Consider the following 57,140-nt stretch of genomic DNA (forward strand, 5'->3'; position numbering starts at 1 on the left):
GTTGGCGACGTTGAGGATCACGGGGAAGCCCAGGGAGCCGATGAAGACGCCGATGATGATCGGCAGCAGCATCCACCAGTCCGAGACGAACGGTGCGAGCCCCTCCGGCGTGGGCACGAAGCCGGCGTTGTTGAACGCGGAGATGGCGTAGAACACGGCGTGCCACGCGGCCTGGCCGGGGTCGCCCTCGTGCTGCAGCAGGCGCGGGAAGAGGATCAGCGCGATGGCGACCTCGAGGGCGGTCGACGTCACGATGACGGTGCGGACCAGCGACCCGACCTCGCCCAGCCGCGTGACCTTCGTCTCCGACGACACCAGCAGGCGCTGCGTGAGGCCGATGCGCCGCGAGACCGCCATGCCGAGCAGGGAGGCGAGCGTCATGACGCCCAGCCCGCCGATCTTGATGGCGACGAGGATGACCACGAGCCCCCAGATCGACCAGTACTCGCCGGTCGGGACGGTGACGAGGCCGGTGACGGTCGTCGCGGAGGTCGCGGTGAAGAGCGCGTCGACGAACGGGGCGCGCTGCCCGTGCGCGGTGGCCCAGGGCGCGGAGAGCAGCGCCGTGACCAGGGCGATGACCAGCGCGAACACCGTCAGCGCGAGCCGCGCGGGGCCCTGGCGCGCGGCGCGGTCGACGTACTCGCGGACATGCCACAGCAGGCCCGGTCCTGCCGCCATGCCGCCTCCCGCCGTGCGCCGACCGTGACCCGCCGCCGGGACCACCGACGGCGGTGGTCGGGTCCGGACGGCGGCCCGGCTCGCGCCGGACAAGGGCCCATGCTGGCACGCCCCGCCCACACCCGTGCGCCGCGACGCGGACCCCGCCCCGCCCCGGGGCCCGTCCGTGCGCCCGCCACCCGTCCGGCGCCCGGCCGGGGCCGTCCGGTCGACACGGCCCGCGGGGCGGTGGGACGGTGTGCCCATGACGGCGACGGCCACGGACGCGGCCACCCCGGGTGCGGCCGCCGCCCCCGTGCGGGTGGTCTGGTCGACCGAGATGCTCGGGTACGACTTCGGCGTCGGGCACCCCATGACGTCCGACCGGATCGACCTCACCATCGCGCTCGCCGCCGGCCTGGGCCTCCTCGACGAGCCGGGCGTCGAGGTCGTCGACGCCCAGCCCGCGAGCGACGCGCTGCTCGCCACCGTGCACGACCCCGCGTACGTCGCGGCGGTGCACGCCGCCGCCGAGCGCGGCGTGGCGGACCCCGACCGGGGCCTGGGCACGCGCGACGACCCGCTCTTCCCGCAGATGCACGAGGCCGCGGCGCGCGTGGTCGCCGGCTCGGTCGACGCGGCGCTGGCGATCTGGGCGGGGCAGGCCCCGCACGCGGTCAACGTGGGCGGCGGGCTGCACCACGCCATGCCGGGCGCGGCGTCGGGGTTCTGCGTCTACAACGACGCGGCCGTCGCGATCCGCGCGCTGCTCGCCGCGGGCGTGTCCCGCGTCGCCTACGTCGACATCGACGCGCACCACGGCGACGGGGTCCAGGCCGTCTTCTGGGACGACCCGCGGGTGATGACCGTGTCGCTGCACGAGACGGGTGCGGCGCTCTTCCCCGGCACCGGGCACCCGCGCGAGACCGGTGGTCCCGGCGCGGACGGGACGGCCGTCAACGTGGCGCTGCCGTCGCGCACGGGCGACGCCGGCTGGCTGCGCGCGTTCGACGCGGTGGTCCCGGCGGTGCTGCGGGCGTTCGAGCCGCAGGTGCTCGTGACGCAGCACGGGTGCGACACCCATCGCATGGACCCGCTGGCGTCCCTGCGCGTGAGCGTCGACGCGCAGCGGCTCGCGGCGGAGCGCCTGCACGTCCTCGCGCACGAGCTCTGCGACGGGCGCTGGCTCGCGCTGGGCGGCGGGGGCTACGCGGTCCTCGACGTCGTGCCGCGCGCGTGGGCGCACCTCATCGGGATCGCGACGCACCGGCCGGTCGCGCCGGCGACGCCGGTGCCGGACGCGTGGCTCGACGCCGTGCGGCAGCGCTACGGGCGCACGGCCGTGCCGGTGATGACGGACGGTGCGGTGGTGGAGGCGCGGCCGTGGTCGGCGGGCTACGACCCCGCCGACGACGTCGACCGGGCGGTCCGGGCGACGCGCGCGGCGGTGTTCCCGTCGCTCGGGCTCGACCCCGAGCTCGACTGACGCAGCGCGGGCCCACCGGGCCGCGCCGAACTCGCCGCCGGCAGCGCGTGCCGGTTGCGTGCCCGTTCCGCCCCCGGCGCGTCCTTGGTCCCAGACCCGTCCGGGTGACCGCGGTGCGGAGGCGCCGTCCCGGCTTCCCCACCTGTCACACGCGCCACTACTGTGGAGGACGAGCACCCCACCGGTGGGTGGCACGCCGCCGGTGCTTCACCGGCCATCGGGAGGGCCGGACCATGGACGAGCCGCGACGCGATCCCCAGGACCGGGTCCGGTTCCTCACGGTCAACGAGGTCGCGGACCTCATGCGCGTGTCGCGGATGACGGTCTACCGCCTGGTGCACTCGGGCGAGCTGCCGGCCGTGCGCGTGGGCCGCTCGTTCCGCGTCCCGCAGGACGCCCTGGACGCCTACCTGCGCTCGTCCGCGACGGTGGACCCGGGTGCGGCCGAGGAGCACCGCCGCTCGTCCTGACCGGCGGCGCGGGCGCGCACCGCGTCCGCGGCGGGCCGGGGACGGCCGGTTCGCGGGGTCGCTGCCCGATCCCGTAAGGTGGGCCCCCGGACTTCTGCGTGCGTGGACCGGTCGGTCGTCTCGGATCCGCATCGCCGCGCGCGTCGGCCGACCACCTTCGCGGTCCTCACGGGCCGTGACCGGACACGAGTGAGGACCTCCATGGGCTCCGTCATCAAGAAGCGCCGCAAGCGCATGGCGAAGAAGAAGCACCGCAAGCTGCTCCGCAAGACGCGTCACCAGCGCCGCAACAAGAAGTGAGCTGAGCGCACCCGCGCAACGCAGCGCACCCCGGGCCCGGTCATCGACCGGGCCCGACGTGCGTCTGCGTCCGCGCGCCTTCTACATCGATGTACTCTCGGTGGGTCGAAGGAGGCCCTCGATGACGTCGCCGTCGTCCTCGCCCCACCCGTCCCTGCCGGACGCTCCCGTCCCGGTCCGGCCGCGCGCCCACGCTGCGCGGACGCGGGACACGACGCCCGCCTCTCTGCCACGCTGTGCCCGGGGCGGGAGGGCCGCACGGTGAGCGGGGGCACGGCGGCCCGGCCGGGTGCCGGGGCCGTGCCGCCCGCAGGGGCGGGTGCGGGGCCGGCTCGCCCGGCGCCCGTCCGGGCGGGGGTCGACGCCCGGGAGGCGGACACCACGGCGGCGGACGCGGTCCGGGCAGGGCACGTCCCCGCCGGGCAGGTGCCACGGGGTGCCGCGGCCGCGGGGCCGACGACGAGGGCGAGGGCGGGCGGGATGAACGGTCGACGGACCGGCACGGTGACGATGCACGACGTCGCCGCGCGGGCGGGCGTCTCGATCAAGACGGTGTCGAACGTCGTCAACGGCTACCCGTACATCCGCGCGACGACGCGCGAGAAGGTCGAGTCCGCGATCGCCGAGCTCGGCTACCACGTCAACGTCTCGGCGCGGAACCTGCGCCGCGGGCGCACGGGCCTCATCGGCCTCGCGGTGCCGGAGCTGTCGCTGCCGTACTTCGCGGAGCTCGCCGACTCGGTCATCCGGGCGGCCGAGGCGCGCGGGGTCACCGTGCTGATCGAGCAGACCGGGTCCGTGCGCGAGCGCGAGCTCGAGGTGCTCGCCGGGCAGCGGCGGATGTTCACCGACGGGCTGATCTACTCGCCGCTGGCGCTCGGCCCCGACGACGTGGACCGGCTCGCCGCGGTGGACTACCCCATGGTCCTGCTCGGCGAGCGGATCTTCGGCGGTCCGGCCGACCACGTGACGATGAGCAACGTCGAGGCGGCGCGCGCCGCGACGCAGCACCTGCTCGACCTCGGCCGCCGGCGGATCGCCGTCATCGGCGCCCACGCGGGGGAGACCGTGGGCTCGGCGGCGCTGCGGCTGCAGGGGTACCGGGAGGCGCTCGAGGCGAACGGCGTGCCGTTCGACCCGGCGCTCGTCGGCGAGGCCGGCCTGTGGCACCGGGCGACCGGTGCGGAGACCATGGCCCGCCTGCTCGACGCCGACCTGGGGATCGACGCCGTGTTCGGCCTCAACGACGCGCTCGCCCTCGGGGCGCTGCACGTCCTGCACGCGCGCCGCGTCGACGTGCCGGGCCAGATCGCCGTCATGGGCTTCGACGACATCGACGAGACGGCATACTCCTCGCCGACGCTCTCGACCGTGCACCCCGGCCGCGAGCAGATCGCCCGGACGGCGGTCGACCTGCTGCTGGCGCGCATCGACGAGCCGGGGGCGGACCGCCCCTACCAGCAGGTGGTCGCGGACTTCTCGGTGGTGGCGCGCGAGTCGACGCTCGGGGACCAGGCGCCGGCGGAGCCGACGCCCGCGGGATAGGGCCGGCGGAGCCGGCGCCCGCGGGGTAGGGCCGGCGGAGCCGGCGCCCGCGGGATAGGGCCGGCGGAGCCGACGCCCGCGGGATAGGGCCGGCGGAGCCGACGCCCGCGGGATAGGGCCGGCGGAGCCGACGCCCGCGGGGTAGGGCCGGCGGAACCGGCGCCCGGGGGGACGCGGTCCCGTGGGCACGCCTGCGGGCCGGGGCGGCGCCTCAGCGCGCGTCGATGCGCCGCAGCCGCACGTCGACCAGCCACCCCGTGGCGAGCAGGGGTGCGGCCACGCCCGCGAGGGGCAGCAGAGCGGGCACCACGGCGCACGTCAGCGCCCACACCGCGACGGCGGCGAGCACGGCGACGGACGTGCCGGGGCTCACGGCCGGTGCGAGCAGCAGGAACCGCCACGTGCGGGCGGGGGAGTCGTCGTAGCGGCGCGTGACCGGCGCGAGGTGCGCGAGGACCACGACGGTCCAGGCGCCGGCGAGCGCGAGGCCCAGCCCGGCGGCCGCGCGGACCGGTCCGGTGAGGACGCCCAGGGCGACGCCGTCGAGCCAGAGCAGGACCGCGACGGCCCACAACGGCGCCCCCAGGACGTTGAGCCGGCGCAGGGCGCCGCGCCAGGCGGCCCAGAAGTCCCGCCAGACGTGCTCGGACGGGGCGCCGTCGGCGACGCGGGCGAGGAGCGCCCCCGCCGCGTGGAGCGACGGGAACAGCCCGAGCACGACGCCGCCGGCGAGCGTGCCGAGGACGAGGAGCAGCTGCGCGGCCACCACGTGCGCGACCGCGCGCAGCACGGTCATGACGCGGCCGGCCCAGCCGACGGGCTCGTCGGCCGTGGTGCGCACCGGTGCCCCGGCGTACGTCACGGGGCACCGCCGGCGTCGACGGCCGTGCCGTCGGCCGTGGACCGGATCGCGTCGGCGGGCGCGCCGCCGTCCACGCGGGTGCCCGTCGTGACGCGCCCGCGGTCGTCGAGCGCGACGAGCGCGAGCGTGGCGCGCGCGCGGACGGCGTCCCACGCGGGCAGGACGACCGCGGACGCGTGCGCGCCGTCGGACCACCGCCACGTGAAGCGCCCGGACCCGAGGGCACGGACGTCGTGCAGGTCGAGCGTGCGCAGCCGGCCCGCCTCGACGCCGCCCGGGTGGGTGCCGGGCTCGAGCGTCTCCCACGTGCCGGTGAGGACGCCGGCGTCGGCGGGCCAGCGGTCCACGTCGTCGTCCTCGTGCGCGGGGCCGGCCCAGGGCTGCGGGCTGACGAGCGGCCAGCCGTCGTGCGTCCACACCAGGCGCCGCACCTGGACGCGGTGCCGCGCGGGGTCGTCGGCATCGCGCACGTGGTGCACCAGCAGCTGGCGGCCGGGTGCGTCCGCCCGGGGCGGCTCGGTCAGCACGGACGCGTGGCCCGGTGCGCGCAGGCCCGGGCCGCCGGTGAGGCGGTGCCCGGCGAGCACGACCGTGCCGGCGTCGGCCGTGGTGTCCCGCAGGTCGCGCCCCCGGCGGTCGCGGTAGGGGCCGGTGACGGCGCCGGCGACGGCGGTGCGCACGTGGTAGGTCGAGAACAGGGAGTCCCACGACGCGAGCAGCGCCCACCCGCCGCCGGGGCGGGGGAGCACGTAGGCGCCCTCGACCGCGCCCTCCGCGGCGGCCGGGCGCCGGGCGAGCAGCACGCCGGGGCCCGGGCTCGGTGCGCCGGGTGCGGGCGCATCGAGCGCGAGGCCCGTCGCCGGGTCGAGCTCGAGGGCGTGCAGCCCGCCGAAGAACGACCCGTAGACGAGCCAGTGCCGGTCGCCGTCCACGGCCACGGCCGCGTCGATCGCGTTGGGCGGGCCGTCGCCGTGCGGCGACCCCTCGGCGCCCGCGGGCACGGCGTCGCTCGTGACGACGAGCCCGCGGTCCTCCCACGGGCCCGCGGGGTGCGGCGCGACGGCGAGGCCGATGGCGGACCGGCGCGACCCGAACGTCGAGGCGGACCAGTACATCCGCCACCCGCCGGCGACGCGCACGACCTCGGGCGCCCACAGCCCGGCCGCGCCGGTCCAGGCGGCCGCCGCGGCGGGCACGCCGGGCAGCGCCCAGCCGTGGAAGTCCCAGTGCACGAGGTCGGTGGAGCGGCGCACCTGCACGCCGCCGCGCACGCTGCCGGTGCTCGACGCGTCGGTCGAGAACAGCCAGTAGACGCCGTCGTCGTCCCGCACCGCGGTCGGGTCGTGCGCGTGCTCGCCGCCCCACGCGGCCGTGTCGGGCACCGGGCCCGGCTCGGGCCCGGGGTCGAGGTCCGGGTCGACGGCCGGCCCCGTCGCGGTCATCCGTCAGCCCTTGGTGCCGGTGAGCGCGACCGACTCGATGATCTGCCGCTGGAACACGAGGAACACGATGAGGATGGGCAGCAGCGCCACGAACGAGGCCGCCATGATGAGCGGGTAGTCGCGCTGCGTGGCGTACTCGACGTTGAGGTTGGCGATGACGACCTGCAGCGTCTGCTTCTGCGGCGAGTTCAGGTAGAGGATCGGCGACAGGTAGTCGTTCCACACCGCCATGAACCACAGGATGAACTGCGCCGCGATGGCGGGCCGGATCATCGGCACGATCATCCGGCCGAAGACCGTCAGGTACGACGCGCCGTCGATCTTCGCCGCCTCGACGAGCGAGTCCGGGACGGACTCGAGGTACTGGCGGATGAAGAAGATCATGATGATGTTGCCGAACAGCAGCGGCACGATCAGGGGCAGCAGGGTGTCGACCCAGTGCAGCCGCGAGAACATGACGAACTGCGGGATCATGATCGTGGGGTAGGGGATCATCATCCCGGACAGCAGCCCGAGGAAGATGACGTTCTTGCCCGGGAGCCGCATCTTCGCCAGTGCGAACGCCGCGAGCGCGGACGTCACCGAGCCGATCACGGTCACGGTGCCGGCCACGATGATCGAGTTCTTGAAGCCGGACAGGATCGGCGCCTCGGTCCACATGCGCGCGAACGTGTCCCACTGCGGGTCGCCGGGCCACAGCACGGGCGGCAGCGCGAACACCTCGGGCTTGGTCTTCACCGCGGTGGTGAACATCCACAGCAGGGGCGCGAGCATCATGATCGCGAACAGCGAGAGCACGACGAGGAGCACGGCGTTGACGACGCGGCTCTCGCGGTTCGCGCCGCTGCCGGACATGGCGGCGCCGGTGCCCGTGCGTCGGGGCAGGGTGGGGATGGTGGTCATGGCGGTGCCCCTCAGTCGATGCTGAAGCTGTTGCGCCGGTTGAGGCGGAACTGGATCAGGGTGATGACGAGGACGAGGACGCCCAGCACGATCGCCATGGCCGTCGCGTACCCCATCTGCTGGTAGCGGAAGGCCTGGCGCCAGATGTACCAGACCACCGACGCGGAGCTGAACTCGGGCCCGCCCGCGGGCGTCATGATGTTGATCTCCGTGAACAGCTGGGCGCCGCCGATGATGTTCGTGACGACGAGGAAGAACGTCACGGGGCGGACCATCGGCAGCGTGATGTGCCGCAGCCGCTGCCACCACCCGGCGCCGTCGAGCGCCGCGGCCTCGTGCAACGAGGCCGGCACGGACTGGATCGCCGCCAGGTACAGCAGCATCGAGTACCCCAGGCCCTTCCAGACCATCATGAGGATGATCGCGGGCTTGACGGTCGCGGTGTCCTGGAGCCAGTTCGGGCCGTCGATCCCGAACCACGCGAGGACCTGGTTCACGAGGCCGAAGTCGCCGTTGTAGGCGAACTGCCACACGATCGCGATGGCGGCCAGCGACGAGATCACCGGGACGTAGTAGATGGTGCGGAACGCGGTGCGGCCCGGGATGCGCCGGTTGAGCGCGATCGCGAGCAGCAGGGCGAGCGCCAGGCCGATCGGGATGCCGATCATGTAGAAGAACGTGTTGAACAGCGACTGGCGGAAGTACTCGTCGCCGAGCAGCCGCGTGTAGTTGTCGATGCCGATGAACCGCATCGGCCCGAGGCCGTTCCAGTTCGTCAGCGACGCGTACCCGGCGAACAGCACCGGGTACAGCGTGAACAGCAGGAACCCGATCACCGGCGGGGCGACGAACGCCATGGCCCACCGGTGCTCGGTGCGGTGCAGCTGCCGGCGCTCACGGGCCGTGCGCATCGGTGGACGGGCGTCCGACGGCTCCACGCCGGGCGTGGCCGGCAGTGCCTCGGGGGCCGCGGATCGCGACATCGGGGGTCCTCTCGTGCGAAGGCGGGCCCGGCCGCCGCCGGAGGGGCGGCGGCCGGGCCCGGTCGGTCAGCTGCCGGCGAACGCCTGCTCGGCGTTGGCGTTGGACTCGTCGAGCAGCGCCTGCATGCGCGGCTGGACCTCGGCGAGGTAGTCGGCGGCGGTCTGCTCGCCGTCGAGGACCGGCTGGATGTTCGTCCACAGCTCGTCGTACCAGGCGGCGCCGTACGTGAACGCGGCCGGCATCGCGCGGCCGTAGTCCTGCACGATGTCGAGGAACTCCTTGCGGTTGGCCGGCTCGGCGTCGGGCGCGGCGGCCCACTCCTCGGCCATGTCGATGAGGTTCGGCACCTGGATGTTCGCGTCGACCAGCGTCTGCTGGGCCTGCTCGTCCGCGGACAGGTAGGTGACGAGCTCGACCGCCTCGTCGGGCATGTCCGTGGTGCCGGACACGCCGATGCCGAGCGACCCGATCCACGCGCCGGCGCCGCCGTCGCCGAGGGTCGGCCAGGGGAGGAGGTCGTAGTCGAAGTCGAGCTCGTTGTAGACGCTGACGTCCCACGGGCCGACCGGGAAGAAGCCGATCTCGCCGGCCATCCAGCGCTGGTACGTGTCCAGCGTGGCGGCGTCGCCGGCCGACGGCGTGACGCCGTCGACGGTGGTCAGGTCGGCGAACTCCTGGAGGGCCTCGGCGAACTCGGGGGTGTCGACGGTGACCTCGGTGCGGTCCTCGTTGACGAAGTCCCCGCCGTTGCTCCAGACCAGCGACTGCAGGTTCCAGGTGACGTTGGGGCCGGTGCCCCACTGGTCGATCGCGCCGTCGCCGTCGGTGTCCTTCGTCAGCTGCGTGCAGATGTCGACGTACTGCTCCCACGTGAGCGGGACGTCGGGGTCGGGCAGCGGGATGCCCGCGGCCTCGAACATCGTCTTGTTGTACCCGAACGCGAAGGGGCCGACGTCCTTGGGCAGGCCGTACAGCCGGCCCTCGGGCGTGCCCTGCAGCTCGCCGTCGAAGCGGTAGGAGTCGACGCCGTACTCCCAGATGTTGTCCAGGTCGACCCCGAGCTCGTCGACCTGGTCGGTGATGTCCATGAGGACGCCCGAGGCGACGTAGGACTGCAGGTTCGCCTGCTCGATGTAGAACACGTCGGGGACGTTGTTGCCCGCGACGGCCGCCTGGAGCTTCGTCGCGTACTGGTCGGCGTCGGTGACGATGACCTCCACGTCGACGCCCGTGTCCTCGGTGAACTTGTCGATGGCCTCCTGGTAGGCCGCCTTCTCGTCCGGTCCGCCGCGGAACATGAACGTCAGCGACCCGCTGTCGCCGCCGCTCCCGCCGTCGCCGCTGCACGCGGTGAGCGAGAACGCCCCGACGAGCGCCGTGCACGCCATGCCGACGGCCAGCCTGCTCTTCTTCATCTGCCTGCCTCCCTGTCGTGGGTCGGTCAGGTCACGCCGGTCGGGGCGGCCGGGGGCTTCCCCGGGGGTGGCGCGCAGCGCGCCGCCCGTCCGCTCCTGCTGGTCGTCGTTGACCTCTCCTGTGCTTGCCAACGTCGTCCTACAACGTTGATCTACAACGTTGCACAAGGTGCCACGTCGACTCCGGTCGGTCAAGCCACGATCGGATAACGGCGGCGCGCGTGGCCCCGCGGCGGCACCGGGGTGCCGCCGCCCGCGGCGGCCGGCGTTGACGAGTCGGCGGCGCTCGTGCAGGCTGGGCCTACAACGATGTAGATCTGATGCGAGGAGCCCGACGATGGCGTTGGCGCACACCCCACCCATGGGGTGGAACAGCTGGGACTGCTACGGCACGACCGTGACCGAGGCGGAGGTCCTCGCGAACGCGCGGTTCCTCGCCGAGCACATGGCGCCGCACGGCTGGGACACCGTCGTGGTCGACATCGACTGGTCCGACCCGGACGCGCGCCCGCACGGCTACGTCGAGGACGCGGCGCTCGTGCTCGACGCGCACGGCTACCCCCAGCCCGCCCCCGGGCGCTTCCCGTCCGCCACGGACGGCCGCGGCTTCACGGCACTCGCCGCCGAGGTGCACGCGCTCGGCCTGCGGTTCGGGGTGCACGTGCTGCGGGGGGTGCCGCGCCGCGCCGTCGCCGCCGCGCTGCCCGTCCCGGGCGACGAGGGCTGGACGACCGCCGACGTCGCGGACCCGACCTCGACGTGCGCGTGGAACGGGCACATGGTGGGGCTCGACCACACGCACCCCGGTGCGCAGGCCTGGCTCGACGGGCTCGTCGCGCAGCTCGCGTCGTGGGGCGTCGACTTCGTCAAGGTCGACGACATGCTCGCGCCGTTCCACGCCGACGCGGTCGCCGCGTGGAGCACCGCGATCGCGCGGTCCGGCCGCGACATGGTGCTGTCCCTCTCGCCGGGCACCCGGCTGTCCACCGAGCACCTGCCGCTGCTGCGCGAGCACGCCCAGATGTGGCGCGTCTGCGACGACCTGTGGGACCGGTGGGAGGACGTGCACGCGAACTTCTCCCGCCTCGCGCGGTGGGCGCCGCACCAGCGGCCCGGGGGCTGGGCCGACGCCGACATGCTCCCGCTCGGGCGCATCGGCATCCGCGCCGAGCGCGGCGAGGACCGCAGCAGCCGGCTGACCCTCGACGAGCAGCGCACCCTGCTCACGCTGTGGGTCATGGCCCGCTCGCCGCTCATGATGGGCGGTGACCTGCCGACCTCGGACCCGGCGACGATCGCCCTGCTGACGACGCCCGCCGTGGGCCACGTGCTGCGCACGGGCGTCGACGGCCGGGAGCTGCTGCGCGAGCCGGTCGGGGACGGGTCCGACGCCGGCGAGCTCGTCGTGTGGGCGGCGCGCGCCGGCGACGGCACGGACGGCCGCTACGTCGCCGTCTTCTGGACCGGCGACCGGCCCCGCACCGAGCGGCTGCCGCTGTCGTCGCTGCTGGGCGACGACGACGCCGCGCGCGGCCCGTGGTCGGTGCGCGACCTGTGGGCCGGCGACGACCTGCCCGCCCCCGCCGGCACCACCGCCGAGCCGCGGGGCGTCCTCGAGCTCGAGGTGCCGGCGCACGGCGTGCGCTGGGTGGAGCTGCACCGGCAGGACTGAGCGCGACCTCCCGGCGCGCCGCCGCCGGACCCCCGAACCGCCCGGACGCCGGGCGGGCGAGCCGACCTGCCCGCACGCGCGGGCGGTGCACGACCGACAGGAGCCGTCATGATCCCCGTCCGCCTCACCCTGGACCCGGCGTTCCGCGTCGGTCCCGTCCGCCGCCGCACCTTCGGCTCCTTCGTCGAGCACCTGGGGCGCTGCGTCTACACGGGCATCCACGACCCCGGGCACCCCACCGCGGACCAGGACGGGTTCCGCACGGACGTCCTCGAGCTCACGCGCGAGCTGGGCGTCTCGACCGTGCGCTACCCGGGCGGCAACTTCGTCTCCGGCTACCGCTGGGAGGACGGCGTCGGCCCCGTCGACCGGCGTCCGCGCCGCCTCGACCTCGCGTGGCACTCCACCGAGCCCAACACGGTCGGCGTCGACGAGTTCATGCGCTGGGCGGCCCGCGCGGACGTCGAGCCGATGATGGCCGTGAACCTCGGCACGCGCGGGGTGCAGGAGGCGGTCGACCTGCTCGAGTACTGCAACGTCCCGGGCGGCACCGCGCTGTCCGACCTGCGCCGCGCGAACGGCGCGGCGGACCCCTACCGGGTGCGCATGTGGTGCCTCGGCAACGAGATGGACGGCCCGTGGCAGACGGGCCACAAGACGGCCCACGAGTACGGCCGGCTGGCGGCGGAGACCGGGCGGGCGATGCGCATGGTGGACCCGTCGATCGAGCTCGTCGCGTGCGGCTCGTCGAGCTCGTCGATGGAGACGTTCGGCGAGTGGGAGCGCGTCGTGCTCACCGAGGCCTACGACCAGGTCGACTACGTCTCGGCGCACGCCTACTACTGGGAGGAGGACGGCGACCTCGGCTCGTTCCTCGCCTCCGCGGTCGACATGGACCACTTCGTCGAGTCGGTGACCGCCACCGCCGACGCCGTGCGCGCGGCGCAGAAGAAGAGCAAGCGCATCCACGTCTCGTTCGACGAGTGGAACGTCTGGTACCAGCGGCGCGCCGAGTCGCGCCCGCCGAGCGGCGACGACTGGCCGGTCGCCCCCGTGCTGCTCGAGGACCGCTACAACGTGGCGGACGCCGTCGTGGTCGGCAACCTGCTGATCAGCCTGCTGCGCCACTCGGACCGCGTGCACGCCGCGTCGCTCGCGCAGCTCGTCAACGTCATCGCCCCGATCATGACGGAGCCGGGCGGCCGGTCCTGGAAGCAGACGATCTTCCACCCCTTCGCGGCGGCGTCCCGGTACGCCGCGGGCGAGGTGCTCCGCGTCGCGGTCGACGCGCCCACGTACGAGACGGCGCGCTACGGCGACGCGGCCCTCGTGGACGCGGTCGCCACGCACGACGCGGAGACCGGCGACGTCACGCTGTTCGCCGTCAACCGCTCGACGGGCGCGCCGGCCGTGCTCGACGTCGACCTGCGCGCGCTGCCGGGGCTGCGGCTCGTCGAGGCGACGTCGCTCGCGAACCCCGACCACACGTGGTCGGCCACCGCGGACGACGACACCTCGGTCGCGCCGCGCACCAACCCGACCGCCGAGGTCGCCGACGGCCGCCTGCGCGTGCAGGTGCCGCCGGTCTCGTGGAACGTCGTCCGGCTCGGCACCCGCGCATGAGGCGCCTCGCGACCGCCGCCGTCGCCCTCGGGGCGGCGGCGGCCCTCGCCGCGTGCGGGAGCGTCCTGCCCGGCTCCGGCGGCCCGGCGGCGACGGACCTCGAGCCGGCCGGCGACACCCGTGCGCACGACCCCGCGCTCGTCGTGGGGGAGGGCGACGAGCCGTGGTACGTGTTCTCGACCGGCGACGTCCGCGTCGGCGCGGGCTCCCCGCAGGTGCGGCGCTCGGACGACGACGGCCGCACGTGGGAGGACGTCGGCACGGTGTGGGACGCCGCGTCGCGCCCGCACTGGGTCTACGAGCGCATCCCCGGGGTGCAGAACTTCTGGGCGCCGGACGTCGTCGAGCACGACGGCACCTGGTACCTGTACTACTCCGCGTCGACGTTCGGCTCGAACCGGTCCCTCATCGGCCTCATGACGAGCCCCACGCTCGACCCCGACGACCCGGCGTTCGCCTGGACCGACCACGGCGAGGTGGTCGCGTCCGAGCCGGGGCGCGACGACTGGAACGCCATCGACCCCAGCGTCCTCGACGTCGACGGCACGCCGTGGATGGCGTTCGGGTCGTTCTGGGGCGGAATCCAGCTCGTCGAGCTCACGTGGCCGGAGGGGACCCGCGCGGACCCGGCGGCCGAGCCCGTCACGATCGCGAGCCGCATCGGCGCGGAGAACGCGATCGAGGCGCCCACCCTCGTGGAGCGCGACGGCTGGTTCTACCTGTTCGTCTCGCGTGACTCCTGCTGCCGGGGCTCCGACTCGACGTACAGCACGGCGGTCGGCCGGTCGCGGGACGTCACGGGCCCGTACGTCGACCGCGAGGGGCGGGAGATGACCGCGGACGGCGGCGAGGTCCTGCTCACCACGCGCGGGGACCGGGTCGGGCCGGGCGGGGAGTCGTACTCGCGCGGGTACCTCGCGCACCACTGGTACGACGCGGCCGCCGGCGGGGAGATCCGCCTCGGCATCCGCGAGCTCGCGTGGGACGACGAGGGCTGGCCGATCGCGACCACGCGGGAGGAGCAGGACGAGGACCGCGGCTGACGCCCCCGCGAGGCGCGGCAGCGACCGGTCAGCGGCCGGTCAGCGGCCGGTCAGCCGCCGGCGGACGGCCCGGACCACGACCGCGCCCGCCCACACCAGCCCGGCCAGGCTCGCCGCGTTCGCGCCGCGGCGGGCCTGGCGGCGCCGGCCCCGGAACTCGCGCACCGGCCAGCCGGCCTCGGCGGCGTGCCGGCGCAGGCGCCGGTCCGGGTTGATCGCGCAGGGGTTGCCGACGGTCGACAGGATCGGCACGTCGTTCGTCGAGTCGCCGTACGCGTGGCACAGCGCGAGGTCGTACCCCTCGCGCTCGGCGAGCCCCCGGACGGCGCTCGCCTTGGCCTCGCCGTGCAGGAGGTCGCCCACGAGGCGGCCCGTGTAGTAGCCGCGGTCGTGCTCGGCGATGGTGCCCAGCGCGCCGGACGTGCCGAGGCGCCGGGCGATGAGCTCGCCGATCTCCACCGGGGTGGCCGTGACCAGCCACACCGCGTGCCCGGCGGCGAGGTGCGCGTCGAGCAGGGCGCGCGTGCCCGGGTAGATGCGCAGGCTCAGGACCTCGTCGTACACGTCCTCCGCGATCGCCGTGACCTCGGCGACCGAGTGCCCGCGCATGATCGCGAGCGCGCGTGAGCGGACCTCGTCGATCTGCTCCCGGTCCTCACCGAACGCCCGGTAGCGCGCCTGCTGCCACGCGAAGACGAGGATGTCGCGCTTGCGGAAGAAGTCGCGGCGGTACAGGCCGACGGCGAGGTGGAAGGCGCTGGCGCCGCGGATGATCGTGTTGTCGACGTCGAAGAACGCGGCCACGCGCGTGCCCTCGGGGACCAGCGCGGCGCGCGGCGTCTCGACGGTGGCGGCGAGCACGGGCCCCGTGCCGCCCACGTCGGGGCCGACCACGGCGCCCTCGCCGGTCTCGTCCGCCGCGTGCACCCGGCCACTGTAACGACGCGGCGTCCGTGCACGGGCGCCGCGCCCGCGCGCGGTGCGCACCCCGCACGCGGAGGCCTACCGTGGCGGCGTGACCGGACAGCCCCACCCCGATCCTGCCGTCCCCGCCGGACCGGCCCCGGTTCCCGCCGGACCGGCCCCCGTGCCCGCCGCGCAGGCGCGCGTCGTGCTCTACGGCCGCGCCGGCTGCCACCTGTGCGACGACGCGCGCGCCGTGGTGCAGCGGGTCAGCGCCGCGACCGGTGCGCCGTGGGCGGAGGTCGACGTCGACGCCCCGCAGCCGGACGGGCGCGTCCTGGCCGACGAGCTGGGCGAGCTCGTGCCCGTGGTCGACGTCGACGGCGTGCGCCGCGGGTACTGGCGCGTCGACGAGAGCCGCCTGCTCAGGGCCCTCGCCGCGGGGCCGCCCAGGCCCTAGCGTGTGGTCCGGCGCCGGGACCGCGCCCGCGACGGGGCGGGGCGTGCCGCCCGGTGCGCTGGGGGGTCGACGTGGACGGTCGTCGCGCAGGGTCCGGTCGTGGGGCGCAGGTGCCCCCGGCGACCGTGGCGCGCCTACCCCGGTACCTGCGGGCGCTGGAGGCCGTCGCTGCGGAGGGCGGCGTGCTCACGTCGTCCGACGAGCTCGCCGCGCGCGTCGGCGTGACGCCGGCGCAGCTGCGCAAGGACCTCTCGTTCCTCGGCTCCTACGGCGTGCGTGGCGTCGGGTACGACGTGGCGCACCTGCGCGAGCAGGTGCGCGCGGCCCTGGGGCTCGCCGACGAGCGGCGGGTCGTGCTCGTCGGCGTGGGCAACCTCGGCCACGCGCTGGCCAACTACGCGGGCATCCCGGAGCGCGGCTTCGCCCTCGTCGCGCTGGTGGACGCGGACCCCCGGGTCGTGGGGACGACCGTGGCGGGGCTCGTCGTGCAGCCCGCCGACCGGCTCGCGGACGTGGTCGCGGAGACGGGGGCGACGATCGCCGTGCTGACGACGCCGGCCTCGGTCGCGCAGGACGTGTGCGACCGGCTGGTGGCGGCGGGTGTGGTCGGCGTCCTCACGTTCGCGCCCGCCGCGCTGCGCGTCCCGCCGCACGTCGACGTGCGCGCGGTGGACGTCGCCTCGGAGCTGCAGATCCTGGCGTTCCACGAGGCGCGCCGGGCCGCCGCGGGCGAGGCCTGAACCGGACGTGCCGCGGGCGAGCCCTGCACGGGACGCGCCGCGGGGGCGCGACCTGCCCGGTCGCGCCCCCGCGGGTGGTGCTGGTGCGTCAGCTGCTGCTGCGTCAGGCCTGCTTGATCGCGGAGACGTCGAGGTCGATCTTCACCTTGTCGCCCACGAGCACGCCGCCGGCCTCGAGGGCGGCGTTCCACGTGAGGCCGAAGTCCTTGCGCGAGATCGTCAGCGACGCCTCGAAGCCGATGCGCGTGTTGCCGAACGGGTCGACGGCCGAGCCGTTGAAGACGGTCTCGAGCTCGACCTGCCGCGTGACGCCGTGGACCGTCAGGTCGCCGACGATGACGTAGTCGGAGCCGGCCGGGCGCACGGCCGTCGAGGTGAACGTCCACTCGCCGTGCGTCCCGACGTCGAAGAAGTCGCCGCTCTGCAGGTGGCCGTCGCGGGTCGCGTCACCCGTGCTGACGGTCGACGGGTCGAGCGTGACGACGACGGAGGAGGACTCGAGGTCCTCGCCGACGGTCAGCGTCCCGGAGGTGACCGCGACGGTGCCGCGCACCTTGGAGATGCCGGCGTGGCGCACCGTGAACGACGCCTCCGTGTGCGAGGCGTCGACGGCCCAGGTGCCGGTGGGCAGGGTGGCGGGGAGAGCGGTCATGGGGACCTCCGTAGGTCGTTGAAACATCAAGTACCGATTGGTTGAGATTACTACTACACTCGCGGCCTGCTGGCAAGAGGATCGCACCCGCGAGGGCCGCACCCACGAGGACCGCGCCGCCGGCGCGAGGGGAGACGACGTGAGCACCGGCACCGCCGACGACCCCGGGACCACCGACCCGGTCCGCTGGCTCACCGACGAGCAGCAGCAGCACTGGCGCGCCTGGCGCGACGGCACCGCGCTGCTGCTCGACGCCCTCGGCCACGAGCTCGACGCGCAGAGCGGCCTGTCCCTCGCCGAGTACGAGGTGCTCGTCCGGCTGTCCGAGGCGCCCGGCCGGACGCTGCGCATGTCGGAGCTCGCGGGCGACCTCGCGCACTCGCGCAGCCGCCTCACCCACACCGCGGCGCGCCTCGAGCGCGCCGGCATCGTGCGGCGCGAGCCGGCGCGCTGCGACGCGCGCGGCGTCAACTGCGTCCTGACCGACCACGGCTGGGACGTCCTGGTCGCCGCGGCGCCCGGGCACGTCGCGTCCGTGCGGGCCCACCTCGTGGACCGGCTCACCGACGCCCAGCTCGCCGCGCTCGGCGACGCGATGCGCGTGGTCGTCGACCACCTCCGGTCCCCGGCGTGCACGCAGGCGCGCGCGGAGGCCGAGGGGCCGGTCCCGGCCGTCTGACCGCGCCCCAGGGGCAGGGGCGACGTGGCGCAGCGCACGTCGCGCGGACCCGGTGCACCCAGGAGCGTTTGCGACACTGTGCACATGGTCGACACGACGGTGCACCTGATGCGGCACGGCGAGGTCCACAACCCCGCCGGCGTGCTCTACGGGCGTCTGCCGGGGTACCACCTGTCCGACCGCGGCGCCGCGATGGCCGACCTGGTCGCCCGCACGCTCGCGGGCGACGAGGGCGCACCGCGCCGCGACGTCGTCACCGTCGTCGCGTCCCCGCTGCAGCGCGCGCAGGAGACGGCGGCGCCCATCGCCGCGGCCTTCGGCCTCGACGTCGTCACCGACGAGCGCCTGCTCGAGGCCGAGAACCACTTCCAGGGCAAGACGTTCGGCGTCGGCGACGGCTCGCTGCGCCACCCCGAGCACTGGCCGTACCTGCGCAACCCCTTCCGCCCGTCCTGGGGGGAGCCGTACACCGCCCAGGTCGACCGCGTCACGGCCGCCGTGCACGCCGCGCGTGACGCCGCGCGCGGCCACGAGGCCGTCCTCGTCAGCCACCAGCTGCCGATCTGGGTCACCCGGCTCGCGCTCGAGGGCCGCCGGCTGTGGCACGACCCCCGCCGGCGCCAGTGCGCGCTCGCGTCCCTCACCACGCTCCGCTTCTCCGGGGACCGGCTCGTCGGGATCGGGTACTCCGAGCCCGCCGCGTCGCTGCTGCCCGGCGCCTCGCAGGTCGCGGGGGCCTGACGTGCGCCGGCCCGCCGCCCGCCACGGCGCCGCCCGCCACGGCGCGGGACGCCTCGCGGTGTCGGCCGTGCTGGCCCCCGTGCTCGGCCTCGCGCTGCTCGCGGGCTGCTCGGCCGGCGGCGACGACGCGGCGGCTCCGGCCGACGTCGTCGGCCAGGGCTACCAGTCCGGCGACGGGTCGACGACGACGTGGCCCGCGGGCGACCGCGGCGAGCCGCTCGCGCTCACCGGCACCGACTACGAGGGCGGCGCGCAGGACGTCACCGCCTGGCGCGGCGACGTCGTCGTGCTCAACACCTGGTACGCCGCGTGCCCGCCGTGCCGTGCCGAGGCGCCCGACCTCGTGTCCGTGAGCCAGGACTACGCCGACCGGGGTGTGCACGTGCTCGGCATCAACGTGCGGGACGCCGGGGGCGCCGCGCAGGCGTTCCAGCGCGAGTTCGAGATCCCGTACCCCAGCATCGCGGACACCGAGGGCGCCGCCGTCGCGGCGCTGCAGGGCGTCGTCCCGGTGGGCGCCGTGCCCACCACCGTGCTGCTCGACCGCGAGGGCCGCGTCGCCGCCCGCGTGCTCGGCCTGGCCGACGGGTCGACGCTGCGCGCCCTCGTCGACGACCTGCTCGCCGAGGGCGGCGGGACGGGCACGGCGGCGCCGTGACCGCTGCCGCCGACCTGGGTGCCGCCGTCGCGAGCGGCTCGCTGCTGCTCGCGGTCCCCGTGGCCCTGCTCGCCGGGGTCGTCGCCTTCGCCTCGCCGTGCGTGCTGCCGCTCGTCCCCGGGTACCTCGGCCTGCTCGGCGGGCTCGCGGGCGCGCCGGCGGGGACGGGTGACGCCGGGCGGCGGCGCGTGCTGGGCGCGGTCGACGCGACCGGCGTCGTCGGCATCGGTCGCGGTGGGGCCGCACCGGCCGGCCCCGTCCGCGCGGTCCCCGCTGCGCCCGTCCCCGACGCCGTCCCCGTGGACGCCGACCGGGGCGCACGCCGCCGCGTGCTGCTGGGCGTCACCCTCTTCGTGGCCGGGTTCTCCCTCGTGTTCGTCGCGTTCGGCGCGCTCGCGGGCTCCCTCGGCGGCCTGCTGTGGCAGTGGCAGGACCCGGTGAGCCGCGTGCTCGGCGCCGTCACCGTCGTCATGGGGCTCGCGTTCCTCGGCCTCGTGCCGTTCGCGCAGGGGGAGCGGCGGGTGCGCCTCGCGCCCCGCGCCGGACTGTGGGGCGCACCGCTGCTCGGCGTCGCGTTCGGCATCGGCTGGACGCCGTGCATCGGCCCGACGCTCGCCGCCATCCTCACGCTGTCGCTGACGGGCGGGTCGGCCGGTCGCGGCGCGCTCCTCGCGGCGGTGTTCTGCGTCGGCCTCGGCCTGCCGTTCGTCCTCGTGGCGCTCGGCCTGCAGCGTTCGGACCGCCTCCTCGCGTGGCTGCGCCGGCACCGGCTCGCGGTGCGCCGCGTCGGCGGCGGCGTGCTCGTCGTCCTGGGCCTCGCGCTGCTCACGGGCGTGTGGGGCACGTGGTCCGCCTGGCTCCAGGGCGCCCTGACGGGCGCCGACCCCTTCGTCCCGGTGCTGTGAGGCCGACGTGGTGACCTACCGCCCCGAGGGGCTCGACGACGCGTTCACGCCGACCGACGGCGACGTCACGGGCGCGTCCGGCGCGCCCCGGCCCGGCGCGCCCGACGCCGGCCTGCCCGCCCTCGGCCTCGTCGGCTGGCTGCGCTGGGCCTGGCGGCAGCTCACGAGCATGCGCGTCGCCCTGCTGCTGCTCATGCTGCTCGCCGTGGCGGCGGTCCCCGGGACGGTGTTCCCGCAGCGGCCGCAGGACCCGGCGGCCGTCGTCGAGTACCTCGACGCGCACCCGTCCGCCGGTGCCTGGCTCGACCGGCTGGGGTTCTTCGACGTCTACGCGTCGGTGTGGTTCAGCGCGATCTACCTGCTGCTGTTCGCCTCGCTGGTCGGCTGCATCCTGCCGCGCACGCGCGTCCACCTCGCCGCGCTGCGCGGCCGCCCGCCGCGCACCCCGCGCCGCCTGGCCCGGTTCCCCGCACGCGGCGAGGGCGCGTCGACGGACGCCCCCCGGGCGGTGGCCGAGCGCACCGCGCGGGTGCTGCGGCGTGGCCCCTCGTGGCTGCCGTTCGTCCCGTCGTACCGCGTCGACGTGCACGACGAGGGCGCCGGCACGTGGTCCGTCTCCGCGGAGCGCGGCTACCTGCGCGAGACCGGCAACCTGCTCTTCCACCTCGCGCTCGTGGGCCTGCTGGTCAGCGTCGCGACGGGGGAGATGCTGCACTTCCGCGGGCAGGCCATCGTCGTGCAGGGCACCGGCTTCGCGAACGTGCAGGCCGGCTACGACACGTTCGAGCGCGGCGCCGCCTTCGACCCGGCGGACCTCGACCCCTTCACGCTCCGCCTGGACGACTTCGAGTCGCGGTTCGACCCCGACACGCTGCAGTCCCGCGACTTCACCGCGTACGTCACGGTGACCGAGCCGGGCGAGGCCCCGCAGGAGCGGACCATCAAGGTGAACCACCCGCTCACCGCGGGCGGCGCCAAGATCTACCTGCAGGGCAACGGCTACGCGCCGCAGGTCACCGTCCGCGACGCCGCGGGCGAGGTCGCGTTCGCCGGCGCCGTGCCGTTCCTGCCCGAGGACGAGGTCTACACGTCGCGCGGCGTCATCAAGGTCCCCGACGTCTCCGGCGGGCAGGACCAGGTCGGCCTCGTCGGCTACCTGCTGCCCACCGCGGAGGAGTGGGTGCCCGGCTGGTGGCGCTCGTCGGACCCGCAGCCGACGGACCCGCTGCTCGTGCTGTCGGTGTGGCGGGGGAACCTGGGCCTCGACACCGGCGTGCCGCAGAACGTCTACCGGCTCGACGAGTCCCGCATGGAGAAGGTCACCGACGACGCCGGCCAGGACCTGACGGTGTACGCCCGCCCCGGCGAGACCGTCGAGCTGCCGGACGGCCTCGGCACCCTGACGTTCGAGGACCTGCCGCGGTTCGTCGCGCTCGACCTGCGCCACGACCCCGCGCTGCTCGGCGTCCTGGTGTTCTCGCTGCTCGCGTTCGCCGGGCTCACGGTGTCCCTGTTCGCGCCCCGGCGGCGCCTGTGGCTGCGGCTCGCACCCGCGGGTGCCGGCACGGGCGCCGGTACAGTGGTCGACGCCGCGGGGCTCGCCCGAGGGGACGACGTGGGGCTGCAGCCCGAGCTCGACCGCGTGCTCGCCGAGGTGCTCGGCCCGGCACCGACCGACCGACCGGCGCCACGACCGGCGGACCGATCGGCCGACGCGACCGCGGACCCGCCGGTCGCCCCGCAGCACGGCGGCACCGACCGCGACGACGAGGCGCCCACCGCGGCGCCCGCACCTGGAGGCGTGTGATGGACCAGACGGCCCTGGCGCAGGTCAGCGACCTGCTCGTGTGGGGCGCGGCCACCGCGTTCACGCTCGCGCTCGTGGCGTGGACGATCGAGATGTCGCGCGTCGCGGAGGCTGCCCAGCGCGGCCGTGCGTCCCGGGCGCAGCAGCTCGACGCCGCGGGCGGCGCCCCCGTCGACGTGCCGGCCGACGCCTCGCACCCCGCGGCCCCCGCACCGCGCCGGACCCGCGCCGAGGGGATCGCGCGCAGCACCACGGGCCTCGGTCTGCTCCTCCTGCTGGCCGGCGTCGTCACGCGCGGCCTGGCGGCGGGCCGCTGGCCCACCGCCAACATGTACGAGTTCGCGATCGTCGGCGTCCTCGTCGCGGTCGCCGTCCTCACGGTCGTGCAGCGCCGCCGCACCGTCGCGTTCCTCGCGGTGCTCGTCATGGGCATCGCCGTGCTGGGGCTCGCGGTCGCGCTGCTCGTCTTCCACGTGCAGGCGGACGAGGTGCAGCCCGCGCTCGACAGCTACTGGCTCGTCCTGCACGTCGGCGTCGCGATCGCGGCGACCGGCGTCTTCACGGTCGCGTTCGCCGCGGCCGTCCTGCAGGTCCTGCGGGACTCGCGCGCGTCCGGACGCTCCCACCTCGAGCGCCCGTGGCGGGCCGCCGACGGCCTGCGCCGGTGGCTCGCGCCGCTGCGCGTCACGGGTCCGCGCTTCGCGTGGCTCGAGCAGGTGCCGGACGCCCGCCGCCTCGAGGCGCAGTCGTTCCGGCTCAACGCCATCGGCTTCGTCCTGTGGACGTTCACGCTCATCGGTGGCGCGATCTGGGCCGAGCACGCGTGGGGGCGCTACTGGGGCTGGGACCCCAAGGAGGTCGGCACGTTCGTCGCGTGGGTGGTCTACGCGGCCTACCTGCACGCGCGCACGACGCGCGGCTGGAGCGGGCGCCGTGCCGCGTACTTCGTCTACGTCGGGTACGCGGTCGTGATCGCCAACTTCACCGTCATCAACCTGCTGGTCGACGGCAAGCACTCGTACTCCGGGCTCTGACCCGTCGGTCCCCCCTGTGCCGGCCCGCCGGTCAGGTCGGGGTGGGGTCACCGCCCCCGGTGCCGCCGTCGGCACCGTCCGCGTCGGCGTGGCCGCCGGCCTCGCGCTGGCGCCGGCGCCGTTCCTCGTCCAGCCGGCGCAGGAAGTCGGGGTCGTCGTCGGGCGCCACGGGCCGCGAGGGACGCGAGCGCGGGCCGGGCCCTGCGCCGTCCCCGGCGCGTCGCAGCAGCAGCCACGTCAGCGCGCCGACGACCGGCACGAGGACGACCACCGCGAGCCAGAGCAGCGCCGGCAGGCCGCGCCGGGTCCGCTCGTCGCTGCGCAGCACGTCGATCACGCAGTACACGGCGAGGCCGACGGCGACGAGGAGGAGCAGGTACCTGAGCACCCGTTCAGACTAGACGCGCCACGGGACTGCACCCGGCGGGCGCGGGGACCGGTCCCCGCGGACCGGACGCCGCGCTCGGCGACCTACCCTGGTGCCGTGCCGGTCCTCGTCTACTCCCTGCTGCGTCTCGCCCTCTTCGCCCTCGCGACCGCGGTGCTGTGGTGGGCGGGCATGCAGTCCTGGCTCGCGCCGCTGCTCGCCGCGTTCCTCGCGTGGGGCCTGTCCTACGTGCTGCTCGCGGGCCCGCGGGACGCCGCCGCGCTGCACCTCGCGCACCGCGCGCAGGAGCGCCGCGCCGGGCGCGCGCGCGGGCACGCCGCGGACGACGCGGCCGCCGAGGACGCCCAGGTCGACGCGGTGCGCCCGGACGCCGCCACCGACGAGCCCCCGCGCCGCGACCCGTCCTGACGTCCTCAGACCGCCAGACCGAGCCCGAGCAAGACGCCGAGCCCCAGCTCGAGCGCGCCCGTGCCCCCGAGCACGGGCACGAGCGCCCGGCCCCGCGCGCCGAGCAGCACGACGGCCGCCAGCACGGCCGCCGGCGGCAGCAGCACGAGCACGACCAGGCACCACGGCGAGGCGAACGCGCACACGACCGCGAGCAGCACGGGCAGCACGACGAGCACCGCGTAGACGCGCCGCGCCCGGTGCTCCCCGAGCCGCACGGCGAGGGTCCGCTTGCCGACGAGCGCGTCGGTCGGCACGTCGCGGAGGTTGTTCACCATGAGCAGCGCGCACGCCAGCAGGCCGATCGCGACCGCACCGACCCACGCGGGCCACGACAGGCGCCCGGCCTGCGTGTACGTCGTGCCGAGCACGGCGACGAGCCCGAAGAAGACGAAGACGCCCACCTCGCCGAGGCCGAGGTACCCGTAGGGCCGGCGCCCGCCGGTGTACGTCCACGCGGCGACGACCGCGAGGGCGCCGACCGCGAGCATCCACCACTCGCCCGTGAGCGCGACCAGCCACACGCCCAGCACGCCGGCGACGCCGAACGCGGCGAACGCCGCCGCCCGCACCTGGGCGGGCCGGGCGGTGCCGGACGCCGTCAGGCGCGCCGGGCCGACCCGGTCGACGTCGGTGCCGCGCACGCCGTCGGAGTAGTCGTTGGCGTAGTTCACCCCGACCTGCAGCGCGAGGGCCACGCCCGCGGCCAGCAGCGCGCGGCCGATCCGTGCGTCGCCGAGCTGGGCGGCGGCACCCGTGCCGACGAGGACGGGTGCGACCGCGGCGGGCAGCGTGCGGGGACGCGCACCGGCGACCCAGTCGGACGGCGTGGCCATCGTGCTCCTGCGGGTGGGCGGGCCGGTGGCCCGGGCGGACGGGGAGAGGGACGGGCGGACCGGGGCGCCGCCGGCCGGGATGCGGCGCGGTCAGCCGCCGGGGCCGGGGGAGCGCCGCGCCATGAGGGCCGTCGCCGTCCGGGCGACGGCCCGGCGGTCCGGCTTGCCCGGACCGCGCAGGGGGAGTGCGTCCACGACGAGCACCTGCCGGGGCGCGCTCGCCGGCCCGAGCACGGCCGCGACGGACGAGCGCAGCTCCGTCAGCGACGGCTGGGCACCGCCCTCGGTGACGACGACCGCGACGACCGACTGCCCCCAGTGCTGGTCGGGGACCCCCACCACGCAGACCTCGCGCACGAGCGGGTGGGCGGCGACGACAGTCTCGACGGCGAGGGGGTCGACCTTGACGCCGCCCGTGACCAGCACGTCGTCGAGCCGCCCGAGCACCTGCAGCAGCCCGCGGTCGAACCGGCCGCGGTCGGCGGTGCGCAGCCAGCGACGCCCCCCGACCTCGACGAACGTCGTCGCGTCGAGGTCCGGGCGCCCGAGGTAGCCCGCCGCGAGGACGGGGCCGGTCAGGGACACGCGCTCGGCGGCGTCGACGGCGATCTCGACGCCGTCGAGCGGCCGGCCGTCGTACACGCAGCCGCCGCACGTCTCGGTCATGCCGTAGGTCGTGACGACGCGGACCCCCGCCGCACGGGCCCGGGCCAGCAGCGTCGGGGACGACGCCGCACCGCCGACGAGCACGGCGTCGAGCGCGCGCGCCGCGGCGGTCGCGTCCTCGTCCTCGAGCACGCGGACGAGCTGCGTCGGCACGAGCGAGGTGTAGTGCGGGCCCTCGGCCGCGCGCAGGTGCGCGACCGCGGCGGTGAACAGGGCGGGCCGGAACGGCCCGTCGTCGAGCGTGGTCGGCTCCCGGCCCGCGAGCAGCGACCGGACGACGACCTGGAGGCCGGCGACGTGGTGGACCGGCAGCGCGAGCAGCCACGCGCCGTGCCCGCCGAGGCGGTCCGCCGTCGCGGCGGCGGACGCGCGCAGGGCGTCCGCGGTGAGCATGACGTCGCGCGGCTGCCCGGACGAGCCCGAGGTGCGCACGACGACGGCCACGTCCGCGGGGACGCGTGACGCGCCGCCCCTGCCGGCCCCGACCTGCGGGTCGAGCGCGCGGACGGCCGGCCCGTCGCCGGCGAGCGCCGCGGGCAGCGATGCCTGGAGGGACCCCGCGTGCGCGGGGACGTCGCGCAGCGGTCGGTCCACGGGCCCAGCCTAGGCCGGGGTGGCGGCCGTGACCTGCGCGCGGTCCGCCGTAGAGTGTCGGGCGGTCCGGTGCGCCCGCGTGGACCGGACCGTGGGCGGCGCAGGTGGCAGCACCGGGCGACCGCCCGACCGGCACGACGCGGCGACGGGCCGCCCGAGGATCGGAGCACGCATGGGACGCACGACGGCGACGGCACCGGTCCGACGGGGCACGCGGGCACGGGGTCGTGCTGCCCGGCCGCGCGCGGCGGCGCTGCTGACGGTCGCGCTGTCCCTCACCGTCGCGGCGTGCGGCACGCAGACCGCCGCCCCCGCGCCGCCGACCGAGACGCTGGCGCCCTCGATCGCCCCGGCGAAGGCGCCCGCGCCGGCTCCCGAGGTGCCGCCCACGTGGCCTCTGACGGGCGTCGCGGGCGAGCCCGACCCCCGCCCGGCGCTGGCCGTGAAGATCGAGAACACGGCGGTCGCGCGCCCGCAGTCGGGCCTCGAGCAGGCGGACGTCGTGTGGGAGACCGTCGTCGAGTTCGAGGTGTCGCGGCTGATCGCGGTCTACCACTCGCAGGTGCCCGACGAGGTCGGCCCGATCCGCTCGGTGCGGCCGATGGACCCGACCGTCCTGGCACCGACGCACGGCCTGCTCGTGTACTCCGGCGGCCAGCCCGGCATCCTCGACCTCGTCGCGCGCTCGGGCCTGCAGGAGGTGTCGCACGACGCGGGCGCCCCCGGCCTGTACCGCATCGGCGGACGCTCGGCGCCGCACAACGTCTACGGCAGCCCGGCCACGTGGTGGGGCATCGCCGAGGCGGGGCGCACGGCGCCGGCCGAGCAGTTCGCGTTCGCGCGCCGGCCCGAGCAGGCGGCGGCCGTCGTCGCGGGCACCCCGGCGTCCCGGCTCGCGTTCCGCCTGTCCGGGCAGTCGAACCCGTCCTGGACGTGGGACGAGGGCCGCGGCGCGTGGCTGCGGTACGAGGGCTCGTCGCCCGCGACGGCCGCGACGGGCGCGCAGCTGTCGGCCGTGAACGTCGTGGCGGTCACGGCCCCGCACCCGAACACGCAGTTCGGCGCGCAGGGCGGGGCCCCCGTGCCGACGTACGAGCTCGTCGGGGAGGGCGACGCCGTCGTGGCGACCGCCGGGCGCACGGTCGCGGTGCGCTGGCGCAAGGACGCCGAGGACCAGCCCCTACGTCTCTTCCACGCCGACGGCTCCGAGGCCCGCCTCGCACCGGGGAACACCTGGGTCGAGCTCGTGCCCGGCGGTTCCGGGTCGCTCACCGTCTCCTGACTCCCCGGACGGCGGCAGACCCCGGGCGGACGTCGGGTCGCGGGCGTCGTCCTCCGGGACGACGTGCGCACCCCCGCGGGCGCACCCGCCGAGGGTCGGGACGGGCCCGCAGGCCGACGCCGCGCGGCACCCGCCCGGCGGAGGCTGGGGGCATGGCCACCACCGCCCCGCACCGCTTCCCGTCCGCCCCGCGCATCGCCCCCCGCGGCCCCGGTCCGCGCGTCACGGTCCCCGAGGACCACTCCGTGCGCTCCGCCGTCGTGGTCGTGCTCTCCGGTCTCGTGCTCGTCGCCCTGCTCGTCGGGGGCGGCGCCGTCCTGGCGACGCTGGTCGACCTCGCGTCCTGGGCGACGCCGAGCTGACGCACCGCGCCGCGGGCCGGCGGCGGCCGTCAGTAGGCGTACGGGAAGCCCGACCAGTCGGGCTCGCGCCGCTGCAGGAACGCGTCGCGGCCCTCGACCGCCTCGTCCGTCATGTACGCCAGCCGCGTCGCCTCGCCCGCGAACACCTGCTGGCCCGCGAGGCCGTCGTCGGCCAGGTTGAACGCGAACTTGAGCATGCGGACGGCCTGCGGCGACTTCGTCGCGACGATCCGCGCGTACTCCAGGCCGGCGTCCTCGATCGCCGCGTGGTCGACCACGTCGTTGACGGCGCCCCACGCGTACGCCTGCTCGGCGGAGTACTCCCGCGCGAGGAAGAAGATCTCCCGGGCCCGCTTCTGCCCGACCTGGCGCGCGAGCAGCGCGGAGCCGTACCCGCCGTCGAACGACCCGACGTTCGCGTCGGTCTGCATGAACCGGGCGTGCTCGCGGCTCGCGATCGTCAGGTCGGCGACGACGTGCAGGGAGTGCCCGCCGCCGGCGGCCCAGCCGCCGACGAGGGCGACGACGACCTTCGGCATCGTGCGGATCAGCCGCTGCACCTCGAGGATGTGCAGCCGTCCGGCGCGCGCCGGGTCGATGGCCTCGGCGGTCTCGCCCTCGGCGTACCGGTAGCCGTCCCGCCCGCGGATGCGCTGGTCGCCGCCGGAGCAGAACGACCAGACGCCGTCCTTGGGGCTCGGCCCGTTGCCGGTGAGCAGCACCGTGCCGACGTCGGAGGTGGTGCGGGCGTGGTCGAGGACCGCGTACAGCTCGTCGACCGTGTGCGGGCGGAACGCGTTGCGCACCTCCGGCCGGTCGAACGCGACGCGCACCACCGGCAGGTCACGGGCCGTCGCGCCGGCGGCCGCCTCGGCCGGCGTCGGGCGCGCGTGGCCGCGGTGGTAGGTGATGTCGGTGAGGTGCTCGAACCCCTCGACGGTGCGCCAGCGGGCGGGGTCGAAGGTGTCGGAGACGCGTGCCGGCAGGGGGGCCGGTCCGGCAGGTGCTGTCACCCGGTCACCCTAGCCGCGCCCCGCCCCGCGTCCGGCGCGCGCCACGGGACCGACCTAGCCTGGGCCCGTGCTCCCCGGTGCCGACGACGTCCGCGTGTGGTCCGTCCCCCTGCGGACCCGATTCCGCGGGCTGGTCCGCCGCGACGGCGTGCTGCTGCGCGGTGACTCGGGGTGGGCGGAGTTCAGCCCGTTCTGGGACTACGACGACGCGGCGGCCGTGCGGTGGTGGCGCGCGGCGCGCGAGGCGGCCGACGAGGGCTGGCCCGACCCGCTGCGCACGCACGTGCCGGTGAACGTCACGGTGCCCGCGGTCGGGGCGGAGCAGGCGCACCGCATCGTCACGGGCTCGCGCGGGTGCCGCACCGCCAAGGTCAAGGTCGCCGAGCCCGGGCAGGACCCGCGCGAGGACGAGGCGCGGCTGGAGGCCGTGCGCGACGCGCTCGGCCCGGACGGCGCGATCCGCGTGGACGCCAACACGGCGTGGGACGTCGACACGGCGGTGCGCCGCCTCGCGGCGCTGGACCGCGCCGCCGGCGGGCTCGAGTACGCCGAGCAGCCGGTCCCGGGCGTCGAGGACCTCGCCGCGCTGCGCCGGCGCACGCACGTGCCGCTCGCGGCGGACGAGGCCGTGCGCCGTTCCGACGACCCGCTGGCGGTCGCGCGCCGGCACGCCGCCGACGTCGTCGTGCTCAAGGTGCAGCCGCTCGGCGGCGTGCGCGCGTGCCTGCGCCTCGCCGAGCAGCTCGACCTGCCGGTGGTCGTGTCGTCGGCGCTGGAGTCGTCGGTCGGCCTCGCGGCGGGCCTGGCCCTGGCCGCCGCGTTGCCCGAGCTGCCGTACGCGTGCGGGCTGGCGACCGCGCAGCTGCTCGCCGCCGACCTCGTCGACGACCCGCTGCTGCCGGTCGACGGTGTGATCGCGGTCCGCCGCCCGGAGCCGGCGGAGCACCTGGTCGCCGCCGCGGCGGCGGACCCCGGGCTCGCGGCCCGCTGGGAGGGGCGCGTGACCGCCGTGCGCGCGCGGGCCCGAGGGCGGGCTCAGGCATGATGACCGCCGTGACGCCCGGCCCTGACGACGCCCCCCGCACCACCCCGCACCCCGGTCCGCCGTCCGCGGCGGCCGCGCGCGTGCTCGTGCAGGCGCTCGCGGCCCTGGGCGTGCGGGACGTCGTGCTCGCACCGGGGTCGCGCAGCGCACCGCTGGCGTACGCGTTCGCCGACGCGGCGCGGCCCGACGGGGACCGCCCCGCGGGCGCCCCGGCGCTGCGCCTGCACGTGCGCGTCGACGAGCGTGACGCCGGGTTCCTCGCGCTCGGCCTCGCGAAGGCGTCGGGGCAGCCCGCGCGTGCCGGTGACCCGACGCCCGCCGCGCCCCGGCCGGTCGCCGTCGTGACCACGTCCGGGACGGCGGTCGCCAACCTGCACCCCGCTGTGCTCGAGGCCCACCACGCGGGCCTGCCGCTCGTGCTCCTGACGGCGGACCGCCCGCACGAGCTGCGCGGCACGGGCGCGAACCAGACGACCGAGCAGGCGCGCCTGTTCGGCGAGGCCGTGCGCCTCGCGGTCGACGTGCCGGCACCGACCGGCCGCCCCGGCGAGGACCGGGACCTGCGGCGCGTGGTCTCCCGCGCGCTCGCGGCCGCCACCGGCGCGCGCTCGGGCGACCCGGGACCGGTGCACCTGGACCTCGCGTACCGCGACCCCCTCGTGCCGGACGACGCGCCCTGGCCGGTGCCGGGCGAGGCCGGGCTCTCGCACGTCGCCACCCGGTCCGTGCCGGCGGAGCCCGCCGACCTCGTCACGGGGGTGCTGCCGGTCGTCGCCGCCGACGACACCCCGGCGGAGGCGACGGGGCGCCCCGCCCGCCGTGCGCGCGGCCCGGTGCCCACCGTCGTCGTGGCGGGCGACGGGGCCGGCCCGGCCGCTCGCCGCCTCGCCGAGGCGAACGGCTGGCCGCTGCTCGCGGAGCCGTCCTCGGGTGCCCGGCAGGGTCCGACGGCGATCGGCGCGTACCGGCTGCTCCTCGGGGAGGAGCGCCTCGGCGGCCGCGTGGGACGCGTGGTGGTGCTCGGCCGCCCGACGCTGTCGCGCCCCGTGCAGCGCCTCCTGGCGCGGGCGGACGTCGAGCTCGTCGTCGTCGCGCCGCGCGGCACGGACTGGCCCGACGCGGGCCGCAACGCCGCCCAGGTGCTGCTCGAGCTGCCCGCGCGCATGCGTCAGGGCCGCGCGGGTGCGCCCGCCGGGTGGCTCGACGCGTGGCGCGCCGCCGACGCCGCCGCGCGCGACGCCGTGGACGCCCTGCTCGACGTCCCCGAGGACGCCCCCCGGTCCCGCAGCGGCCAGCGCGTCACCGGACCGGCGCTGGCCCGGGCGGTCGCCCGCGCCAGCACGCCGACCGACGCGCTGGTCGTGGGCGCGTCGAACCCCGTGCGCGACCTCGACCTGGTCGCGCGCTGGGACGTCGCCCCGCTCGTGCTGGCCAACCGCGGGCTCGCCGGCATCGACGGCACCGTCTCGACCGCGACCGGCGTCGCGCTGGCGCTGCCGGACCGTCGCGTGCGCGCCTACCTGGGCGACCTGACCTTCCTGCACGACGTCGGCGGGCTGCTGCGCGGTCCGCTCGAGCACCCCGTCGACCTGCAGCTCGTCGTCGCGAACGACGACGGCGGGTCGGTGTTCACCACGCTCGAGCACGGTGAGCCGCGGCGGGCGGACGTGTTCGAGCGCGTCTTCGGCACGCCGCACGGGGTCGACCTCGCGGCGCTGTGCGCGGCGTACGGCGTGCGGCACACGCGGGTCGTCGACGCCGAGGGTCTCCTCCCGGCGCTCGCGGCGCCGGGCACGGGCGTGAGCGTGGTCGAGGTGCGGGTCGACCGCGCGCAGCGTCGCGCGCTGGGTGAGCGGCTCGCGGCCGACGTGGCGGCGGCCGCGTCCGCCGCTCTCGACGCTCTCGGCTGACGGTTGCCCGGGGCGTCCAGGAAGTTCTCAGCCACTCGGGAGGCCGGTCCCAGCCGCCGGGGTTGGAATGGAGGCCGACAAGGAGGCAGCCATGACCACGACGCCCGAGCAGCCGCGACCCGGCGGCGCCCACCCGCAGGACCACCCCACGCAGCCGCTCCCCGCGACCGGCGCGACGCCGCCGCCGGCGCAGCAGGCGGATCCCGCGCAGCGCCTCTCGCCCGCCCAGGAGTGGGCGCGCTGGGACGCCGCGCAGCGCGCCCACGGTGCGTCCGGTCACGAGCCCGGCGCGTCGTTCGGCCCCGGTGCGACCGGTGGCGGCTCCGGCCGCGGCCCCGCCGACCCGTGGGCCCCGTCCGCGGACGCCGCTCCGTCCGCGCCGTCCGAGGGCAAGCGGCCCCGGCCGTGGGTCTGGGCGACGGCCGCGGCCGTGACGGGCGTCCTCGTCGGCGGCGGTGTCGTCGCGGCGTTCACGGCCGACGACGGTCCGCTCGCGGCGGACGGGCAGCAGAGCGCCTCGCTCGCGGACATCGGCCGCTCGGAGACCGAGCAGGTGCCCGTGGCGGGCTCGTCGGCCGAGGACCCCGACTGGCAGGCGGTCGCCGCGGCCGTGCGTGCGTCGGTCGTCGCGATCGAGGTGCAGACCCAGCAGGGCGGGTCGCAGGGCTCGGGCGTGATCATCGACGACGACGCGCACGTCGTGACGAACAACCACGTCGTCTCCGCCGCCGCCGAGGGCGGCGAGGTGACCGTGACCCTCACCGACGGCCGGATCTTCGAGGCCGAGGTCGTCGGCACGGACGTCGCGACGGACCTCGCCGTGCTGCGCATCGTCGACGCGCCGGACGACCTGCAGCCCGCCGCCCTGGGCGACTCGGACGACGTCACGGTCGGCGAGCCCGTGATGGCCGTCGGCAACCCGCTCGGCCTGGCGAACACTGTCACGACCGGCATCGTCTCGGCGCTCGACCGCCCCGTCTCGACGCAGGAGGACGCGCGCAGTGAGGCGGCGGTGACGAACGCGATCCAGGTCGACGCCGCGATCAACCCCGGCAACTCCGGGGGCCCGCTGTTCGACGCGCAGGGCCGCGTCATCGGCATCACGTCGTCGATCGCGACGCTCTCGCAGCAGTCCGGCTCGATCGGCCTCGGCTTCGCCATCCCCGTGAACCTGATGAAGAACGTCGCGGCGCAGCTCATCGAAGACGGTCAGGCGGAGCACGCCTTCCTCGGCGTGACGATGACCGACGGCACGGCGGCGGCGGACGGCGTGACGCGCCGCGGCGCCGTCGTCGAGAGCGTGCAGGAGGGCTCGCCGGCCGCCGAGGCGGGCCTGCAGCCGCAGGACGTCATCGTCGCGATCGGGGACGACCCGGTGGGCGGCGCGGAGTCCCTCACGGCCTTCGTGCGCTCGCTGTCGTCGGGTGACGAGATCACCCTCACGGTCGTGCGGGGCGACGAGACCACCGAGCTCGACGTGACCCTCTCGACCCGGCCGGACCAGCTGACCACCGACCCGGACCAGCAGGACGGGCGCCCGGACCAGGGCGGCCAGGGTGACCAGGGCGGCCAGGGCCAGGGCCCGGGCGACCTGCCCGGCGGCCTCACCCCGGAGGAGCTGTGGGAGTGGTTCCAGCAGCAGGGTCAGGGCTGACGCCCCCCGCCTGACCCCGGCCTGACGTGTCCGGGCTGACGTGTCGGGCCCCGGCCGGGTCCGCGAGGGCCCGGCCGCACCGACCCGGGTTGCGCGCCGCTGCCGCGGGGCGCACGCCCGCCCCCGTCGCCGACCCCCCGCGGCGGCGGGACAGCAGGGCCCGTCGTGGGCGTCCCCTCCCACGACGGGCCCTCGCGTGCGTCTTGACCCGTCGCTCACGGTCCCCAGGGGGCAGGGGCCCAGGGGCCCAGGAGCCGGGCGGAGCGGGCGGCGGAGCGGTCAGTCGCTGCCGAGCGCGAACCGCATCGGCTCGAGCTTGGCGCGGGACTCGGCGAGCTCGGAGGCCGGGTCGGACGCGGCGACGACGCCGCACCCGGCGAACAGGCGCAGGCGGTGCGGGTCCGCGGGGTCCAGCTGCGCGGACCGCAGCGCGATGCCCCACTCGCCGTCGCCGTCGGCGCCGAGCCAGCCCACCGGGCCGGCGTAGCGGCCGCGGTCCATGCCCTCGACGCGCGTGATGAGGCGCCGCGCCGCCTCGGTGGGCGTGCCGCACACGGCGGCGGTCGGGTGCAGCGCGGCCGCGAGGGCCAGCGACGTGGGGTGCTCGTCGCCGGCGGGCGTGGCGAGCACGCCCGTCACGTCGGACGCGAGGTGCAGCACGTTGGGCAGCGAGAGCACGAACGGCACGTCCGGCACGTTCGAGGACGAGCAGAACGGCGCGAGCGCCCGCGCGACGGACGCGACGGCGTACTCGTGCTCCTCGAGGTCCTTGGACGAGTGCGCGAGGATCGCGGCGCGGCCCATGTCGGCGGCGTCGTCGCCGGTCCGCCGGATGGTGCCGGCGAGGACGCGCGACGTCACCAGGCCGCGCTCGGAGCGCACGAGCAGCTCCGGCGTGGCGCCGACGAGGCCGTCGACGCTGAACGTCCAGCAGGAGCGGTAGCGGTCCGCCAGGCGCTGCAGCGCCCACCGCACGTCGAGGGGCCGGGACGTGCGCGCCTCGACGTCCCGCGCGAGCACGACCTTCTCCACGTCCCCCGCGCGGATGGCGGCGACCCCGCGGGCGACGACGTCGAGCCAGTCGTCGGCGTCGACGGCGCCGTCGCGGTACGTGACCTCGCCCGGCGGCGCGGGCGTCGTGCGCGGCGGGGCGACGTCGCGCAGCCGGGGCGCGGCGCCGAGCCGGCCCGCGTCGGTCAGGGTCGTCAGCCACGTGCGGCCGTCGCGGCGGCCGACCACGACGCGCGGCACGACGAGCACGCCGCCCGCCGCGGAGTCGTCGTCGAACGCGAACGACGCGAAGGCGACCGGGCCCGTGCCGGGCAGACGCACCTCGTCGCGGACGATCGCGTGGGCCACGACCTCGTGCCACGCGCGCTCGGCGGCGGCGAACCGGTCGGCCCCGTGCACCTCGACACGGGCGGCCTCGCCCCACGCGACGAGGCCGTCGCCGCGCCGCACCCACGCGAGCGGGGCGTCGGCGGGCAGGAGGTCGAGCAGGTCGGCCGGGTCCGGGCTGCCGCCGTCCCGCGCCGGCAGGTCGTCGACGGCCACCGTGCGGACCACGAGCGCACGGGGCAGGGGCTCGCGCGCGGGGGCGGTGCTCGACGTGCTCATCGCCTGCCAGGGTAGGTCCTCGCACGGTCCGGGGCGGGCGGGGGAGGCCCGGTCGGGCGTACGTCACACGGGTGCGCCGTCCCGGTGGGGTGCCGCGCCGCGTGGCCGCCGCCGGCGACCTGCCACGATGGAGCCATGCCCCGCGCCACCCTCGACAAGGACCCCCGCGACGTCGCCGTCATGTTCGACGCCGTCGCGCGCCGGTACGACGTGACGAACGACGTCCTCTCCCTCGGCCAGGACCGGGCGTGGCGGCGCGCGACCCTCGCCGCGCTGGGCGCGCAGCGGGGCGAGACCGTCCTCGACCTCGCGGCCGGCACCGGCACGTCGAGCGAGCCGCTGGCGGACGCGGGCGTGCACGTCGTGCCGTGCGACCTGTCGACCGGGATGCTCGGCGTGGGCAAGCGGCGCCGGCCGGACCTGCCCTTCGTGGCGGGGGACGCGCTGCGCCTGCCCTTCGCGGACGCGGCGTTCGACGCCGTGACGATCTCGTTCGGGCTGCGCAACGTGCCGGACCCCGAGGCGGCGCTCGCCGAGATGCTGCGCGTCACCCGGCCGGGCGGCCGCCTGGTCGTGTGCGAGTTCTCGCGCCCCACGTTCGCGCCGTTCCGCGCGGTGTACACGAACTACCTCATGCGCGCCCTGCCGCCCGTGGCGCGCGCGGTGGCGAAGGAGTCGGACGCGTACGTCTACCTCGCCGAGTCGATCCGCGCGTGGCCCGACCAGCGCGAGCTCGGGCTCCTGCTGAAGGACGCGGGCTGGGTCGACGTCGCGTACCGCAACCTGTCCGGCGGCATCGTCGCGCTGCACCGCGGCCGGCGCCCGTAGGGCCCGGCGCCGGGGGACCCGCACCCCTCCCGGCCCACCGCAGCACACGCGTCGGCCCAGGTCACGGGACCGCGGTCCCGATCCGGCCGCCAGGTAAGCACTACCTTCGCAGACAGGCCGCGGGACGCTGGTTACACTCGCAGGGTCGCACGTGAACGACGTCACAAGTGGGGTGGACGCGGTGGGCACAGCGCACGATGACGCCGACGTCATCGTCGTAGGTGCAGGCCCTGCAGGGGCCTCCGCGGCGTACCACTGCGCAGCCGCGGGCCTCGACGTGCTGCTGCTCGAGAAGGCGTCCTTCCCCCGCGACAAGATCTGCGGCGACGGGCTGACGCCCCGCGCGGTGGCCGAGCTGGTGCGCATGGGCGTGCCCGTGCGCGAGCAGGACGGCTGGATCCGCAACAAGGGTCTGCGCGTGATCGGCGGCGGGCACCGCCTCGAGCTCGCGTGGCCCGAGCTGTCGGTCTACCCCTCCTACGGCCTCGCCCGTGCCCGCACGTCGTTCGACCAGACGCTCGCCGAGCACGCCCGGTCCGCCGGCGCGAAGCTGCGCGAGCGCACGTCCGTCACGGCGCCGGTGCGGGACGAGCGCACGGGACGCGTGGTCGGCGTCCGCGCCCGGTCGGTCGACCACGACGGGCGCCGCACGGTCGACGCGGGCGACGAGGTCACCTACCGCGCACCCGTCGTGGTCGCCGCCGACGGCGTCTCCGCGCGCCTCGCGACGGCCGTGGGCCGCGCCAAGCGCGACGACCGCCCGATGGGTGTCGCCGTCCGCACGTACTTCCGCACGCCGCGGCACGACGACCCGTGGATGGAGTCGCACCTCGAGCTGTGGGACGGTGCGCCCGGCCGCTCGAACCTCATGCCGGGCTACGGCTGGATCTTCTCCCTCGGCGACGGCACCGCGAACGTCGGGCTCGGCTCCGTGAGCTCGACGGCGGCCGCGACGAAGGTCGACTACAAGGACCTGTTCGCGCGGTGGATGGCCAACGCGCCCGCCGAGTGGGAGTTCACGCCGGAGAACCAGGTGGCGCCCGTGCGTGGCGCCGCGCTGCCCATGGGCTTCAACCGCGGGCCGCTGTACGCCGACGGGCTCCTGCTGGCCGGCGACGCCGCGGGCATGGTCAGCCCGTTCAACGGCGAGGGCATCGCGTACGGCCTGCAGGCCGGGCGCGTCGCCGGCGACGCGATCGCGCAGGGCCTCGCGCGCGGCTCGGCCGCCGGCCGGGAGAGCGCGCTGGCCACCTACCAGTCCCGCATGAAGGACGACCTCGGCGGGTACTACACGCTCGGGCGGCTCTTCGTCCGGCTGATCGAGCACCCGCAGGTCATGCGGCTGTGCACCCGGTACGGTCTGCCGCGGCCGTTGCTGATGCGGTTCGTGCTCAAGCTCCTGTCCGACTGCTACGAGCCGCGCGGCGGGGACGTGGTCGACCGCGTCATCGCCGGCCTGGCGAGGATCGCCCCGGCCGCCTGACCCGCACCACCCCGCACGACGCCCACGCCCCGCACGACCCCGGCGCCCGCCGGACCTCGCCGAGGAGGACCGCACGATGACGAACCCGTACGTGCCGCTGCTGGTGATGATGGGCATCGCCGGCGTCCTGGCGCTCGGCGGCGTGGGCGCGAGCGCGATCCTCGGGCCCAAGCGCTACAACCGCGCCAAGCTCGAGGCGTACGAGTGCGGCATCGAGCCCACGCCGCACGCGATCGGCGGCGGGCGCTTCCCGATCAAGTACTACCTCGTCGCGATGACCTTCATCATCTTCGACATCGAGGTCGTCTTCCTCTACCCGTGGGCCGTGAGCTTCGCCGAGCTGGCCACCTTCGGCCTCGTCGCGATGCTCGCGTTCCTCGTCCTCATCACCGTGCCGTTCGTCTACGAGTGGAAGCGTGGCGGGTTCGAGTGGGACTGACCGCACCGGCGCCCGCACGCACGGGCGCACGCACCCGCACCACGACGGCACCGACGTCGCACCCGAGGAGGGGCTGACATGGGCATCGAGGAAGCGCCCTCGGGCTTCCTGCTGACGACGGTCGAGGACCTCGTCGGCTACTTCCGCAAGGGCTCGCTGTGGCCGGTGACGTTCGGCCTCGCGTGCTGCGCGATCGAGATGATGGCGACCGGTGCGAGCCGGTACGACATCTCGCGCTTCGGCATGGAGGTGTTCCGTGCGTCGCCGCGCCAGGCGGACCTGATGATCGTCGCGGGCCGGGTGAGCCAGAAGATGGCGCCGGTCGTGCGGCAGGTCTACGACCAGATGGCCGAGCCCAAGTGGGTGCTGTCGATGGGCGTCTGCGCGTCCAGCGGCGGCATGTTCAACAACTACGCGATCGTGCAGGGCGTGGACCACATCGTGCCCGTCGACATCTACCTGCCCGGCTGCCCGCCGCGGCCGGAGATGCTCACGCACGCGATCCTCGCGCTGCACGACCAGATCCAGAACGCGCCGCTCGGCGTGAACCGCAAGGAGGCGGTCGCGGCCGCCGAGGCCGCCGCGCTCGCCGCGACGCCGACCTCCCACATGACGGGCCTGCTGCGGTGAGCGCCGAGCACAACCCCGAGCGGCGTCCCGCCGAGGGCGCCGCGCCCGTGCCGGCGGGGGAGAAGGCCGACGCCGCGGCGGCGGTGCAGCCCGGTGCGGGCAGCACGAGCCCGTCGGCCGCGGTCGCGCAGCAGACGTCCGCCGCCGCCCTCGAGGCCGGCTCGCAGAACGTGCGCGCCGACGCCGGGCCGGCGCGGACACCGCTCGACATCGTCGACGTGCGCACCGGCATGTTCGGCGTCGCCGGGTCGGGCGACACGTCCGGCTTCGGGGGCCTGGTCCGCACGATCGCGCTGCCCGGTCCCAGCGAGCGTCCGTACGGCGGCTGGTTCGACGAGGTCGTCGACATCCTGGCCGAGGTGCTCGACGAGTCGGGCACCGGCTTCGCGAACGCCGTCGAGTACGTCGTCGTCGACCGGGAGGAGCTCACGCTGCACGTGCGGCGCGAGCACCTCGTCGAGCTGGCCCGCGCGCTGCGGGACGACCCCGACCTGCGGTTCGAGATGAGCCTCGGCGTCAGCGGCGTGCACTACCCGCACGAGACGGGCCGCGAGCTGCACGCGGTCTACCACGTCGTGTCGATCACCCACGGCCGCCGTCTGCGGTTCGAGGTGGCGGTCGCGGACGACGACCCGCACGTCCCGTCGCTCACGTCGGTGTACCCGGCGAACGACTGGCACGAGCGGGAGACCTGGGACTTCTTCGGCATCGTCTTCGACGGCCACCCCGGGCTCGCGCGGATCGAGATGCCCGACGACTGGCCGGGCCACCCGCAGCGCAAGGACTACCCCCTCGGGGGCATCCCGGTCGAGTACAAGGGCGCCTCCGTGCCGCCCCCGGACCAGCGGAGGTCGTACAGCTGATGACCGCCCCCACCTCGCACACCCCCCGCGCCACCGCGCACGTCGTCGACGACGACGCCGGCACGCCCTCCTTCGAGGCGTCCGGCGGCGACTGGTCGGACATCGCCGAGGAGGCCGCCCGCCTCGGCGAGGAGCGCATCGTCGTCAACATGGGTCCCCAGCACCCGTCGACGCACGGCGTGCTCCGCCTGATGCTCGAGATCGACGGCGAGACCGTCACCGAGGCGCGGGCCGGCATCGGCTACCTGCACACGGGCATCGAGAAGAACATGGAGTACCGCAACTGGACCCAGGGCGTGACGTTCTGCACCCGCATGGACTACCTCGCGCCGCTGTTCCAGGAGGCCGCGTACTGCCTCGCCATCGAGAAGCTGCTGGGGATCACGGACGACGTGCCCGAGCGGGCCACCGTCATCCGCGTCCTGATGATGGAGCTCAACCGGATCGCGTCGCACACGGTGTGCCTGGCCACGGGCGGCAACGAGCTCGGCGCCACGACCATCATGACCACCGGGTTCACGGCGCGTGAGGAGATCCTCAAGGTCTTCGAGCTGATCACGGGCCTGCGGATGAACCACGCGTACATCCGGCCGGGCGGCGTCGCGCAGGACATCCCGCCGGGTGCGATCGACAGCATCCGTGAGGCGCTGACGAACCTGCGGCACTGGTTCCGCCAGCTCGAGGACCTCATGCTGGCCAACCCGATCCTGCAGGCGCGCATGAAGGACGTCGGCACGCTCAGCCTCGCCGCGTGCACGGCGCTCGGCATCACCGGGCCCGTGCTGCGCTCGACCGGGCTGCCGTACGACGTGCGCAAGGCGTCGCCGTACTGCGGGTACGAGACGTACGACTTCGACGTCCCCGTCAACGACGGCGCGGACTCCTGGTCCCGCCTGCTCCTGCGCATCGAGGAGTGCTACCAGTCGATGCGGATCATCGAGCAGACCCTCGACCGGCTCGCGGCCATGCCCGCGGGCGACGTCATGGTGCACGACAAGAAGATCGCCTGGCCGGCGCAGCTGGCCATCGGCACCGACGGGATGGGCAACTCCCTCGGGCACATCAGGGAGATCATGGGCGAGTCGATGGAGGCCCTGATCCACCACTTCAAGCTGGTGACCGAGGGCTTCCGGGTGCCCGCCGGCCAGGTGTTCCAGTCCGTGGAGCACCCGCGCGGCGAGCTCGGCGTGCACCTGGTGTCGGACGGCGGCACGAAGCCGTACCGGGCGCACTTCCGCGACCCGTCGTTCAACAACCTGCAGGCCGTCTCGATGATGTGCGAGGGCGGGCAGGTCGCCGACGTCGTCGTCGCGGTCGCGTCTCTCGACCCGGTGCTGGGAGGGGTGGACCGCTGATGTCGGTGCAGCACGAGACGCCGGCGGCCAACCCCGCCGGCCGGGTGCCGGGGGACCGGCACGCCACGGGGTACGACGACGCGACGCGCGAGCGCCTCGCGGCGGACGCCGCCCAGATCATGGCGCGCTACCCGCAGGAGCGGTCGGCGCTGCTGCCCATGCTGCACCTGGTGCAGGCGGAGGACGGCTACGTCAGCCCGCGCGGCATCGCGTTCTGCGCCGGGCAGCTGAGCCTGACGACGGCCGAGGTGTCCGCCGTCGCGACGTTCTACACGCAGTACAAGCGCCACCCCAACGGCACGTACACGGTGGGCGTCTGCACGAACACGCTGTGCGCGGTCATGGGCGGGGACGCGATCTGGGAGGACCTCACCGAGCACCTCGGGGTCGACCACGACGAGACCACCGCGGACGGCGCGATCACGCTCGAGCGGATCGAGTGCAACGCGGCGTGCGACTACGCACCCGTCGTGATGGTCAACTGGGAGTTCTTCGACGACCAGACGCCCGAGTCGGCGCGCGACGTCGTGGACCGCCTCCGCGAGGGCGTGCCGGTCGCGCCGTCGCGCGGTGCCGCGTCGGTCTGCACGTTCAAGCAGATGAGCCGCGTGCTGGCGGGCTTCCCCGACGGCCGCGCCGACGAGGGCGTGGGCGCCGGCCCGGCGACCCTGCGCGGCACGCTGCTGGCGAAGGAGAAGGGCTGGCGAGCGCCGGACCTCCCCGACGCCGAGCACGCCGGCGACCAGCCCGCGGAGCCGGACCGGCCCGCCGACCCGGCCCGGCCCGCCGCCCCGACGCCGCCCGCGGACCGGTCGGAGCCCGGGGACGTCACGCCCACGACCGACGCCGGCCCCACGCCCGCCGGTCAGCAGCCGGGTGCCGACCCCAAGGTCGGTGCCGAGGAGTCCAGCGCCGACCGCCCGGCGACGACGCCGTCCGACACGTCGGCCGAGAGCCAGCGGCGCCGGCAGCGCACCGACGACGCGAAGGAGTCGTGATGACGACCCTGGCACCCGTCCTGTCCGCGCACTGGGACGCGGACCGGTCCTGGACCCTGGCCACGTACGAGGCCAACGGCGGCTACCGCGGCCTGCGACGCGCGCTGACCATGCAGCCCGCCGACGTCGTGACGACGGTCAAGGACTCCGGCCTGCGCGGCCGCGGCGGCGCCGGCTTCCCGACGGGCATGAAGTGGGGCTTCCTGCCCGCGCCCGACGGCGGCCCGCGCTACCTCGTCGTCAACGCCGACGAGTCCGAGCCCGGGACCTGCAAGGACATCCCGCTGATGATGGCGAGCCCGCAGGTGCTGCTCGAGGGCGTCGCGATCACGTCGTACGCGATCGGCTGCACGCACGCGTTCATCTACGTGCGGGGCGAGGTCCTGCACGTCTACCGCCGCCTGCTGCGGGCGGTCGAGGAGGCGTACGCCGCGGGCTACCTCGGCAAGGACATCCTCGGCACGGGCGTCGACCTCGACGTCACGGTGCACGCCGGCGCGGGTGCGTACATCTGCGGCGAGGAGACCGCGCTGCTCGACTCGCTGGAGGGCCTGCGCGGCCAGCCGCGGCTCAAGCCGCCGTTCCCCGCGGTCGCGGGCCTGTACGCGCGCCCCACGGTCGTCAACAACGTCGAGTCGATCGCCTCGGTGCCGGCGATCCTCGTCGGCGGGGCGTCGTGGTTCACGTCGATGGGCACCGAGCGGTCGGCCGGGCACGGCCTGTTCTCCCTCTCGGGCCACGTCGAGCGCCCCGGCCAGTACGAGGCGCCGCTCGGCATCACGCTGCGCGAGCTGCTCGACATGGCGGGCGGCGTGCGCGCCGGCCACGAGCTGAAGTTCTGGACGCCCGGCGGGTCGTCGACGCCGATCTTCACCGCGGAGCACCTCGACGTGCCGCTCGACTACGAGTCGGTCGGCAAGGCCGGGTCCATGCTCGGCACGCGTGCGCTGCAGATCTTCGACGAGACCGTGTCGGTGGTCCGCGCGGTCACGCGGTGGATGGCGTTCTACAAGCACGAGTCCTGCGGCAAGTGCACGCCGTGCCGCGAGGGCACGTACTGGCTGCTGCAGGTCCTCCAGCGGATCGAGGCCGGCCAGGGCACGAGCGGGGACATCGACCTGCTGCTCGACCTGTGCGACAACATCCTCGGTCGCGCGTTCTGCGCGCTCGGTGACGGCGCGACCAGCCCCGTCACGAGCGCCGTGCAGTACTTCCGGGAGGAGTTCGAGGCCGGCATGCACACGCCTGCGGACGTGCTCTTCCCCCCGGAGCGCAGCGCGCGCTTCGACTACACGCCGCGTCGTCGTACGCAGCTCGCGGGGGTGCACGCATGACCATCACGACCCCGAACCCGCGCACCGGTGGGCGCGCCGACGCGGTCACGCCGCTCGTCCCGGCGGCCCCGCCGGTCGACGTGCCGGAGCCGGAGGCGACCGTCACGTTCACGATCGACGGCCTGGAGACGACCGTGCCGAAGGGCACGCTCGTCATCCGCGCCGCCGAGCGCCTCGGCATCCAGATCCCGCGGTTCTGCGACCACCCGCTGCTCGCGCCCGCCGGCGCGTGCCGCCAGTGCCTGGTCGAGGTGTGGGCGCCCGGCCGGGACGGCAACGTCGCGAAGATGCCGAAGCCGCAGGCCTCCTGCACCCTCGAGGCCACGCCCGGCATGCAGGTGAAGACGCAGCACACGTCGCCCGAGGCGGACAAGGCCCAGCACGGCGTCATGGAGCTGCTGCTCATCAACCACCCCCTCGACTGCCCGGTCTGCGACAAGGGCGGCGAGTGCCCCCTGCAGAACCAGGCGATGAGCAACGGGCGCACCGCGACGCGGTTCGTCGACGTCAAGCGCACGTTCCCCAAGCCCATCGCGGTCTCGACGCAGGTGCTGCTCGACCGGGAGCGGTGCGTGCTGTGCCAGCGCTGCACCCGGTTCTCCGAGGAGGTCGCCGGCGACGTCTGGATCGACCTGCAGAAGCGCGGGGCCCAGCAGCAGATCGGGACGTTCGACACCGACGTCCTCGGCTTCGCGGGGGAGACGCCCGTCGGCGCGGCGACGCTCGACACGAGCGGCCGGCCGTTCTCGTCCTACTTCTCCGGGAACACCGTGCAGATCTGCCCGGTCGGCGCGCTGACGTCGGCCGCGTACCGGTTCCGCGCGCGGCCGTTCGACCTGGTGTCGACGCCCGGCATCGCCGAGCACGACAGCAACGGGTCCGCCATCCGCGTCGACCACCGCCGCGGCGTCGTGCTGCGCCGGCTGGCGGGCGAGGACCCGACCGTCAACCAGGAGTGGGTCACCGACAAGGACCGCTTCGCGTTCCGCTGGCAGTCCGCGGCCGACCGTCTCACGACCCCGATGGTGCGCCGCCGGCTCGCCGACGGCGTGCGCGGCCCGCTCGAGCCGTGCAGCTGGTCCGAGGCGCTCGACACGGCGGCCGTCGGCCTGCAGGCCGCGGTCGCGGCCGGCGCGGGCGTCGGCGTGCTGCCCGGCGGGCGGCTCACGCTCGAGGACGCGTACGCGTACGCCAAGCTGGCGCGCGTCGCGCTGCGCACGAACGACGTCGACCACCGGTCCCGCCCGCACTCGGCGGAGGAGGAGGCGTTCCTCGGCCACGTCGTCGCGGGGCGCACGCTCGCCGTGACGTTCGCGGACCTCGTGGCCGCGCCGACCGTCCTGTGCGTCGCGTACGAGCCCGAGGAGGAAGGCGGCATCGTCTTCCTGCGGCTGCGCGACCGGGTCGTCGCCGGCCGCACCCGCGTGCTGTCGGTGGCCGCGGTCGCGAGCCGCGGCCTCGAGCGGCTCGCCGCCACGCTGCTGCCCGCCGCCCCCGGCACGGAGCCCGAGGTCGTCGACGCGCTCGACCCGTCGGCGGGCGAGGCGCTGCTGGCCGACGCCGCGACGGCGCTGGCCGAGCCGGGCGCCGTCGTGCTCGTCGGCGAGCGGGCCGCCGAGGTGCCCGGCCTGCTGTCGGCGGTGCTGCGGCTCACCGAGCGGACGGGTGCGCGTCTCGCGTGGGTCCCGCGCCGTGCGGGCGAGCGTGGCGCCGTCGAGGCCGGCACGCTCCCGAGCCTGCTCCCCGGGGGGCGCCCCGTCGCCGACTCCGCGGCCCGCGTCGACATGGCCGCGGTGTGGGGCGTCGACGACCTGCCGGCCACGCCCGGCCGCAGCGCCGACCAGCTCCTCGCGGCGGCCGCCGAGGGTCACCTCGGCGCCCTCGTGGTGGGCGGCGTCGACCCGGCGGACCACGCCGACCCGCGGCTGGCCCGGGCGGCCCTCGACGCCGTGCCGTTCCTCGTCTCGCTCGAGGTGCGCGCCTCGGAGGTGACCGACCGCGCGGACGTCGTCCTGCCGGTCGCGCCCCCGGTCGAGAAGCCCGGCACGTTCGTGACCTGGGAGGGGCGCCCGCGCCCGTTCGGCCAGGCGCTGGCCAGCACGGCGCTGGCGGACCACCGCGTGCTCGACCGTCTCGCCGACGCGCTCGGCGTCGAGCTCGGCACCGGGTCGCTCGCCGCGGTGCACGCCGAGCTCGACCAGCTCGGCGGCTGGGACGGCGCGCGCGTCCCCGCGCCGGACGTCGACGTCGCGGAGCCGCCCGCGGTCCCGCCGGGGCACGCGGTGCTCGCCACGTGGCACCAGCTGCTCGACGGCGGCCGCCTGCAGGACGGTGAGCCGTACCTCGCGGGCACGGCCAAGCAGCCGCTGGCGCGCGTGTCCGCCACCACGGCGGCGGCCGCCCGGGTGGTCGACGGCGGGCAGATCGAGGTCTCGACCGACCGCGGGGCCGTGCGGGTGCCGGTGCTCGTCGCCGACATGCCGGACCACGTGGTGTGGCTGCCGACGAACGCCCGCGGCTGCGCGGTGCGCGACGTGCTCGGCGCCGGCGCCGGAACGGTCGTGCGCCTCGCGCCGGCCGCGGACGTCGACGTCCGGCCGGTCGCCGCACCGTCCACCGGCCCGCTGACGGGCGACACCGCGGAGGCCGTGTCCGGCGTCCGCATCGACGAGGGGGAGCGCGCATGAGCCCGCTGCTGTCCGCGGCCGTCGGCGACGGCGCCCAGGTGGGCGTCAGCGCCGACTTCAGCCAGGACGTGTTCTGGGTGTGGCTGCTCAAGGCCGTCGCGATCATCGTCTTCCTGCTGACGAGCGTGCTCATCGCCATCTGGTTCGAGCGCAAGGTCGTCGCCCGCATGCAGGTGCGGCCCGGGCCCAACGTGCACGGCCCGTTCGGCCTGCTGCAGTCGCTCGCCGACGCGATGAAGCTCCTGGTCAAGGAGGACGTCACCGTCAAGGCGGCCGACAAGCTCGTCTACATCGTCGCGCCGATGATCGCGGTGTTCTGCTCGCTGCTCACCTTCGCGGTCATCCCGTTCGGGCCCGAGGTCAGCATCTTCGGGGTGCTCACGCCGCTGCAGCTCACGGACTTCCCGGTCGCGGTGCTGTACATCCTCGCGTGCGCCGCCGTCGGGGTGTACGGGATCGTGCTCGGCGGCTGGTCCTCGAACTCGACGTACCCGCTGCTCGGCGGGGTGCGCTCCACGGCGCAGGTCATCTCCTACGAGCTCGCGATGGGCCTGTCCCTGGTCAGCGTGTTCATCATGGCGGGGTCGATGTCGACGTCGCAGATCGTCGACTCCCAGACCCAGGTCTGGTGGTTCCTGCCGCTGCTGCCGGCGTTCGTCATCTACCTGATCTCGATGGTCGGCGAGACGAACCGGCTGCCGTTCGACCTCCCCGAGGCCGAGGGCGAGCTCGTGTCCGGCTACATGACCGAGTACTCGTCCATGAAGTTCGCCTGGTTCTTCCTGGCCGAGTACATCAACATGCTCAACGTGTCGGCGGTCGCCACGACGCTGTTCTTCGGCGGCTGGCGCGCCCCGTGGCCGCTGTCGGCCATCGGCGACGGCGTGCTCAACACCGGCTGGTGGCCGGTGCTGTGGTTCCTCGCCAAGGTGTGGTTCTTCATGTTCGTGTTCGTGTGGATCCGCGGGTCCGTCCTGCGCTTCCGCTACGACCAGTTCATGAAGATCGGCTGGAAGGTGCTCATCCCCGCCGCGCTCGTGTGGGTCGTGGCGGTGACGCTGGTCCAGGCGCTGCGTCAGCTGTGGGACGTCGACCTGCGCACGACGCTGTTCGTGCTGGCGGGCCTCGTGCTCGTCGGGCTCGTGGTGTCGTTCCTGGTGCCGGAGAAGAAGCCCGCGCCCCCGCCGGAGCCCGAGCCGTTCGACCCGTTCGCCGACGGCTACCCCGTGCCGCCGCTTCCGGGGCAGGTGCTGCCGCCGTCGCCCCGTGCGCAGCGCCGGCTCGCCGCGACCGCGACGGATGCGGACACGTCGCCCCCGCCGCTGCAAGGACCGTCCGGACCCGAGACCCCGCTGGAGGTGCGCGGTGGCTGAGCGCGAGAAGAAGTCGGCCGGTGACGCCGGGCGTGCCGGTCGCGACGTCGAGCGCGCGCCGCGCGGCGGCGAGGTCGACCGGCCCGCCGAGGGCTACGAGTCGCTGATCGAGAAGCGCTCCGGCCTGGCCGAGCTGCTCGCCCCGGTGGGCGGGTTCGGCGTGACGCTGTCGAACATGTTCCGTCCGACCGTGACGGAGCAGTACCCGCGGGAGCAGGCGCCGACCAAGCCCCGCTACCACGGGCGCCACCAGCTCAACCGGTACCCCGACGGGCTCGAGAAGTGCATCGGGTGCGAGCTGTGCGCGTGGGCGTGCCCCGCGGACGCGATCTACGTCGAGGGCGGCGACAACACGCCCGACGCGCAGTTCTCGCCGGGGGAGCGGTACGGCCGCGTCTACCAGATCAACTACCTGCGCTGCATCTTCTGCGGCCTGTGCATCGAGGCGTGCCCGACGCGCGCCCTGACGATGACGAACGAGTACGAGCTCGGCGGGCCGACGCGCGCGGGCATGATCTGGGAGAAGCAGGACCTGCTCGCACCGCTGCGCTCCGGCCAGCTCGCGAGCCCGCACCCCATGGCCGAGGGCACGACGGACACCGACTACTACCGCGGCGAGGTCACGGGCGTGACCGAGGACCAGGTGGCGTGGGTCGCCGAGCACCGCCCCGACGACCCGACGCTGCCCGCCAACGCGGCGCAGGGCGCCACCGTGCCGGACCTCGGCGAGACGCGCCTCGCGCAGGCCGCGATCACGGCGGCGGCCCGCCGCCAGGGGGGTGCCCGATGACCGGCGCGCTCCTCACGGTGCTCCCCGCGGCCCTCGAGGAGACGGGCCGCACGACGACCGCCGAGGCGGTCCTGTTCTGGGTGCTCGCGCCGATCATGGTGCTCGCCGCGCTGGGCCTGCTGTTCGCGCGCAAGACCGTGCACGCGGCGCTCGCGATCATCGTCGTGATGATCTCGCTGGCGTTCCTCTACGTCGCGCAGGACGCGGTGTTCCTCGGCGTCGCGCAGGTGGTCGTCTACACCGGCGCCGTGATGATGCTGTTCCTGTTCGTCCTCATGCTCGTGGGCGTCGACCGGTCCGACTCGCTCGTGGAGACCATCCGCGGGCAGCGGTGGATCGGGGTGCTCGCGGGGGTCGGGCTCGGTGTGGTGCTCGCCGGCGTCGTGGGCCGCGCGGCGTACGCGCCGGCGGCCGGTCTCGCGGAGGCCAACGCGGCGTCGAACCCCGTGGGGGTCGCCCGGCTCGTGTTCGGCCAGCACGTGCTCGCCTTCGAGGTGGTCGGCTGCCTGCTCGTCGTCGCCGCGCTCGGCGCCCTCGTGCTGACGCACCGCCGCCGCCTGACGCCGCTCGTCGGCCAGCGCGAGCTCGCCCAGCGCCGCGTCCGCGAGGGCGGCAGCCTCGTGCCGCTGCCCGCCCCCGGCGTGTACGCACGGCACAACGCGATGGACGTCCCGGCCCTCGGGCCCGACGGCCGTCCGCTCGAGCAGTCGGTGCCGCGTGTGCTGCGCGTGCGCGGCCAGGAGGCGGACGCGCGCGAGTACGCCGCCCGCATCGACCGCGTGCTCGCGGGCGGCTGGGCCAACGGCGCCGGGTCGTTCACGTCCGCCACGGGGGACGGGCCGCCGACCGGCGGCCGGGACCTCGCCGTGCACGCCGCGGGCCAGGAGGACGCCCCGCAGGACGCGCCGGGTGGCGCCGACGGGGCGGACGAGTCGAGTGCGGCCAGCGCGGACGCGCACACCGCCGACGGGGACGAGATGCGCGACGAGGAGGTCGTCCGGTGAGCCTCACCCACTACCTCGTGCTGGCTGCGATCCTCTTCGCGATCGGCGCGACCACCGTCCTGCTGCGGCGCAACGCGATCGTCGTGTTCATGGGCGTCGAGCTCATGCTCAACTCCACGAACCTGCTGCTCGTGACGTTCTCGCGGTACCACGGGAACCTCACGGGCCAGGTGCTGGCATTCTTCGTCATGGTCGTCGCGGCGGCCGAGGTGGTCGTGGGTCTCGCGATCATCGTGTCGATCTTCCGGACCCGACGCTCGGCCTCGGTCGACGACGTCAACCTGCTGAAGAGCTGAGGGGCGGCACGTGCACACCCTGATGTCCCTGACGACGCCTGCCGTCGTGACGGCCGCCGACGCGGCGGTGGCCGCGGAGCCCTGGGCCGGCGCCCGCGCCGCCGCCTGGCTCGTCGTCGTGCCGCTCGTGTCCGCCGCCGTGCTCCTGCTGCTCGGCCGCCGCGCCGACCGCTGGGGCCACTGGCTCGGCGTCCTCGCGTCGGCCGCGTCCTTCGTCGTCGCGCTCGTCGTGACCCTCGGCCTGCTCGGCCTGCCCGCGGGGCAGCGCGTGCAGGACGTGACCCTCGGCACGTGGGTCGACGCGGGCGCGCTGACCGTCGACGCCGGGTTGCGCGTCGACCCGCTCGCGATGACGTTCGTGCTGCTCGTGACGTTCGTCGGCACGCTGATCCACGTCTACTCCGTGGCGTACATGGAGCACGACGTCGACCGCCGGCGGTTCTTCGCCTACCTCAACCTCTTCGTCGCGGCGATGCTCCTGCTGGTGCTCGCCGACTCCTACCTGCTGCTGTTCGTCGGGTGGGAGGGCGTCGGCCTGGCGTCGTACCTGCTGATCGGCTTCTGGAACCACCACACCCCGTACGCGGTGGCCGCGAAGAAGGCGTTCGTCGCCAACCGCGTCGGCGACGTCGGGCTCATCCTCGCGATGGGACTGATGTTCACGACGTTCGGCAGCCTGGACTTCGGCACGGTGAACGCCGGCGTCGCGCAGGCGAGCGAGGGCACGCTCACGCTCATCGGCCTCGCGCTGCTGCTGGCCGCGTGCGGCAAGTCGGCGCAGTTCCCGCTGCAGTCCTGGCTCGGCGACGCGATGGCCGGCCCGACGCCCGTCTCCGCGCTCATCCACGCCGCCACGATGGTGACGGCGGGCGTGTACCTGATCATCCGCTCCGGCGCGATCTACACCGCGGCGCCGACGGCCCAGCTGGTCGTCGCGGTCGTCGGCGCGATCACGCTGCTCTTCGGTGCGATCGTCGGCTGCGCGAAGGACGACATCAAGAAGGCGCTCGCCGCCTCGACGATGTCGCAGATCGGCTACATGGTGCTCGCCGCGGGGCTCGGGCCCATCGGGTACGCGTTCGCGATCTTCCACCTCGTCACGCACGGCTTCTTCAAGGCCGGCATGTTCCTCGGGGCGGGGTCGGTCATGCACGGCATGGACGACCAGGTCGACATGCGCCGCTTCGGGGGCCTCGGTCGGTACATGAAGATCACGTACCTCACGTTCATGGCCGGCTGGCTCGCGATCCTCGGGATCCCGCCGTTCGCCGGCTTCTGGAGCAAGGACAAGATCATCGAGGCGGCGTTCGTGCCGGTCGACGGCGAGCCGTGGCGCGCGTGGGTCTTCGGCGGCGTCGCGCTGCTGGGCGCCGGGATCACCGCGTTCTACATGTCCCGGCTGTTCTTCCTCACGTTCGAGGGGCAGAAGCGCTGGTCGCGGAAGCGCGACGGGTCGGCGCAGCACCCGCACGAGTCCCCGCTGCTCATGACCGTGCCGATGGTCGTGCTGGCGGTCGGCTCGGTGGGTCTCGGGTGGCTGCTGTCGAGCAGGGGCTTCGTCGAGTGGCTCGAGCCGTCGGTCGGGCACGCCGAGCACCACGACCCGGTGCTGCCGATCCCGGTCATCGTCGGTGCGACGCTCGCCGCGGTGGTCATCGGGCTCGTGCTCGCCTGGCGCCTCTACGCGATCGGGCAGGTCCCGGTGGAGCCGCCGCGCGGCACCGCGGTCACCCTCGCGGCGCGCAAGGACCTCTACCAGGACGTCGTCAACGACGCCGTCCTGGTCGAGCCCGGCCGCTACCTCACGCGCTCGCTCGTGTACGGCGACAAGGCGGTGGTCGACAACGCGGCGACCGGCCTGGGTCACGCCACGGTCGCCGTCGGGGACGCGGTGCGCCGCGTGCAGAACGGGTACGCCCGGTCCTACGCCGCGTCGATGCTCATCGGGCTCGTGGCGCTCACGGTCGTCGTCCTTGCCGTGCGCGGCTGAGGCGGAGGAGGCGGACAGATGACGGACTTCCCCTGGCTCACCGCACTGGTGGTCCTGCCCGCGCTCGGCGCGGTCGCGCTGTGGGCGCTGCCCGCAGGCGCGCGCCGGCACAGCCGCACGATCGCGCTCGCGGTCACGCTCGCCGAGCTGCTGCTCGCCGCGGGCGCGTTCGGCGCGTTCGACACGGGTGCCGCCGGCACCCACCAGCTGGTCGAGACCTACCCGTGGATCCCGGCGTTCGGTGCCTCGTGGGCGCTCGGCGTCGACGGCGTCGGCCTGGCCCTGATCGCGATGTCGGTCCTGCTGGTCCCGCTCGTCGTGCTCGCCGCCTGGCGGGAGCAGGGCTCGGGCGACGTGCCCACCGACCGGCTGCGGCACTACCTGGCGCTCGTCCTGCTGCTCGAGGCGTTCATCGTGCTCGTGTTCGCCGCGCGCGACGTCTTCCTGTTCTACGTCGTCTTCGAGGCGATGCTGATCCCCGTCTACTTCATGATCGGCGGGTTCGGCGGGGCGCGGCGCCGGTACGCCGCGGTGAAGTTCCTGCTCTACTCGCTCGCCGGCGGGCTGGTCATGCTCATCGGCGTCATCGGCCTGTACCTGCAGGGGCCGGGCGGGCCGGAGGGCTTCCTCGTCGAGAACCTCGTCGGCCTCGACATCGCGCCGACGCTCGAGCGGTGGCTGTTCCTGTCGTTCTTCGTCGCGTTCGCGATCAAGGCGCCGATGTTCCCCGTGCACACGTGGCTGCCCGACGCGGCCGAGCAGGCGCCCGCCGGCACCTCGACGCTGCTCGTCGGCGTGCTCGACAAGGTCGGCACGTTCGGCATGCTCACGCTCTGCCTCCCGCTGTTCCCGTCGGCGTCGCGGTGGGCCGCCCCGGCCGTCATCGTGCTCGCCGTGGTGTCGGTGCTCTACGGCGCGCTGCTCGCGATCGGGCAGAAGGACCTCATGCGCCTGGTGGCGTACACCTCGGTGTCGCACTTCGGCTTCATCGTGCTGGGGATCTTCGCGTTCACGTCGACGTCGGTGGCCGGCTCGTCGTTCTACATGGTCAACCACGGGCTCTCGACCGGGGCGCTGTTCCTGCTCGTCGGCTTCCTCGCCGCGCGGCGCGGGTCGCAGCAGGTCGCGGACTTCGGCGGCCTGCAGAAGGTCGTGCCGGTGATGGCGGGGATGTTCCTCGTCGTCGGCCTCTCGGCGCTGTCGCTGCCGGGGCTGTCGACGTTCGTCAGCGAGATCCTCGTGCTCGTCGGCAGCTTCCCGCGGCACCCCCTCGCGGCCGCCGTGGCGACGCTCGGCGTCGTGCTCGCGGCCGTCTACGTGCTGTGGACCTACCAGCGCCTGTTCAACGGGCCCGTCCGGCCCGAGCTGGGGCAGATGCCGGAGGCGTCGGCGCGCGAGCGCTGGGTCGTCGGCCCCCTGATCGCCGCGATGCTCGTGCTCGGGTTCCTGCCCGGGCCCGCGCTCGCCCTCGTGCGGCCCCCCGCCGAGACGACGCTCACGCAGGTGGGCGTCGAGGACGTCGAGCCCGACGTCCTCGTAGCCGAGCCCGCGTCCGAGGGGAGCGACCGGTGACCGCCTTCACCCCGCCCGACATCGCCTGGGGCCCGCTGGTCCCCGTGCTCGTCGTCCTGCTGGCCGCCGTGGCCGGCGTGCTCGTCGAGGCGTTCGTGCCCGACCGGCTGCGCCGTCCCGTGCAGCTCGGCCTGAGCATCGCCGCGCTCGCCGGTGCGCTCGTCGCCGTCGCGGCCCTGTGGGGCGGCGTGCGCCGCACCGGCGGCACGGACGTGCTCGGCGGGTCCCTCGTCGTGGACGGGCCGACGCTCGTCCTGCAGGGCACGCTCGCGCTGCTCGCGCTGCTGTCCGTCCTGCTCTTCGCCGACCGGCTCACGGGCGGGGAGGACGCGTTCGCGCCGTCCGCCGCGGCCGTGCCCGGCTCGGACTACGAGGAGGTCGCGCGGCGCAAGGGGCTGCGGCAGACCGAGGTGTTCCCGCTCCTGCTCTTCGCGACCGGCGGGATGATGATCTTCCCCGCGACGGCCGACCTGCTGACGCTGTTCGTCGCGCTCGAGGTGCTGTCGCTGCCGCTCTACCTGCTCGCGGGTCTGGCCCGCCGGCGGCGCCTGCTCTCGCAGGAGGCGTCGATGAAGTACTTCCTGCTCGGCGCGTTCGCGTCCGCGATCATGCTGTTCGGCATCGCGCTGCTCTACGGGTACAGCGGCTCGGTGCGGTTCGCCGACATCGCCGCCGCGACCAGCGCGCCGAGCGGCCTCGACGACCTGCTGCTCGTGGGCGCGGTGCTGCTGCTCGTCGGCCTGCTGTTCAAGGTCGGCGCGGTGCCGTTCCACATGTGGACGCCCGACGTCTACCAGGGCGCCCCCACGCCCGTCACCGCGTTCATGGCCGCGTGCACCAAGGTCGCCGCGTTCGGCGCCCTGCTGCGCGTGGTCTACGTGATGCTGCCCGGCATGTCGTGGGACCTCGAGGTCGTCCTGTGGGTCGTCGCGATCCTCACGATGGTCGTCGGGACCGTCGCGGCGCTCGTGCAGACCGACGTGAAGCGGCTGCTCGCGTACTCGTCCATCGCGCACGCGGGCTTCGTCCTGACGGGCGTCGTGGCGCTGGACCAGAGCGGCGTCACGGGCGTGCTCTTCTACCTGCTCGCGTACGGCGCGACGACGGTCGGCGCGTTCGGACTCGTGACTCTCGTGCGTGAGCGCGGTGCGGGTGACGTCGACGGTGAGCCCGCCGTGCTCGGCGAGGCCACGCGCCTGTCGCAGTGGGCGGGCCTCGGCCGGTCGCACCCGGTGCTGGCCGTGACGTTCACGCTCTTCCTGCTCTCGTTCGCCGGCATCCCGCTCACGGCGGGCTTCACCGGCAAGTTCGCCGTCTTCACGGCGGCCGTCGAGGGCGGGGCGTGGCCGCTCGCGCTCGTCGGGGTCCTGTCCTCCGTCGCCGCCGCGTTCTTCTACGTCCGCATCATCGTCCTGATGTTCTTCACGGAGGCCGCGGGCGCGGACGACGGCGGCTCCGCGCGGCCCGTCCCGGCGGCGGTCGGTGGCGGTGCCACCGCGGCCGGTGCCGCGGACGGCACGGCGGACGGCCCGGCGGACCCCGCACCGGTCGCGGCCACGGAGGCGGCCCCGGCCGCCGTCGCCACCGCGCAGGCGCCGGAGCGCGCCGGCACGACCGTGGTCGCCGGGGAGGGGCTGACGCTCGTCGCCGTCGGCGTGTGCGCCGTGCTGACGGTCGTGCTCGGCGTCGCACCGCAGCCCGTGCTCGACGCGATCGGCTCCGTGGCGGTGCTCCTGCCGTGACGCGACGCCAGGGTGCCGGACGAATCGCCCGGAACCGGACGGGAGCGACGCCCCGTTCCGTGCGACGACGTGCGGACGGATAGGTTCGTCCCGTGACGACCGCCCTCGCCCTCCCGCTGCACGACGCCGAGCTGGCGGAGCGCCTGACCGGCCGCATGTCCCTGGTCGAGGAGCTGCTGCGCGACTCCGTCACGTCGACCGACCCGATCGCGGACCTCGCCTCCCGGCACCTCGTCAACGCGGGCGGCAAGCGGCTGCGCCCGCTGCTCACCCTGCTCACCGCCGAGCTCGGGCACGCCGACCGCCGCGAGGTGGTCGACGCGGCCGCCGTCGTCGAGCTGACCCACCTCGCGACGCTGTACCACGACGACGTCATGGACTCCGCGCCCGTGCGTCGCGGGGCGCCGTCGGCGCACGAGGTGTGGGGCAACTCCGTCGCGATCCTCACGGGCGACCTCCTCTTCGCCCGCGCGTCGTCGATCGTGTCGGGGCTCGGCCCCGAGGCCGTGCGCATCCAGGCCGCGACGTTCGAGCGCCTGTGCCTCGGACAGCTGCACGAGACGGTCGGCCCGCGCCCCGAGGAGGACCCGGTCGAGCACTACCTGCAGGTCCTCTCGGACAAGACGGCGTCCCTGATCGCGACGTCCGCGCGGTTCGGCGCGATGTTCGCGGGGTGCTCGGCCGAGGTGGTGCGGACCGTCACGACGTTCGGCGAGACGATCGGCGTCGCGTTCCAGCTGGCCGACGACGTCATCGACCTCACCTCGGACGGCACCGTCACCGGCAAGACGCCCGGCACCGACCTGCGCGAGGGCGTCCCCACGATGCCGGCGCTGCTCCTGCGGGCCCGGGCCGGCGCGCCCGACGCCACGGACGCCGACCGCGCGGCGCTCGCGCTGCTGGAGTCCGACCTGTCGGAGGACGCGGCCCTCGCCGCGGCCGTGCAGGCGCTGCGCGAGCACGACGTCGTCGCCCTGACGCGCCGCCGGGCCGTCGACCTCGCGCACCAGGCGGTCGCCGAGCTGGGGCCGCTGCCCGCGGGACCGGTCAAGGAGGCCCTCGTGGCCTTCGCCGAGGCGCTCGTCGACCGCGCGTCGTGACGGGGTGACGTGATGGGAGCCGGCGTCGAGCTGCGGTCCGCGGTCGTGACCGACCGTGCCGCACGGGACACGAACGAGGACAGCGCGTGGGCCGCGGACGGCCTGTACGTGGTCGCCGACGGCATGGGCGGGCACGAGGCCGGCGAGGTCGCGTCGCGCGTCGCGATCGAGTCGGTGAGCGTGCTCGCGGGGGCCGAGCCGACGCTCGACGACGCCGGCGACGTGCTGCGCGAGGCCCACCGGCGCGTGCGGGACCTGCCGGCGGGCGGGGACAGGCGGCCCGGGACGACCCTCACGGGCGTCGTCGTCACCAGCCGCGACGGCGAGCCGTGCTGGCTCGTCCTCAACGTCGGCGACTCGCGCACCTACCGCATGGTCGGCGGGGTCCTCGAACAGCTCACGCGGGACCACTCGGAGGTGGCCGAGCTCGTCGCGGAGGGCCTGCTCGCGGTCGAGGACGCCGCGTTCCACCCCCGTCGCCACGTCGTCACGCGCGTCCTCGGCGGCGGGTCGCCGTCCGTCGAGCCGGACCTGTGGCTCTTCCCCGTCAGCCAGGGCGACCGCATGGTGGTGTGCTCCGACGGCCTCACCGACGTGCTGACCGACGCCCGCATCCAGGCCGTGCTGCGCGTGCGGACCGACGTGCGCGACGCCGCCGAGCGCCTCGTGCGCGAGGCCCTCGCCGCGGGCGCCCAGGACAACGTGACGGTCGTCGTGGTCGACGCTCTCGCGGTCACGCGCACGGGCGTCACGGACGCCGCCGGGCGATGACGGCGAGCCCCGCGGGGGGACGCGCGTGAGCGCCCGCGCCGCCGCGCCGCGGTGCGCGACCTGCGGGATGCCGCTCCCGCCCGACGCGGCCTCGTGCGCCGTGTGCGGCGCCCGCGTCCCGCTCATCGCCCGCCCCGACCTCGCCCGGCGTGCGTCGGACGGGAGGGCGACCGGTCGCCGCACGGCGGTGCCGTCGCCGGCGCCGAACCAGCTCGCGGGCGGCGTCCACGACCCTCGCGGGGACCTCCCCGCGCCCGTCGCGCGCCGGACGGGCGACGGCGGCGCCGCCCCGGCCCCGGCGCCGTTCGGTCCCGCGGTGCGTCGCCGCGCCGTCGAGCCGGTGCCCGTCCTGCCGCCGCCGTCGCTCGCCCGGCGCGCGCTCGCCCTCGCGGTCGACGCGGGGGTGGCGGCGGTGGCGGCCGGTGCGGCCGGCGGGGCGGCCCTGATCGGCGGCGCACCCCCGCTCGCCGCCGCCGCCACGGCCGCCCTGCTCGTGGCCGTGGCCCAGGTCGTCGCGGAGGGGGTCACCGGCACGACGGCGGGCGCCGTGGCGCTCGGGCTGCGTACCGTCACGCACGCGACCGGCCGCGTCCCGGGTGTCGGGCGCGCGTTCGTCCGGCAGCTCGTGGTCGGGCTCGGCGTGCCGCTGCTGCTCGCCGGGGCGTGGCTCGTCGCCGCGTCCGCGACGTTCGACCGGGGGCCCCACCGGCGCGGGTGGCACGACAAGGCGTCCGGCACGCGCGTGGTCGACGCCACCGTGCCGCCGGCCGGGCGCGCCCCGGAGCCGCCTGCCGCGGCTCCGCTCGATGCCGTCCCGCGCGGGAGCGGTCTGCCGGACCTCCCTCTGCGCGGGACCGCTCTGCCCGGTCCTGCTCTGCCCGGCCCTGTTCGGCCGGACCCTGCTCACCCCGGTCCCGCGCCGGTCGCCGCCGCCCAGCCCGGTGCCACGGCGCCGGTCACCGCGCCCGTCACCGCGTCGATCCCCGCGGCGCCCGGGGGCGAGCTCCCGGCCACCGGCGCCGTGCCGCCGCCGACGCGGGTGACCGCCGACCTGCCGCCGGCGCCGCTCGCACCGGTGCGGGCCGCG

Annotated in this window: 53 protein-coding genes (2 of these 53 running past the window's edge); 40 read left to right on the forward strand and 13 right to left on the reverse strand. The window is 75.5% G+C overall.

Features of this window, described 5'->3' with window-relative positions:
* Positions 1–681, reverse strand: partial view of a TrkH family potassium uptake protein gene (locus E5225_RS03890; RefSeq protein WP_135972943.1) — the start only. Its footprint begins 693 nt before the window's first position; 681 of the gene's 1,374 nt are visible here — the first part of the coding sequence; it begins with the start codon at positions 679–681; the stop codon falls past the left edge of the window.
* A gap of 244 nt (positions 682–925) precedes the next feature.
* Here E5225_RS03890 and E5225_RS03895 point away from each other — a divergent pair, with 244 nt between their 5' ends.
* The 4 genes from E5225_RS03895 to E5225_RS03910 all read left to right on the forward strand — a co-directional run bounded on the left by E5225_RS03895 (position 926) and on the right by E5225_RS03910 (position 4,461).
* The gene (locus tag E5225_RS03895; protein ID WP_135972942.1) at positions 926–2,146 is read left to right on the forward strand and encodes an acetoin utilization protein AcuC; all 1,221 of its coding nucleotides are present in this window, start codon (positions 926–928) and stop codon (positions 2,144–2,146) included.
* 233 nt (positions 2,147–2,379) lie between these two features.
* Positions 2,380–2,616: a helix-turn-helix domain-containing protein gene (locus tag E5225_RS03900; protein WP_135972941.1), complete on the forward strand. Its 237-nt coding sequence runs from the start codon at positions 2,380–2,382 to the stop codon at positions 2,614–2,616.
* A gap of 201 nt (positions 2,617–2,817) precedes the next feature.
* Positions 2,818–2,916 carry a 30S ribosomal protein bS22 gene (locus tag E5225_RS03905; protein ID WP_003792170.1) on the forward strand — a complete coding sequence of 33 codons (99 nt, stop codon included), beginning with the start codon at positions 2,818–2,820 and terminating at the stop codon, positions 2,914–2,916.
* Positions 2,917–3,426: 510 nt separating this feature from the next.
* Positions 3,427–4,461: a LacI family DNA-binding transcriptional regulator gene (locus tag E5225_RS03910; RefSeq protein WP_243738163.1), complete on the forward strand. Its 1,035-nt coding sequence runs from the start codon at positions 3,427–3,429 to the stop codon at positions 4,459–4,461.
* 211 nt (positions 4,462–4,672) lie between these two features.
* Here the strand turns inward: E5225_RS03910 and E5225_RS03915 are convergent, their stop codons facing one another.
* From E5225_RS03915 to E5225_RS03935, 5 genes are all read right to left on the reverse strand, one after another.
* On the reverse strand, positions 4,673–5,323 hold the full coding sequence (locus E5225_RS03915; RefSeq protein WP_135972939.1) for a YesL family protein: 651 nt from the start codon (positions 5,321–5,323) through the stop codon (positions 4,673–4,675).
* Positions 5,320–6,765: an arabinan endo-1,5-alpha-L-arabinosidase gene (locus tag E5225_RS03920; protein WP_135972938.1), complete on the reverse strand. Its 1,446-nt coding sequence runs from the start codon at positions 6,763–6,765 to the stop codon at positions 5,320–5,322. The genes E5225_RS03915 and E5225_RS03920 overlap by 4 nt, the downstream gene beginning before the upstream one ends.
* Before the next feature lie 3 nt (positions 6,766–6,768).
* On the reverse strand, positions 6,769–7,668 hold the full coding sequence (locus tag E5225_RS03925) for a carbohydrate ABC transporter permease (protein ID WP_135972937.1): 900 nt from the start codon (positions 7,666–7,668) through the stop codon (positions 6,769–6,771).
* Between the two features lie 11 nt (positions 7,669–7,679).
* Positions 7,680–8,651, reverse strand: coding sequence for a carbohydrate ABC transporter permease (locus tag E5225_RS03930; protein ID WP_135972936.1), 972 nt, complete (start codon positions 8,649–8,651; stop codon positions 7,680–7,682).
* A gap of 66 nt (positions 8,652–8,717) precedes the next feature.
* Positions 8,718–10,067, reverse strand: coding sequence for an ABC transporter substrate-binding protein (locus E5225_RS03935; RefSeq protein ID WP_135972935.1), 1,350 nt, complete (start codon positions 10,065–10,067; stop codon positions 8,718–8,720).
* A gap of 337 nt (positions 10,068–10,404) precedes the next feature.
* Here E5225_RS03935 and E5225_RS03940 point away from each other — a divergent pair, with 337 nt between their 5' ends.
* From E5225_RS03940 to E5225_RS03950, 3 genes are all read left to right on the forward strand, one after another.
* Entirely contained in the window at positions 10,405–11,739 is a 1,335-nt protein-coding gene (locus E5225_RS03940; RefSeq protein WP_135972934.1) for a glycoside hydrolase family 27 protein, read from the forward strand.
* 108 nt (positions 11,740–11,847) lie between these two features.
* Positions 11,848–13,362 (forward strand): arabinosylfuranosidase ArfA, encoded by a 1,515-nt coding sequence (arfA, locus tag E5225_RS03945; protein WP_135972933.1) that lies wholly within the window; start codon positions 11,848–11,850, stop codon positions 13,360–13,362.
* Complete coding sequence (locus tag E5225_RS03950; protein WP_135972932.1) at positions 13,359–14,405, forward strand: arabinan endo-1,5-alpha-L-arabinosidase; 1,047 nt, start codon at positions 13,359–13,361, stop codon at positions 14,403–14,405. The genes arfA and E5225_RS03950 overlap by 4 nt, the downstream gene beginning before the upstream one ends.
* Before the next feature lie 39 nt (positions 14,406–14,444).
* Here the strand turns inward: E5225_RS03950 and E5225_RS03955 are convergent, their stop codons facing one another.
* Positions 14,445–15,266, reverse strand: coding sequence for an HAD family hydrolase (locus E5225_RS03955; RefSeq protein ID WP_424945127.1), 822 nt, complete (start codon positions 15,264–15,266; stop codon positions 14,445–14,447).
* A 154-nt stretch (positions 15,267–15,420) separates the two neighbouring features.
* Between E5225_RS03955 and E5225_RS03960 the strand changes: the two genes are divergently transcribed.
* Positions 15,421–15,768 (forward strand): glutaredoxin family protein, encoded by a 348-nt coding sequence (locus E5225_RS03960; RefSeq protein ID WP_341765570.1) that lies wholly within the window; start codon positions 15,421–15,423, stop codon positions 15,766–15,768.
* Between the two features lie 125 nt (positions 15,769–15,893).
* The gene (locus tag E5225_RS03965; RefSeq protein ID WP_243738157.1) at positions 15,894–16,508 is read left to right on the forward strand and encodes a redox-sensing transcriptional repressor Rex; all 615 of its coding nucleotides are present in this window, start codon (positions 15,894–15,896) and stop codon (positions 16,506–16,508) included.
* A 103-nt stretch (positions 16,509–16,611) separates the two neighbouring features.
* Here E5225_RS03965 and E5225_RS03970 read toward each other — a convergent pair whose 3' ends face one another.
* Complete coding sequence (locus E5225_RS03970; protein ID WP_135972930.1) at positions 16,612–17,160, reverse strand: YceI family protein; 549 nt, start codon at positions 17,158–17,160, stop codon at positions 16,612–16,614.
* A 139-nt stretch (positions 17,161–17,299) separates the two neighbouring features.
* Here E5225_RS03970 and E5225_RS03975 point away from each other — a divergent pair, with 139 nt between their 5' ends.
* The 6 genes from E5225_RS03975 to ccsB all read left to right on the forward strand — a co-directional run bounded on the left by E5225_RS03975 (position 17,300) and on the right by ccsB (position 22,984).
* Positions 17,300–17,839 carry a MarR family winged helix-turn-helix transcriptional regulator gene (locus tag E5225_RS03975; protein ID WP_135972929.1) on the forward strand — a complete coding sequence of 180 codons (540 nt, stop codon included), beginning with the start codon at positions 17,300–17,302 and terminating at the stop codon, positions 17,837–17,839.
* Between the two features lie 84 nt (positions 17,840–17,923).
* Positions 17,924–18,580, forward strand: coding sequence for a histidine phosphatase family protein (locus E5225_RS03980; protein WP_135972928.1), 657 nt, complete (start codon positions 17,924–17,926; stop codon positions 18,578–18,580).
* Position 18,581: 1 nt separating this feature from the next.
* Complete coding sequence (locus E5225_RS03985; RefSeq protein ID WP_424945126.1) at positions 18,582–19,238, forward strand: TlpA family protein disulfide reductase; 657 nt, start codon at positions 18,582–18,584, stop codon at positions 19,236–19,238.
* Positions 19,235–20,143 carry a cytochrome c biogenesis CcdA family protein gene (locus E5225_RS03990; RefSeq protein WP_279536530.1) on the forward strand — a complete coding sequence of 303 codons (909 nt, stop codon included), beginning with the start codon at positions 19,235–19,237 and terminating at the stop codon, positions 20,141–20,143. Before E5225_RS03985 ends, E5225_RS03990 begins: the two co-directional genes overlap by 4 nt.
* A gap of 7 nt (positions 20,144–20,150) precedes the next feature.
* A complete protein-coding gene (gene resB / locus E5225_RS03995) occupies positions 20,151–21,950 on the forward strand; it encodes a cytochrome c biogenesis protein ResB (RefSeq protein WP_135972927.1) in 1,800 nt (599 codons plus the stop codon).
* Positions 21,950–22,984, forward strand: coding sequence for a c-type cytochrome biogenesis protein CcsB (gene ccsB / locus E5225_RS04000; RefSeq protein WP_135972926.1), 1,035 nt, complete (start codon positions 21,950–21,952; stop codon positions 22,982–22,984). Before resB ends, ccsB begins: the two co-directional genes overlap by 1 nt.
* 31 nt (positions 22,985–23,015) lie before the next feature.
* On the opposite strand, the gene E5225_RS04005 is transcribed toward ccsB, so the two are convergent.
* Complete coding sequence (locus E5225_RS04005; protein WP_135972925.1) at positions 23,016–23,372, reverse strand: PLDc N-terminal domain-containing protein; 357 nt, start codon at positions 23,370–23,372, stop codon at positions 23,016–23,018.
* 96 nt (positions 23,373–23,468) lie between these two features.
* Here E5225_RS04005 and E5225_RS04010 point away from each other — a divergent pair, with 96 nt between their 5' ends.
* A complete protein-coding gene (locus tag E5225_RS04010; protein WP_135972924.1) occupies positions 23,469–23,780 on the forward strand; it encodes a DUF4229 domain-containing protein in 312 nt (103 codons plus the stop codon).
* Positions 23,781–23,785: 5 nt separating this feature from the next.
* Here E5225_RS04010 and E5225_RS04015 read toward each other — a convergent pair whose 3' ends face one another.
* Both E5225_RS04015 and menE read right to left on the reverse strand, forming a co-directional pair.
* Entirely contained in the window at positions 23,786–24,655 is an 870-nt protein-coding gene (locus E5225_RS04015; RefSeq protein WP_135972923.1) for a 1,4-dihydroxy-2-naphthoate polyprenyltransferase, read from the reverse strand.
* 90 nt (positions 24,656–24,745) lie between these two features.
* Positions 24,746–25,915 carry an o-succinylbenzoate--CoA ligase gene (gene menE / locus E5225_RS04020; protein WP_135972922.1) on the reverse strand — a complete coding sequence of 390 codons (1,170 nt, stop codon included), beginning with the start codon at positions 25,913–25,915 and terminating at the stop codon, positions 24,746–24,748.
* Between the two features lie 172 nt (positions 25,916–26,087).
* Between menE and E5225_RS04025 the strand changes: the two genes are divergently transcribed.
* Positions 26,088–27,197: a DUF3048 domain-containing protein gene (locus tag E5225_RS04025; RefSeq protein WP_135972921.1), complete on the forward strand. Its 1,110-nt coding sequence runs from the start codon at positions 26,088–26,090 to the stop codon at positions 27,195–27,197.
* Between the two features lie 152 nt (positions 27,198–27,349).
* Positions 27,350–27,559, forward strand: coding sequence for a hypothetical protein (locus E5225_RS04030; protein ID WP_135972920.1), 210 nt, complete (start codon positions 27,350–27,352; stop codon positions 27,557–27,559).
* Positions 27,560–27,588: 29 nt separating this feature from the next.
* Here E5225_RS04030 and E5225_RS04035 read toward each other — a convergent pair whose 3' ends face one another.
* On the reverse strand, positions 27,589–28,572 hold the full coding sequence (locus E5225_RS04035) for a 1,4-dihydroxy-2-naphthoyl-CoA synthase (protein WP_135972919.1): 984 nt from the start codon (positions 28,570–28,572) through the stop codon (positions 27,589–27,591).
* 67 nt (positions 28,573–28,639) lie between these two features.
* Between E5225_RS04035 and E5225_RS04040 the strand changes: the two genes are divergently transcribed.
* From E5225_RS04040 to E5225_RS04050, 3 genes are all read left to right on the forward strand, one after another.
* Complete coding sequence (locus E5225_RS04040; RefSeq protein ID WP_135972918.1) at positions 28,640–29,617, forward strand: o-succinylbenzoate synthase; 978 nt, start codon at positions 28,640–28,642, stop codon at positions 29,615–29,617.
* Positions 29,617–31,527: a 2-succinyl-5-enolpyruvyl-6-hydroxy-3-cyclohexene-1-carboxylic-acid synthase gene (gene menD, locus E5225_RS04045; RefSeq protein WP_243738160.1), complete on the forward strand. Its 1,911-nt coding sequence runs from the start codon at positions 29,617–29,619 to the stop codon at positions 31,525–31,527. Before E5225_RS04040 ends, menD begins: the two co-directional genes overlap by 1 nt.
* A gap of 91 nt (positions 31,528–31,618) precedes the next feature.
* On the forward strand, positions 31,619–33,181 hold the full coding sequence (locus E5225_RS04050) for a S1C family serine protease (RefSeq protein WP_243738156.1): 1,563 nt from the start codon (positions 31,619–31,621) through the stop codon (positions 33,179–33,181).
* A 279-nt stretch (positions 33,182–33,460) separates the two neighbouring features.
* On the opposite strand, the gene E5225_RS04055 is transcribed toward E5225_RS04050, so the two are convergent.
* Positions 33,461–34,798 (reverse strand): isochorismate synthase, encoded by a 1,338-nt coding sequence (locus tag E5225_RS04055; RefSeq protein ID WP_135972915.1) that lies wholly within the window; start codon positions 34,796–34,798, stop codon positions 33,461–33,463.
* A 135-nt stretch (positions 34,799–34,933) separates the two neighbouring features.
* Between E5225_RS04055 and E5225_RS04060 the strand changes: the two genes are divergently transcribed.
* The 19 genes from E5225_RS04060 to E5225_RS04150 form a co-directional block, all read left to right on the forward strand.
* Complete coding sequence (locus E5225_RS04060; protein WP_135972914.1) at positions 34,934–35,626, forward strand: demethylmenaquinone methyltransferase; 693 nt, start codon at positions 34,934–34,936, stop codon at positions 35,624–35,626.
* Positions 35,627–35,807: 181 nt separating this feature from the next.
* Positions 35,808–37,109 carry a geranylgeranyl reductase family protein gene (locus tag E5225_RS04065; RefSeq protein ID WP_135972913.1) on the forward strand — a complete coding sequence of 434 codons (1,302 nt, stop codon included), beginning with the start codon at positions 35,808–35,810 and terminating at the stop codon, positions 37,107–37,109.
* A gap of 76 nt (positions 37,110–37,185) precedes the next feature.
* A complete protein-coding gene (locus E5225_RS04070) occupies positions 37,186–37,548 on the forward strand; it encodes an NADH-quinone oxidoreductase subunit A (protein WP_135972912.1) in 363 nt (120 codons plus the stop codon).
* A gap of 78 nt (positions 37,549–37,626) precedes the next feature.
* Positions 37,627–38,178 carry a NuoB/complex I 20 kDa subunit family protein gene (locus E5225_RS04075; protein WP_135972911.1) on the forward strand — a complete coding sequence of 184 codons (552 nt, stop codon included), beginning with the start codon at positions 37,627–37,629 and terminating at the stop codon, positions 38,176–38,178.
* A gap of 170 nt (positions 38,179–38,348) precedes the next feature.
* On the forward strand, positions 38,349–39,041 hold the full coding sequence (locus tag E5225_RS04080; RefSeq protein WP_243738159.1) for an NADH-quinone oxidoreductase subunit C: 693 nt from the start codon (positions 38,349–38,351) through the stop codon (positions 39,039–39,041).
* On the forward strand, positions 39,041–40,396 hold the full coding sequence (locus tag E5225_RS04085) for an NADH-quinone oxidoreductase subunit D (RefSeq protein WP_135972910.1): 1,356 nt from the start codon (positions 39,041–39,043) through the stop codon (positions 40,394–40,396). The genes E5225_RS04080 and E5225_RS04085 overlap by 1 nt, the downstream gene beginning before the upstream one ends.
* Positions 40,396–41,394: an NADH-quinone oxidoreductase subunit NuoE gene (gene nuoE, locus E5225_RS04090; protein WP_135972909.1), complete on the forward strand. Its 999-nt coding sequence runs from the start codon at positions 40,396–40,398 to the stop codon at positions 41,392–41,394. Before E5225_RS04085 ends, nuoE begins: the two co-directional genes overlap by 1 nt.
* Positions 41,391–42,728, forward strand: a complete 1,338-nt coding sequence (gene nuoF / locus E5225_RS04095) for an NADH-quinone oxidoreductase subunit NuoF (RefSeq protein WP_135972908.1) — start codon at positions 41,391–41,393, stop codon at positions 42,726–42,728. Before nuoE ends, nuoF begins: the two co-directional genes overlap by 4 nt.
* Positions 42,725–45,415 carry an NADH-quinone oxidoreductase subunit G gene (locus E5225_RS04100; RefSeq protein ID WP_135972907.1) on the forward strand — a complete coding sequence of 897 codons (2,691 nt, stop codon included), beginning with the start codon at positions 42,725–42,727 and terminating at the stop codon, positions 45,413–45,415. Before nuoF ends, E5225_RS04100 begins: the two co-directional genes overlap by 4 nt.
* Complete coding sequence (gene nuoH / locus E5225_RS04105; protein WP_135972906.1) at positions 45,412–46,788, forward strand: NADH-quinone oxidoreductase subunit NuoH; 1,377 nt, start codon at positions 45,412–45,414, stop codon at positions 46,786–46,788. Before E5225_RS04100 ends, nuoH begins: the two co-directional genes overlap by 4 nt.
* A gap of 103 nt (positions 46,789–46,891) precedes the next feature.
* Positions 46,892–47,578, forward strand: a complete 687-nt coding sequence (gene nuoI, locus E5225_RS04110; protein WP_279536531.1) for an NADH-quinone oxidoreductase subunit NuoI — start codon at positions 46,892–46,894, stop codon at positions 47,576–47,578.
* A complete protein-coding gene (locus E5225_RS04115; protein ID WP_135972904.1) occupies positions 47,575–48,582 on the forward strand; it encodes an NADH-quinone oxidoreductase subunit J in 1,008 nt (335 codons plus the stop codon). Before nuoI ends, E5225_RS04115 begins: the two co-directional genes overlap by 4 nt.
* Entirely contained in the window at positions 48,579–48,878 is a 300-nt protein-coding gene (gene nuoK, locus E5225_RS04120; protein WP_135972903.1) for an NADH-quinone oxidoreductase subunit NuoK, read from the forward strand. The genes E5225_RS04115 and nuoK overlap by 4 nt, the downstream gene beginning before the upstream one ends.
* 10 nt (positions 48,879–48,888) lie before the next feature.
* Complete coding sequence (gene nuoL, locus E5225_RS04125; RefSeq protein ID WP_243738155.1) at positions 48,889–50,868, forward strand: NADH-quinone oxidoreductase subunit L; 1,980 nt, start codon at positions 48,889–48,891, stop codon at positions 50,866–50,868.
* 18 nt (positions 50,869–50,886) lie between these two features.
* Positions 50,887–52,440: an NADH-quinone oxidoreductase subunit M gene (locus E5225_RS04130; protein ID WP_135972902.1), complete on the forward strand. Its 1,554-nt coding sequence runs from the start codon at positions 50,887–50,889 to the stop codon at positions 52,438–52,440.
* On the forward strand, positions 52,437–54,182 hold the full coding sequence (gene nuoN, locus E5225_RS04135; protein ID WP_135972901.1) for an NADH-quinone oxidoreductase subunit NuoN: 1,746 nt from the start codon (positions 52,437–52,439) through the stop codon (positions 54,180–54,182). The genes E5225_RS04130 and nuoN overlap by 4 nt, the downstream gene beginning before the upstream one ends.
* A 92-nt stretch (positions 54,183–54,274) precedes the next feature.
* The gene (locus E5225_RS04140; protein WP_135972900.1) at positions 54,275–55,282 is read left to right on the forward strand and encodes a polyprenyl synthetase family protein; all 1,008 of its coding nucleotides are present in this window, start codon (positions 54,275–54,277) and stop codon (positions 55,280–55,282) included.
* Between the two features lie 12 nt (positions 55,283–55,294).
* The gene (locus E5225_RS04145) at positions 55,295–56,053 is read left to right on the forward strand and encodes a PP2C family protein-serine/threonine phosphatase (protein WP_135972899.1); all 759 of its coding nucleotides are present in this window, start codon (positions 55,295–55,297) and stop codon (positions 56,051–56,053) included.
* A 67-nt stretch (positions 56,054–56,120) separates the two neighbouring features.
* Positions 56,121–57,140, forward strand: the 5' portion of a protein-coding gene (locus E5225_RS04150) for an RDD family protein (protein ID WP_136225314.1). The gene runs 600 nt beyond the window's last position; only the first 1,020 of its 1,620 coding nucleotides appear in the window; it begins with the start codon at positions 56,121–56,123; its stop codon lies beyond the right edge, outside the window.

Source organism: Cellulomonas shaoxiangyii, from assembly GCF_004798685.1.
GTDB classification, from domain to species: Bacteria; Actinomycetota; Actinomycetes; order Actinomycetales; family Cellulomonadaceae; genus Cellulomonas; species Cellulomonas shaoxiangyii.

Coding starts and splice junctions, on each gene's coding strand:
- arfA (WP_135972933.1), top strand. CDS start 11,848: ATGATCCCCGTCCGCCTCACCCTGGACCCGGCGTTCCGCGTCGGTCCC.
- E5225_RS04055 (WP_135972915.1), bottom strand. CDS start 34,798: ATGAGCACGTCGAGCACCGCCCCCGCGCGCGAGCCCCTGCCCCGTGCG.
- E5225_RS03980 (WP_135972928.1), top strand. CDS start 17,924: ATGGTCGACACGACGGTGCACCTGATGCGGCACGGCGAGGTCCACAAC.
- E5225_RS04015 (WP_135972923.1), bottom strand. CDS start 24,655: ATGGCCACGCCGTCCGACTGGGTCGCCGGTGCGCGTCCCCGCACGCTG.
- E5225_RS04115 (WP_135972904.1), top strand. CDS start 47,575: ATGACCGGCGCGCTCCTCACGGTGCTCCCCGCGGCCCTCGAGGAGACG.
- E5225_RS04050 (WP_243738156.1), top strand. CDS start 31,619: ATGACCACGACGCCCGAGCAGCCGCGACCCGGCGGCGCCCACCCGCAG.
- E5225_RS04130 (WP_135972902.1), top strand. CDS start 50,887: ATGACGGACTTCCCCTGGCTCACCGCACTGGTGGTCCTGCCCGCGCTC.
- E5225_RS04025 (WP_135972921.1), top strand. CDS start 26,088: ATGGGACGCACGACGGCGACGGCACCGGTCCGACGGGGCACGCGGGCA.
- E5225_RS03920 (WP_135972938.1), bottom strand. CDS start 6,765: ATGACCGCGACGGGGCCGGCCGTCGACCCGGACCTCGACCCCGGGCCC.
- E5225_RS04085 (WP_135972910.1), top strand. CDS start 39,041: ATGACCGCCCCCACCTCGCACACCCCCCGCGCCACCGCGCACGTCGTC.
- E5225_RS04070 (WP_135972912.1), top strand. CDS start 37,186: ATGACGAACCCGTACGTGCCGCTGCTGGTGATGATGGGCATCGCCGGC.
- E5225_RS03900 (WP_135972941.1), top strand. CDS start 2,380: ATGGACGAGCCGCGACGCGATCCCCAGGACCGGGTCCGGTTCCTCACG.
- E5225_RS03905 (WP_003792170.1), top strand. CDS start 2,818: ATGGGCTCCGTCATCAAGAAGCGCCGCAAGCGCATGGCGAAGAAGAAG.
- E5225_RS04075 (WP_135972911.1), top strand. CDS start 37,627: ATGGGCATCGAGGAAGCGCCCTCGGGCTTCCTGCTGACGACGGTCGAG.
- E5225_RS03895 (WP_135972942.1), top strand. CDS start 926: ATGACGGCGACGGCCACGGACGCGGCCACCCCGGGTGCGGCCGCCGCC.
- E5225_RS03910 (WP_243738163.1), top strand. CDS start 3,427: ATGCACGACGTCGCCGCGCGGGCGGGCGTCTCGATCAAGACGGTGTCG.
- nuoH (WP_135972906.1), top strand. CDS start 45,412: ATGAGCCCGCTGCTGTCCGCGGCCGTCGGCGACGGCGCCCAGGTGGGC.
- E5225_RS03930 (WP_135972936.1), bottom strand. CDS start 8,651: ATGTCGCGATCCGCGGCCCCCGAGGCACTGCCGGCCACGCCCGGCGTG.
- nuoE (WP_135972909.1), top strand. CDS start 40,396: ATGTCGGTGCAGCACGAGACGCCGGCGGCCAACCCCGCCGGCCGGGTG.
- menD (WP_243738160.1), top strand. CDS start 29,617: ATGACCGCCGTGACGCCCGGCCCTGACGACGCCCCCCGCACCACCCCG.
- E5225_RS03950 (WP_135972932.1), top strand. CDS start 13,359: ATGAGGCGCCTCGCGACCGCCGCCGTCGCCCTCGGGGCGGCGGCGGCC.
- ccsB (WP_135972926.1), top strand. CDS start 21,950: ATGGACCAGACGGCCCTGGCGCAGGTCAGCGACCTGCTCGTGTGGGGC.
- E5225_RS03940 (WP_135972934.1), top strand. CDS start 10,405: ATGGCGTTGGCGCACACCCCACCCATGGGGTGGAACAGCTGGGACTGC.
- E5225_RS03935 (WP_135972935.1), bottom strand. CDS start 10,067: ATGAAGAAGAGCAGGCTGGCCGTCGGCATGGCGTGCACGGCGCTCGTC.
- E5225_RS04145 (WP_135972899.1), top strand. CDS start 55,295: ATGGGAGCCGGCGTCGAGCTGCGGTCCGCGGTCGTGACCGACCGTGCC.
- E5225_RS04100 (WP_135972907.1), top strand. CDS start 42,725: ATGACCATCACGACCCCGAACCCGCGCACCGGTGGGCGCGCCGACGCG.
- E5225_RS04030 (WP_135972920.1), top strand. CDS start 27,350: ATGGCCACCACCGCCCCGCACCGCTTCCCGTCCGCCCCGCGCATCGCC.
- E5225_RS03970 (WP_135972930.1), bottom strand. CDS start 17,160: ATGACCGCTCTCCCCGCCACCCTGCCCACCGGCACCTGGGCCGTCGAC.
- E5225_RS03925 (WP_135972937.1), bottom strand. CDS start 7,668: ATGACCACCATCCCCACCCTGCCCCGACGCACGGGCACCGGCGCCGCC.
- E5225_RS04060 (WP_135972914.1), top strand. CDS start 34,934: ATGCCCCGCGCCACCCTCGACAAGGACCCCCGCGACGTCGCCGTCATG.